This window comes from Peribacillus glennii (genome assembly GCF_003429105.1).
GTDB lineage: Bacteria > Bacillota > Bacilli > Bacillales > DSM-1321 > Peribacillus > Peribacillus glennii.
Genome location: NZ_QVTD01000006.1, coordinates 57,672 through 115,342, shown reverse-complemented (window position 1 = coordinate 115,342; position 57,671 = coordinate 57,672). Strand labels below are relative to the sequence as shown.

At 45.1% G+C, this 57,671-nt stretch carries 55 protein-coding genes and 2 pseudogenes (2 of these 57 cut by a window edge); 51 read left to right on the top strand and 6 right to left on the bottom strand.

All coding sequences use genetic code 11. The features are described from left to right. Nucleotides 1-350, top strand: partial view of a YlbF family regulator gene (locus D0466_RS11675; protein ID WP_117322760.1) — the 3' portion only. Its footprint begins 97 nt before the window's first position; the window shows 350 of its 447 coding nt (coding positions 98-447); the start codon falls outside the window, past its left edge; it ends in the stop codon at nucleotides 348-350. A 101-nt stretch (nucleotides 351-451) separates the two neighbouring features. Here the strand turns inward: D0466_RS11675 and D0466_RS11670 are convergent, their stop codons facing one another. Then, nucleotides 452-778 carry an acetate and sugar kinases/Hsc70/actin family protein gene (locus D0466_RS11670; protein ID WP_117322759.1) on the bottom strand — a complete coding sequence of 109 codons (327 nt, stop codon included), beginning with the start codon at nucleotides 776-778 and terminating at the stop codon, nucleotides 452-454. 226 nt (nucleotides 779-1,004) lie between these two features. Here D0466_RS11670 and D0466_RS11665 point away from each other — a divergent pair, with 226 nt between their 5' ends. Next, nucleotides 1,005-1,280 carry a YlbG family protein gene (locus D0466_RS11665; protein WP_117322884.1) on the top strand — a complete coding sequence of 92 codons (276 nt, stop codon included), beginning with the start codon at nucleotides 1,005-1,007 and terminating at the stop codon, nucleotides 1,278-1,280. Nucleotides 1,281-1,463: 183 nt separating this feature from the next. On the opposite strand, the gene D0466_RS11660 is transcribed toward D0466_RS11665, so the two are convergent. Together D0466_RS11660 and D0466_RS21910 are read right to left on the bottom strand one after the other, a co-directional pair. Then, nucleotides 1,464-1,853 (bottom strand): DUF7147 family protein, encoded by a 390-nt coding sequence (locus D0466_RS11660; RefSeq protein ID WP_117322758.1) that lies wholly within the window; start codon nucleotides 1,851-1,853, stop codon nucleotides 1,464-1,466. A gap of 284 nt (nucleotides 1,854-2,137) precedes the next feature. Then, on the bottom strand, nucleotides 2,138-2,344 hold the full coding sequence (locus D0466_RS21910) for a hypothetical protein (RefSeq protein WP_142919927.1): 207 nt from the start codon (nucleotides 2,342-2,344) through the stop codon (nucleotides 2,138-2,140). Between the two features lie 48 nt (nucleotides 2,345-2,392). On the opposite strand from D0466_RS21910, the pseudogene rsmD reads away from it, so the two are divergent. The 4 genes and pseudogenes from rsmD to D0466_RS11640 form a co-directional block, all read left to right on the top strand. Beyond that, nucleotides 2,393-2,965 (top strand): annotated as a pseudogene (rsmD, locus tag D0466_RS11655) (16S rRNA (guanine(966)-N(2))-methyltransferase RsmD); the annotation flags it as partial. Nucleotides 2,966-2,977: 12 nt separating this feature from the next. Then, entirely contained in the window at nucleotides 2,978-3,460 is a 483-nt protein-coding gene (gene coaD, locus D0466_RS11650; protein ID WP_117322756.1) for a pantetheine-phosphate adenylyltransferase, read from the top strand. A 342-nt stretch (nucleotides 3,461-3,802) separates the two neighbouring features. Further along, complete coding sequence (locus D0466_RS11645; protein WP_117322755.1) at nucleotides 3,803-4,585, top strand: patatin-like phospholipase family protein; 783 nt, start codon at nucleotides 3,803-3,805, stop codon at nucleotides 4,583-4,585. Nucleotides 4,586-4,589: 4 nt separating this feature from the next. After that, nucleotides 4,590-5,612: a SepM family pheromone-processing serine protease gene (locus D0466_RS11640; protein WP_117322754.1), complete on the top strand. Its 1,023-nt coding sequence runs from the start codon at nucleotides 4,590-4,592 to the stop codon at nucleotides 5,610-5,612. A 213-nt stretch (nucleotides 5,613-5,825) separates the two neighbouring features. Here the strand turns inward: D0466_RS11640 and D0466_RS11635 are convergent, their stop codons facing one another. Then, nucleotides 5,826-7,049: a nucleotidyltransferase gene (locus tag D0466_RS11635; RefSeq protein ID WP_117322753.1), complete on the bottom strand. Its 1,224-nt coding sequence runs from the start codon at nucleotides 7,047-7,049 to the stop codon at nucleotides 5,826-5,828. A 448-nt stretch (nucleotides 7,050-7,497) separates the two neighbouring features. On the opposite strand from D0466_RS11635, the gene D0466_RS11630 reads away from it, so the two are divergent. The 5 genes and pseudogenes from D0466_RS11630 to D0466_RS23625 all read left to right on the top strand — a co-directional run. Beyond that, nucleotides 7,498-8,013 carry a YceD family protein gene (locus D0466_RS11630; RefSeq protein ID WP_117322752.1) on the top strand — a complete coding sequence of 172 codons (516 nt, stop codon included), beginning with the start codon at nucleotides 7,498-7,500 and terminating at the stop codon, nucleotides 8,011-8,013. A gap of 72 nt (nucleotides 8,014-8,085) precedes the next feature. Beyond that, nucleotides 8,086-8,259, top strand: coding sequence for a 50S ribosomal protein L32 (rpmF, locus tag D0466_RS11625; RefSeq protein WP_101633179.1), 174 nt, complete (start codon nucleotides 8,086-8,088; stop codon nucleotides 8,257-8,259). Between the two features lie 195 nt (nucleotides 8,260-8,454). Further along, a complete protein-coding gene (locus tag D0466_RS11620) occupies nucleotides 8,455-8,868 on the top strand; it encodes an enoyl-CoA hydratase/isomerase family protein (RefSeq protein ID WP_117322751.1) in 414 nt (137 codons plus the stop codon). A 131-nt stretch (nucleotides 8,869-8,999) separates the two neighbouring features. Further along, nucleotides 9,000-9,230 (top strand): hypothetical protein, encoded by a 231-nt coding sequence (locus D0466_RS11615; RefSeq protein ID WP_117322750.1) that lies wholly within the window; start codon nucleotides 9,000-9,002, stop codon nucleotides 9,228-9,230. Nucleotides 9,231-9,307: 77 nt separating this feature from the next. After that, nucleotides 9,308-9,539: pseudogene (locus D0466_RS23625) on the top strand (RsfA family transcriptional regulator); the annotation flags it as partial. Nucleotides 9,540-10,068: 529 nt separating this feature from the next. On the opposite strand, the gene D0466_RS11605 reads toward D0466_RS23625, so the two are convergent. Further along, nucleotides 10,069-10,527 (bottom strand): N-acetyltransferase, encoded by a 459-nt coding sequence (locus tag D0466_RS11605; protein WP_117322748.1) that lies wholly within the window; start codon nucleotides 10,525-10,527, stop codon nucleotides 10,069-10,071. 342 nt (nucleotides 10,528-10,869) lie between these two features. On the opposite strand from D0466_RS11605, the gene D0466_RS11600 reads away from it, so the two are divergent. From D0466_RS11600 to pyrE, 40 genes are all read left to right on the top strand, one after another. Further along, on the top strand, nucleotides 10,870-11,757 hold the full coding sequence (locus D0466_RS11600) for a 2-dehydropantoate 2-reductase (protein WP_117322747.1): 888 nt from the start codon (nucleotides 10,870-10,872) through the stop codon (nucleotides 11,755-11,757). Then, on the top strand, nucleotides 11,754-12,146 hold the full coding sequence (locus D0466_RS11595) for a DUF3397 domain-containing protein (protein ID WP_117322746.1): 393 nt from the start codon (nucleotides 11,754-11,756) through the stop codon (nucleotides 12,144-12,146). Before D0466_RS11600 ends, D0466_RS11595 begins: the two co-directional genes overlap by 4 nt. Before the next feature lie 127 nt (nucleotides 12,147-12,273). Next, nucleotides 12,274-13,905, top strand: a complete 1,632-nt coding sequence (gene bshC, locus D0466_RS11590; protein WP_117322745.1) for a bacillithiol biosynthesis cysteine-adding enzyme BshC — start codon at nucleotides 12,274-12,276, stop codon at nucleotides 13,903-13,905. 442 nt (nucleotides 13,906-14,347) lie between these two features. Next, on the top strand, nucleotides 14,348-14,779 hold the full coding sequence (gene mraZ / locus D0466_RS11585) for a division/cell wall cluster transcriptional repressor MraZ (protein ID WP_117322744.1): 432 nt from the start codon (nucleotides 14,348-14,350) through the stop codon (nucleotides 14,777-14,779). A gap of 60 nt (nucleotides 14,780-14,839) precedes the next feature. Then, nucleotides 14,840-15,784 carry a 16S rRNA (cytosine(1402)-N(4))-methyltransferase RsmH gene (gene rsmH / locus D0466_RS11580; RefSeq protein ID WP_117322743.1) on the top strand — a complete coding sequence of 315 codons (945 nt, stop codon included), beginning with the start codon at nucleotides 14,840-14,842 and terminating at the stop codon, nucleotides 15,782-15,784. A 13-nt stretch (nucleotides 15,785-15,797) separates the two neighbouring features. Then, complete coding sequence (gene ftsL, locus D0466_RS11575) at nucleotides 15,798-16,151, top strand: cell division protein FtsL (protein ID WP_117322742.1); 354 nt, start codon at nucleotides 15,798-15,800, stop codon at nucleotides 16,149-16,151. Next, on the top strand, nucleotides 16,151-18,337 hold the full coding sequence (locus D0466_RS11570; RefSeq protein ID WP_117322741.1) for a penicillin-binding protein: 2,187 nt from the start codon (nucleotides 16,151-16,153) through the stop codon (nucleotides 18,335-18,337). Before ftsL ends, D0466_RS11570 begins: the two co-directional genes overlap by 1 nt. 147 nt (nucleotides 18,338-18,484) lie before the next feature. Further along, the gene (locus tag D0466_RS11565; RefSeq protein WP_117322740.1) at nucleotides 18,485-20,407 is read left to right on the top strand and encodes a stage V sporulation protein D; all 1,923 of its coding nucleotides are present in this window, start codon (nucleotides 18,485-18,487) and stop codon (nucleotides 20,405-20,407) included. Between the two features lie 207 nt (nucleotides 20,408-20,614). Beyond that, a complete protein-coding gene (locus D0466_RS11560) occupies nucleotides 20,615-22,081 on the top strand; it encodes a UDP-N-acetylmuramoyl-L-alanyl-D-glutamate--2,6-diaminopimelate ligase (protein ID WP_142919928.1) in 1,467 nt (488 codons plus the stop codon). Between the two features lie 156 nt (nucleotides 22,082-22,237). Next, on the top strand, nucleotides 22,238-23,215 hold the full coding sequence (gene mraY / locus D0466_RS11555; RefSeq protein WP_117322739.1) for a phospho-N-acetylmuramoyl-pentapeptide-transferase: 978 nt from the start codon (nucleotides 22,238-22,240) through the stop codon (nucleotides 23,213-23,215). Further along, nucleotides 23,216-24,568, top strand: coding sequence for a UDP-N-acetylmuramoyl-L-alanine--D-glutamate ligase (gene murD, locus D0466_RS11550; protein ID WP_117322738.1), 1,353 nt, complete (start codon nucleotides 23,216-23,218; stop codon nucleotides 24,566-24,568). It abuts the gene before it with no gap. A gap of 192 nt (nucleotides 24,569-24,760) precedes the next feature. Next, a complete protein-coding gene (spoVE, locus tag D0466_RS11545) occupies nucleotides 24,761-25,867 on the top strand; it encodes a stage V sporulation protein E (RefSeq protein WP_407675631.1) in 1,107 nt (368 codons plus the stop codon). A 454-nt stretch (nucleotides 25,868-26,321) separates the two neighbouring features. Then, entirely contained in the window at nucleotides 26,322-27,419 is a 1,098-nt protein-coding gene (murG, locus tag D0466_RS11540) for an undecaprenyldiphospho-muramoylpentapeptide beta-N-acetylglucosaminyltransferase (RefSeq protein WP_117322736.1), read from the top strand. Nucleotides 27,420-27,475: 56 nt separating this feature from the next. Beyond that, entirely contained in the window at nucleotides 27,476-28,384 is a 909-nt protein-coding gene (gene murB / locus D0466_RS11535) for a UDP-N-acetylmuramate dehydrogenase (protein ID WP_117322735.1), read from the top strand. A 168-nt stretch (nucleotides 28,385-28,552) separates the two neighbouring features. Next, complete coding sequence (locus D0466_RS11530) at nucleotides 28,553-29,350, top strand: cell division protein FtsQ/DivIB (protein ID WP_117322734.1); 798 nt, start codon at nucleotides 28,553-28,555, stop codon at nucleotides 29,348-29,350. A gap of 699 nt (nucleotides 29,351-30,049) precedes the next feature. After that, the gene (gene ftsA, locus D0466_RS11525; protein WP_117322733.1) at nucleotides 30,050-31,342 is read left to right on the top strand and encodes a cell division protein FtsA; all 1,293 of its coding nucleotides are present in this window, start codon (nucleotides 30,050-30,052) and stop codon (nucleotides 31,340-31,342) included. Nucleotides 31,343-31,381: 39 nt separating this feature from the next. Beyond that, on the top strand, nucleotides 31,382-32,524 hold the full coding sequence (gene ftsZ / locus D0466_RS11520; RefSeq protein WP_117322732.1) for a cell division protein FtsZ: 1,143 nt from the start codon (nucleotides 31,382-31,384) through the stop codon (nucleotides 32,522-32,524). A 485-nt stretch (nucleotides 32,525-33,009) separates the two neighbouring features. Beyond that, a complete protein-coding gene (gene spoIIGA / locus D0466_RS11510) occupies nucleotides 33,010-33,936 on the top strand; it encodes a sigma-E processing peptidase SpoIIGA (protein ID WP_158555892.1) in 927 nt (308 codons plus the stop codon). 55 nt (nucleotides 33,937-33,991) lie between these two features. Beyond that, a complete protein-coding gene (gene sigE, locus D0466_RS11505; RefSeq protein WP_117322729.1) occupies nucleotides 33,992-34,711 on the top strand; it encodes an RNA polymerase sporulation sigma factor SigE in 720 nt (239 codons plus the stop codon). 154 nt (nucleotides 34,712-34,865) lie between these two features. Continuing rightward, a complete protein-coding gene (gene sigG / locus D0466_RS11500) occupies nucleotides 34,866-35,645 on the top strand; it encodes an RNA polymerase sporulation sigma factor SigG (RefSeq protein ID WP_117322728.1) in 780 nt (259 codons plus the stop codon). A gap of 187 nt (nucleotides 35,646-35,832) precedes the next feature. Then, nucleotides 35,833-36,069 (top strand): YlmC/YmxH family sporulation protein, encoded by a 237-nt coding sequence (locus D0466_RS11495; RefSeq protein ID WP_117322727.1) that lies wholly within the window; start codon nucleotides 35,833-35,835, stop codon nucleotides 36,067-36,069. 96 nt (nucleotides 36,070-36,165) lie between these two features. Further along, on the top strand, nucleotides 36,166-36,987 hold the full coding sequence (gene pgeF, locus D0466_RS11490; RefSeq protein ID WP_117322726.1) for a peptidoglycan editing factor PgeF: 822 nt from the start codon (nucleotides 36,166-36,168) through the stop codon (nucleotides 36,985-36,987). Nucleotides 36,988-36,992: 5 nt separating this feature from the next. Further along, a complete protein-coding gene (locus D0466_RS11485; RefSeq protein WP_117322725.1) occupies nucleotides 36,993-37,670 on the top strand; it encodes a YggS family pyridoxal phosphate-dependent enzyme in 678 nt (225 codons plus the stop codon). A gap of 13 nt (nucleotides 37,671-37,683) precedes the next feature. Continuing rightward, a complete protein-coding gene (locus D0466_RS11480; RefSeq protein ID WP_117322724.1) occupies nucleotides 37,684-38,139 on the top strand; it encodes a cell division protein SepF in 456 nt (151 codons plus the stop codon). Between the two features lie 6 nt (nucleotides 38,140-38,145). Further along, nucleotides 38,146-38,409 carry a YggT family protein gene (locus D0466_RS11475; RefSeq protein WP_117322723.1) on the top strand — a complete coding sequence of 88 codons (264 nt, stop codon included), beginning with the start codon at nucleotides 38,146-38,148 and terminating at the stop codon, nucleotides 38,407-38,409. A 134-nt stretch (nucleotides 38,410-38,543) separates the two neighbouring features. Further along, complete coding sequence (locus D0466_RS11470) at nucleotides 38,544-39,317, top strand: YlmH family RNA-binding protein (protein WP_117322722.1); 774 nt, start codon at nucleotides 38,544-38,546, stop codon at nucleotides 39,315-39,317. Nucleotides 39,318-39,455: 138 nt separating this feature from the next. After that, nucleotides 39,456-39,959: a DivIVA domain-containing protein gene (locus D0466_RS11465; RefSeq protein WP_117322721.1), complete on the top strand. Its 504-nt coding sequence runs from the start codon at nucleotides 39,456-39,458 to the stop codon at nucleotides 39,957-39,959. Nucleotides 39,960-40,376: 417 nt separating this feature from the next. Next, the gene (gene ileS, locus D0466_RS11460) at nucleotides 40,377-43,148 is read left to right on the top strand and encodes an isoleucine--tRNA ligase (RefSeq protein WP_117322720.1); all 2,772 of its coding nucleotides are present in this window, start codon (nucleotides 40,377-40,379) and stop codon (nucleotides 43,146-43,148) included. A 229-nt stretch (nucleotides 43,149-43,377) separates the two neighbouring features. Next, the gene (gene lspA, locus D0466_RS11455) at nucleotides 43,378-43,848 is read left to right on the top strand and encodes a signal peptidase II (protein ID WP_117322719.1); all 471 of its coding nucleotides are present in this window, start codon (nucleotides 43,378-43,380) and stop codon (nucleotides 43,846-43,848) included. After that, complete coding sequence (locus D0466_RS11450) at nucleotides 43,841-44,758, top strand: RluA family pseudouridine synthase (protein WP_117322718.1); 918 nt, start codon at nucleotides 43,841-43,843, stop codon at nucleotides 44,756-44,758. Before lspA ends, D0466_RS11450 begins: the two co-directional genes overlap by 8 nt. Nucleotides 44,759-44,945: 187 nt before the next feature. Then, on the top strand, nucleotides 44,946-45,488 hold the full coding sequence (gene pyrR / locus D0466_RS11445; protein ID WP_117322717.1) for a bifunctional pyr operon transcriptional regulator/uracil phosphoribosyltransferase PyrR: 543 nt from the start codon (nucleotides 44,946-44,948) through the stop codon (nucleotides 45,486-45,488). Between the two features lie 169 nt (nucleotides 45,489-45,657). Continuing rightward, a complete protein-coding gene (locus D0466_RS11440) occupies nucleotides 45,658-46,968 on the top strand; it encodes a solute carrier family 23 protein (protein WP_117322716.1) in 1,311 nt (436 codons plus the stop codon). 206 nt (nucleotides 46,969-47,174) lie between these two features. After that, nucleotides 47,175-48,110, top strand: a complete 936-nt coding sequence (locus tag D0466_RS11435) for an aspartate carbamoyltransferase catalytic subunit (protein ID WP_117322715.1) — start codon at nucleotides 47,175-47,177, stop codon at nucleotides 48,108-48,110. Then, a complete protein-coding gene (locus tag D0466_RS11430; RefSeq protein ID WP_117322714.1) occupies nucleotides 48,073-49,359 on the top strand; it encodes a dihydroorotase in 1,287 nt (428 codons plus the stop codon). Before D0466_RS11435 ends, D0466_RS11430 begins: the two co-directional genes overlap by 38 nt. After that, nucleotides 49,356-50,462, top strand: coding sequence for a carbamoyl phosphate synthase small subunit (locus D0466_RS11425; protein WP_117322713.1), 1,107 nt, complete (start codon nucleotides 49,356-49,358; stop codon nucleotides 50,460-50,462). Before D0466_RS11430 ends, D0466_RS11425 begins: the two co-directional genes overlap by 4 nt. Next, the gene (carB, locus tag D0466_RS11420) at nucleotides 50,441-53,647 is read left to right on the top strand and encodes a carbamoyl-phosphate synthase large subunit (RefSeq protein ID WP_117322712.1); all 3,207 of its coding nucleotides are present in this window, start codon (nucleotides 50,441-50,443) and stop codon (nucleotides 53,645-53,647) included. The genes D0466_RS11425 and carB overlap by 22 nt, the downstream gene beginning before the upstream one ends. Then, nucleotides 53,644-54,426, top strand: a complete 783-nt coding sequence (locus D0466_RS11415) for a dihydroorotate dehydrogenase electron transfer subunit (protein WP_117322711.1) — start codon at nucleotides 53,644-53,646, stop codon at nucleotides 54,424-54,426. The genes carB and D0466_RS11415 overlap by 4 nt, the downstream gene beginning before the upstream one ends. Further along, nucleotides 54,423-55,364 carry a dihydroorotate dehydrogenase gene (locus tag D0466_RS11410; RefSeq protein WP_117322710.1) on the top strand — a complete coding sequence of 314 codons (942 nt, stop codon included), beginning with the start codon at nucleotides 54,423-54,425 and terminating at the stop codon, nucleotides 55,362-55,364. The genes D0466_RS11415 and D0466_RS11410 overlap by 4 nt, the downstream gene beginning before the upstream one ends. Beyond that, nucleotides 55,336-56,052, top strand: a complete 717-nt coding sequence (pyrF, locus tag D0466_RS11405) for an orotidine-5'-phosphate decarboxylase (protein WP_117322709.1) — start codon at nucleotides 55,336-55,338, stop codon at nucleotides 56,050-56,052. The genes D0466_RS11410 and pyrF overlap by 29 nt, the downstream gene beginning before the upstream one ends. After that, a complete protein-coding gene (gene pyrE / locus D0466_RS11400; RefSeq protein ID WP_117322708.1) occupies nucleotides 56,049-56,678 on the top strand; it encodes an orotate phosphoribosyltransferase in 630 nt (209 codons plus the stop codon). The genes pyrF and pyrE overlap by 4 nt, the downstream gene beginning before the upstream one ends. A 53-nt stretch (nucleotides 56,679-56,731) precedes the next feature. On the opposite strand, the gene D0466_RS11395 is transcribed toward pyrE, so the two are convergent. Beyond that, on the bottom strand, nucleotides 56,732-57,671 hold the 3' portion of the coding sequence (locus D0466_RS11395) for an Rqc2 family fibronectin-binding protein (RefSeq protein ID WP_117322707.1). Its footprint extends 773 nt past the window's final position; the window shows 940 of its 1,713 coding nt (coding positions 774-1,713); the start codon falls outside the window, past its right edge; the stop codon is at nucleotides 56,732-56,734.

The following is a 57,671-nucleotide window of genomic DNA, read 5'->3' as shown; positions in this document are numbered from 1 at the left end:
CTTTATATAAAATGAAGAATGACCGGGAAGCACAGCAAAAAATACGCAAATTTGCTTCTCTTAAGGAGCTGTATGAAGAGGCCCAGCGTTTTGGGAAGTATCATCCGGATTATAAGAGAGTGAATCTTGAAATTCGGGAGGTAAAGCGTGAAATGGATCTTCATCCCTCTATCGCGGAATTTAAAAGGGCGGAAACAGAAATACAAGGCATCCTCGATGAAATCAGCATGAAAGTCGGACATGCCGTTTCCCAGCATATTAAAGTTCCCGCTGGGAATCCCTTCTTTGAGTCGCTCTCGAGCTGTGGCGGAGGATGCGGTTCCGGAGGCAGCTGTGGATGTTCCGCATAAGCTTTTTTGAATGCTTCAGCGGAAATTGACAGATTCGTTCATTTGTCCGAATAGAAATGGGGCCGGCTCTATGAAATGCAGCCGGCTCCATTGCCTTTCTCCTATGATTCATTCTCAAACCGAATGCAATCTGGGCATAAATTCCCGCAACAGAACATTTTCTTTTGCGGCACGAAAAAACGATGGCGAAAAACCAATGAATTTTTCTCGCTTCTTACGAAAACAGTCACGCTATGCAGCTTGTGGCCGCGCATCGATTTTGCCGATGCCTTTTTTATTGCCTTTATTACCTTATCGATATCGTTCTGTTCCGAATGCTTGACATAAAGAAAGGGTATTCCGGCCACTTTTTTATGTGCAGCATGTACGATTTCCTCCTCAGCGGCCAATGTGTTTATGAACGAAGCCCAAATCGTATCCAAATCCATGGCTTATCCCCCTGTTGTTTCACTTTTGAATACCCTTTGATTGATCAGCCTTAAACCGATTGTGATTTCTTAGGAACCACGGTGGTTTTTTAGGTTGATAGCAAAGTTTATGCATGCTACACTTAATGAAAACCTTTACCCTTTCCCGGTCAGGATCAATTGTTTGATAAGATTCCTTACAGGTGGGGATGAGCTGGAGTTTCATTGTAAAAGGGGAGTACTTGCTATGTTTGGAGAAAGACAGGGAATAATTGTATATTTACATACATTGAAGCAGGCAAAAATGCTAAGGAAATTTGGCAATATCCATTATGTGTCAAAAAAGCTGAAGTACGCTGTCCTTTATACAAATATGGAGGATGTTGAGGCACTTTCCGAAAAGTTAAGAAGCTATTCGTTTGTAAAGCGGGTTGAGCTCTCCTATAAACCGTTCTTAAAAATGGAATATGAGAATTCCAAACCGGATAAAGCGAAGGAATATGATTATAAAATGGGAATTTGATTTTCACAGGACAAGGAACGCTTCGAAAGCATCCCATCGCACGAAGAAAGCGTAGCTTTTCGAGGATGTGGTGACGTCGACATTTACCACAGGACGTGGCAGATGTTAGTCGAGGTTCCTTACAAAAAGGCGCAGGCTTTCTTAAAATAAAAGTCTGCGCCTTTTTATAGCATTGCAGTGTATTTAGCTTAATGGGGGAAGATATCGGTTCATTCGCAGGATCCCGGTAAGATATTGGAAATAAAGTTCTTTTTCCGAAAAGGCCGTGGAGGGCTTGACATTTAGTTCGATGATATCTTTTCCGAGCTGCAATGCGAGCTCTCTGAAGAGTTCGAATCGTTTGTTCGGCGTGAAGTTTGGATTGGGGATGCCTTCCCTGCACATGTATAAAGGTTGAAAATTGCCCGGATCGGTTGGATGCAGGACCACCAACAGGGAAGTAAGCTTTTTTTCATACATTGTTGTATGGAGCGCAAGAAGGCGGGCTACACGGCCACCGTTTGCCTTGCCAATTTCAATCAGTTCATATATATCAGAATAACCTTCCCCTAATTCGATAAATCGCTGAATCAAATAAATCTCTCCTTAAATAAGTCTATTCTTAATTTATCACTACTTTGCTCCATTACCAATAAGGTAATTTTAAAGCTGGCCGCTTTTTAGAAAATTTGCCTGTTGGACATCAAGTAACGTCGAAGACAAAGGCATAGCCCTAGTCCGCAAGATGTGGATCACACATGTGAAAAGATAAGCATGTAGCGCACAAAGACTGCATTCTCCTTTGTTGACAAAAAACTTAATCGTTTCTTGCAAAAAAAAAGCCCTGCAGGTCATCTTCTGCAGGGTCCTTCTATTTCCTAAAAAGGGTAGAAGGCAAAGGGAGAGGAGAAACCGGAGGAAGAACTTATGGGGAAACGTAAGTCTTCTCCGCGGTTGGCAACAACACCTACGATAGTGATGTTGTTACTATCAGTATGGCCAAATTTATCCTTATTATTCAAACCAGGCCCACTTTTTTCTGAAATAACAGGCGCGAAAAAAATTTTTTGAAGTTGGCTGCGCATTTCTAATATGATAGGATTATTGGGTAACAGAAATTTGTCAAAAAATGTGGTGAAAACATGCGTGTCGTTTCTGGAACTTGCAAAGGGAGGCCTTTAAAATCAGTGCCGGGCACAGGAACCAGGCCTACGACTGATAAAGTGAAGGAAGCTTTGTTCAATATAATCGGGCCTTATTTTGAAGGCGGGGATGTCCTCGATCTGTTCGCAGGCAGCGGGGGCCTTGGGATTGAGGCGTTAAGCCGTGGCATGGATCGCGCTATTTTTGTAGACAGGGAGTACCAGGCTGTCCAAACAGTTAAAGATAACCTTAAGGCATGCGGTTTTTCAGAGCAGGCTGAAGTCTACAGAAATGACTCGGAAAGAGCTTTGAAAGCAATCATTAAAAGGGGACTGAACTTCAGTCTGATCATGCTCGATCCACCATATAAAAAACAAAAGCTCGTCACAATGCTTGAGCAAATACATAATGCAGCTCTTCTTGACCATGAGGGGTTTATCGTATGTGAACACGGCCATGATGTTGTCCTTCCGGATCGTGTCTGCAGTTTCACGAAAACTCGGCAAGAAGTATATGGAATCATCGCTATTACAATTTATCGGTGGGATAGGGATGAAAATTAGAGGGGGATTTCTATGGCCAGGATAGCCGTTTGTCCAGGGAGCTTTGACCCGATCACCTTTGGCCATTTGGATATTATCCAAAGAGGGGCAAAGGTTTTTGATCAAGTTTATGTAACCGTTTTAAACAATACTTCGAAAAATTCGCTGTTTACCGTTGATGAACGCTTAGAATTGATTAGGGAAACTACTGCGCATATTCCTAATGTGAAAGTGGACTCTTTTCAAGGTTTGCTTGCCGATTATGCGACCAAGGTTAATGCTGATGCCATCATCCGCGGACTCCGTGCCGTGTCCGATTTCGAGTATGAAATGCAGATTACTTCCATGAATAGGCTGCTGAATGAAAGGGTTGAAACCTTTTTCATCATGACCAGAAACCAATATTCTTTCTTAAGCTCCAGCATTGTTAAAGAAGTTGCAAAATATGGCGGCGATATCTCTGAACTTGTTCCGGAGAGGGTAAGGGCGGCACTGCTCACAAAATACGGTCAATGAACCAAAAGGTAGGACCCATCCATGTGGTGGGTTTCTTTTTGCATTTTAAGAGTATAACTTGAGACCACTGTAGCAGGATGAGTGGCCAAATTCAGGAATAAAGTAGAACATAGACCAAGTACGCCAACATCCCTGTGTGTTGTGGTTCAGATCCTGTTCATCTCAACTACCCTTGTAATGTTTCCTCTGTAAATGAATCCGCTGGGCATCCAACTTTTCAAGTGATAAAATAGAACTGCACTACCGGTGCGTTTTTTTAACAAATCGTCAAACGGCTTCATACAAAATCTTTAATGGCCATAAGGTTGTAAGAGAGTTCAAGCTATTTGGGGAGGGATTCTTTTGCGGGAGCCTAAGATAGGCCTTGCACTCGGTTCGGGCGGAGCGAGGGGCTTTGCCCATGTTGGTGTGATAAAGGTGATGAAGGAAGAAGGAATCCCTATAGATATGATTGCCGGAAGCAGCATGGGCGCCCTCATTGGGACATTTTATGCAGCAGGCTTAGATATCGAACGGCTTTATAAGCTGGCACGGGTTTTTAAAAGAAAGTATTATTTGGATTTTACCGTTCCTAAAATGGGGTTTATTTCCGGAAAAAGGGTAAAAGAGCTTATTCGGGTTTTTACATATGGAAGGAGGCTGGAGGAGCTAGACATTCCCGTTGCTGTTGTCGCAACCGATATTAAACGCGGCGATAAAGTCTTATTCCGTGAAGGCCCAATCGCTGAAGCCGTGAGGGCAAGCATTTCCATACCGGGTATTTTTGTCCCCGAAAGGATTGGTGGCCGCTTGTTGGTTGACGGAGGTGTAATAGACCGGGTTCCCGTTTCGGTGGCAAGGGAAATGGGGGCAGATATTGTGGTTGCGGTTGATGTAGCCAAAGTGAAACAAGATCAGGAAATCACCTCCATTTATGATGTGATAATCCAAAGCCTTGATATTTTACAGATGGAACTGGTGAAGAGCAGGGAATTTGCTGCAGATATCATGATCCGGCCGCCGGTTGAGAAATATAATTCAAAGGCGTTCACTGACATTTCCGAAATTATCAGTATTGGGGAAGAAGAGGCAAGGAAAAATATTAGCAGGATTAAAGAATCTATTGAAAACTGGAAGGAGACTTGAACAGGTGAGTCGTAAGTACTATATGCGCTCTTTCCTGATTGCAGCTGTTCTAATCATAGCTTCATCGTTTTATTATTTGCCATATTACGTAGCAAAACCAGGCATGGCACAAGAATTGGAGCCAATTATAAACGTTGAAGGAGGGGACGATGCCTCCGGAAGCTTTATGCTGACAACCGTAAGGATGGGAAGGGCCAATATCTATTCATATATGGCGGCAAAAATGAGCAAATACCAGGAGTTGTATCCAGAGAACGCGATCAAGAGTGAAAATGAAAGTGATGAAGAATACAATGTGAGACAACTCCATATGATGGATGATTCAAAAAATAATGCAATTAAAGTGGCCTATGAAAAAGCAGGCAAGCCGATTTCTTTTCAATATCTGGGCGTTTATGTCCTTAATACGCTCAAAGGGATGCCGGCATACGGAGAATTAAAGCCTGGGGACCAAATTACCAGGGTTGATGAGCTCAAAATAGAATCTGCGAAGCAATTTATGGATTATGTCGGTAGTAAAAATCCGGGTGACAAAATCACGCTTAAATTTAAAAGGGATTCAAAGACCAAACAGACCACACTGCCTTTAAAGAATTTCGATAGGGATAAAAAGCGGGCCGGCATCGGCATTTCGCTTGATGACCATGAAAAGCCGATAACCGAACCGGCTGTTAAGGTAAACACCGAGCAGATCGGAGGTCCTTCCGCCGGATTAATGTTTACTTTGGAAATTTTCAATCAGCTGACCGATGGGGATACTACAAAAGGGTATCAAATTGCAGGAACGGGAACGATGTCAGAGTCAGGCGAGGTCGGCCCGATCGGAGGCATAAAGCAAAAAATCGTCGCTGCCGACAATTCAGGTGCACAAATCTTTTTTGCACCTAATGAAAAAGGGAATAAGCAATCTAACTACCGCCAGGCGCTGGCAACCGCCGAAGATATTGAAACGGATATGAAGATTGTCCCGGTGGATACTGTCGACGATGCCCTCAACTACCTTGAAACATTAAAAGAGATTAGATAAGAAAGCCGCTTATCTCGTGATGAACACGGTTGAACGGCTTTCTGGCGGCATAAAGTAACGATTGATTGAATCTTTTCTTCATGTATGAAGTGGAGCACTGCTTAAGTGCAGTACGTCCTTATGGCTTCGATTGTGTGGTCCAGCACCTCAGGTCCCAGGCTTAAACTAATCTAGAACTTACAAGAGCTCCTAATCCGCGAGTTTGATATGCGATTAACTCGGGGATTTTTCAATAATGACCGGGGCCTCGAATTCCCGTTTCATTAACATGCTTTGATATGGTTCCATAAGTCCGAGGGCATAAATGCGGGCAGCCCGTATATCAGGACGGATTTCCGGGGAGCCGAAGGAAGAAAGTCTGGACACCAATGGAATGGGCATATGTTTTTTCTTGCTCCGCAAATATTCCCTCCCCGCACTTGACATCCCTAATAGCCGAAGATAAGTGGGGTTTCCCTGCAATGGAATCATTTCTTCTTTCGTTGTGTTTGTCAGGATATGGACGCACATCCGTTGCAGCCTTGTCCATGTATAGCGTTTCGTTTTTAATGCTGCCATAAAGCCGGCAAAGTTAAGAGCGTGTGCGGCGGCCTGCTGGATACGGTATTCGATGCCTTCTTCTATTTCATAAATTTTCCTTAATTCAGCTGCCGAAGCCGACATTACCCTGTATTTTAGCAAAGGCCAATACATTTCCCAGTTGTGAAACTGTCCATATTCCCTAATGTAATCCCTTAAAACGGATGATGTTGAATCAGTGACATATCCACTGATGTTTGAGATATTCGATTTGCTATCAAAAATCGATTTGCGGATGGCCGTTGCGCTGGCGATCGAATTTTCCGGCAGCGCGGCATCATGATATCCGGCCTGTACACGCTTGATGGTCAGGGGCTTGATTTTAAAACCATTGGATAAAGCGGCCTTGACATATTCCATGCCGAGAATATTGTTTGGTTTTGACAAATCCAGGGCATAAAGGTTTTTTTCAAGTTCACTGAATGCAAGAGATGCAGCGCGCGGATAACTGTTTCCTTCCTTCATATGCTTTTTGACCAAAGCCTGATAGTTGTCCTGCTTCTCCTGAAGCAAATGATAAGTCTCTAGAAAGGGTTGAATCCTTCCGTTCTCACTGCCGAAGCAGAATGAATCGCACTGCAATGCTTCAAGTGCGAATATGGCGCCGCGTGCAAATATCTCCGCCTTTTGCGGCGCGAACGCATAGGGCAGTTCAAAGACAAGATCGACTCCTGCTGCGAGAGCCATTTTCGCCCTGGCCCATTTGCTCAAAAGAGCAGGTTCACCCCGCTGGAGGAACGGCCCGCTCATAATGGCGATGACTATGTCAGCATTTATGACTTCTTTGCTTTTCTGCAAGTGATAAGAATGTCCGTTATGAAAAGGATTGTATTCAACGACTAATCCCAAAGCTTTCATCGCTTCACCTCGTAAAAATGGGGTATTGTTATGAATTTACAATATTTGTGGCCAAAAGTCGACTTTAAGGAAGTATTTTCCCTTGGCGGTTATTGAATAATAAAGAAGATAGTCTGAAACCGCAAGGAGGCGATTTGCATTTTCATATGTACAAATTGCAATAAAGAATTAAGCCCCCCATATACGATGTTGCTATGTGAAGAGTGCATGGCGCTCCCAATCGAACAACTATGGGTGCCTTTGAAAGAAAACCCCGGCAATGAATAAATTACAGCGTAATGATTGCAAAGAATACAGAAACGGTTATTATTATAATAGCTTCCATTCGCACTTTCGAAGAAACGCATGAAATAAGCATTTTGGCAGGGTATAGACTGTAAAGAAAAAATATTGACAAACAGTATAATGACAGCTATAATTACTTTTGTTGCGCTTAGAGGTGATTCATTTGCAATGGACAATTAGCCAACTTCAAAAATTACGGGAAAAAGACCTGCAAATCGAAGAAACGGTGGATGTTGCGGATATAAAGGAACGGGATAAACAAATTCGTGAAGTCTCGCCCATTAAAGTGACCGGCAGGGCTGATATCAGTTCCGCAAAGGTTACTTTCCATCTGCATTTATCCGGCCATTTGATTTTGCCTTGTTCCCGGACACTGGTAGATGTTAAATATCCAATTGATATTGACACAACGGAAACCTTTCTACTAAAAGCAGAGAATTATGATCTTGAAGATGATGATGTAACTGTCGTTAAAGGCGATGTTGTAGACCTTATACCGGTAATCAAAGAAAATTTATTGCTTGAAATCCCAATGCAGGTATTCTGCGAGGATAGCGAAGATGGTGCACCTATGTCGGGGACGGACTGGGCGGTTGTGACGGAAGAAGAAAGCAAACAACGGGTCGATCCCAGATTAGCAGGCCTTTCGAAATTTTTTGACAACAATAAGGAATCTTGATTGGAAACTTGGAGAGCCGGGAAATTCAGGCTTTCACAGCTTCTTTATCTATTTTTTAAGGAGGTGGGAATAATGGCTGTACCTTTTAGAAGAACGTCCAAAACTGTAAAAAGAAAGCGTCGTACGCACTTCAAGCTTCAAGTGCCAGGTATGGTGGCATGCCCAAACTGCGGTGAAATGAAACTTGCGCACCGTGTATGCAAAGAATGTGGGACTTATAAAGGTAAAGAAGTTGTTAACAAATAATAATTTCTTCTTTCGAAAAAAGCACAGGGGATTACCCCCTGTGCTTTTTTTCGTTGGAGGCCTCCCAAATGCAGCCTTCCTTTCCCTCTCAAAGTTCATTGCCACTCTGTCCTTGCTTTAATAGGCTCGCCAGCCTGGATGTTTTCTAATATAATTTGAGTATTCTTAGATAAAAATGGAAGCCGTGGCGTTGGAATGAGCAATGTGGTATTGGGTGAAAAACAGGGTGATGGCAGTTTATTGATCACGATAAATCGTCCGGAAAAAAGGAATGCCATAAATTATGAAGTAATGGAAAGGCTCGGTGATGTATTGTCCGATGCGGAAAGTGATGAAACCGTAAAAATGCTTATGTTAACTGGGCGGGTGGACGCCGCATTTTGCTCTGGTGGGGATCTAAGCGAATTCCACACCCTGCCTACTGAAAAAGAGGCATATAAAATGCTTTCCAAAATGGGCATGGTCGTTAATAAACTAGCAACATTCCCAAAACCGACAGCAGCTTTCCTAAATGGAACCGCCGTTGGGGAAGGGGCTGAATTCGCGGCAGCTTGTGATTACAGGATTGCGAGGGAAAACTCACGGTTTGGCTTTATCCAGGGGAAATAGGCCGCTACGACAGGATGGGGAGGCGGGACGCTTTTATTCGAAAAGCTTCCACATCAAACAGCTTTAAAACTACTTTTAACACTCCTTAGTCTCTGCATCCGCAGGAAAAGATCTGGGGTTCATCGATTCGGTTGTTTCGGATTCGAGCGGCTCCATTGGATAGCGAGATAACTGGACTCACTCTTCTTGAAGCCGTTGTCATCAGTACATACAAAAAAATGCTCATCAGGAAATGGGAACTGGGTGGGCTGCAAGGAATAATAAAACAAGAAATTGCACAATGTGCAACGCTTTGGGAAACCGCAGCCTATCGCCTTGCTGTACAAAGCTTCCTGAACAAGAAAAAATACGGGAATTTTTAATAGGACATCTATTTTCCCTTCTATCTATTCTAGCAAGTGCATATGTATGAAGTAAATACTTGCTTGGGGGTATCACGATGTCAATAGCAAGGCAGGATGCATGGACCGAAAATGAAGATCTATTACTGGCAGAAGTAGTATTAAGGCATATTAGGGAAGGCAGCACACAGTTAAAAGCATTCGAAGAAGTGGGCAGGGAATTGTCACGGACATCAGCTGCCTGCGGCTTCAGATGGAATTCCTATGTGAGGAAACAATATCAATCAGGAATAGAGCTTGCTAAAAAACAACGCAAAGAATACAATAAGTCAAAGGCTAGACAATCGGAAGGAACAGATGTTGCCCCTGCTTCCACACAGGATGCATTACAAGTTGAAAACCAGGCTCATGAAGAATCTTCATCCTTTTCTATCGAAGAAGTCATTCAGTATTTGAAAAAGCTTGATGAACTTTCAAAGCTGTTCAGCAAGGAAAGGGACCAGCTAACAAATCGGTTCAATGAGATAAAAGAAGATTATGAGGCTCTGAAGGAAGAAAACAGAACGTTAAAGGGGCAGCTAAAAACTATTGAGGATGATTACAATTCCCTCTTGCAGATTATGGATCGGGCCAGGAAGCTGATTATCCTCGAGGAAGACAAAAAAAGCCAGTCAGTAAAATTCCAAATGGATAAAAACGGTAACCTGGAAAGAGTGAATAAATGATAGAGGCTGGCCTATAAGGGGATTGCCATTAGAAACTCTATATTAGATAAATGTTCAAATATAGATATAGAGTTGCGGTCCAGTCCCCTTTCCTGCATGAGCCAGCCCCATTTCTTTTGATTGCGGTGACGATCTTAAAGGCCTGCCGGATGCCAGAGCAGCGGATTTTCGCCGAAATCCCTTTCCATATCATATTCAGCCGGTTTAAATCCCATGTTCTTCCAAAACTCATGGGATTGTACACGCGGATTCGTTTTGATTGGCAGACCAAAAGCTTTGGCAAATGCAACAAGTGATGTCCCCAGTCCCTTTTTTTGAAAATCAGGAAGCACTTCGAGTTTCCATAGAACCAGGAAATCCTGCTTTGGTTCAAAGTACTTGTCAAACCTGGCGTTCCTTTTATATAAACTCATCCGTGCTACCAGTTTGTCTGCAAAGTAAATACCATAAAAAGGAGACTCGCTATCATTTTCAATAATGTTTGCTTCTAAATCATCGAGCATGGACAACTCCTGAAGCCCGTATTCTTTGAACTTCTTGAATTCTTCCAGCGTTTTGTAGTTCACAAGCAATCGTTCCACCTTGTGCTCCATAAATATCCCCCTCACTCGGGCAGTTTCATTGTGTTGTAAAAAAATTTCAGGCGAAAGCAAAACACCCCACAGCCTGATGTCTTCTCCTGTGTGACCCTGATCCTGAGCGCCTCATTTTCGCCTCTGTCTTCGCCCTTTAAAAAGCCTGCAAACGGTAAGTTTTCTAATGTTAGAAACCGCTTAAAATTTATTATATAATAAATCATCAAATAATTCTGTAAAAGTGAACCGAAACGATAGCTGTTTACTGGGACTCCTTACTGAAATTCCCGGATTCATTATTTATGAATAGAATTATTTTGCTAATATATAAAACAAAATACATAACGGAGCGGTGGTTTCATGAAGATAGGAATTATAGGTGGAGGGGCGCTGGGCCTGCTCTTTTCCGCATACTTAAGTGATTTCCATGACGTCACACTTTATGTCCGAACAAGAGAACAGGAAGAGCTAATCACCGAGGAGGGCATTTTACTTATTAAAGGCGGCAAGACGTTTAAGAAAAGGGTAAGGGTACGGATTTCAGAAAATGTAAGTCGCGAAGAGGAGCTTTTGATCGTCGCAGTAAAGCAGTACAGCCTAAAGACTCTGTTTGAAAAAATCCACTTGCCCGAAACGCCCTTATTATTTATCCAAAATGGATATTCCCATGTCCCTATGTTGGAAAAGCTTCAAACGAAAAATATTTTTCTTGGTGTTGTAGAACATGGCGCCCTTAAGCATAAGGGAAACATTGTGGAACATACAGGGGAGGGGAAGACCAAGGTAGCTGCATACAAAGGTGAGTGCGGCGGAATGCCCCTTTTGGGCTTCAAAATAGAAAATTTCCCGTTTATTTGGTCCGAAGATTACCGGCAGATGCTGCTCGAAAAGCTTGTGGTCAACGCCGTCATCAATCCGTTGACAGGTATTCTCGGCATAAGGAATGGCGTTTTATTGGAAAATCCACATTATTTCACTCTTTTTACTAATTATTGCAAAGAGATTTCAAGCATTTTGGATTTGGAAAGAGAAACCACCCAGAAGCATGTGGAACAGGTGTGCCGGAAAACCTCGTCAAATCGATCCTCTCTATTAAAAGATCTTGAAAGCGGAAAAAAGACGGAGATTGAAGCGATCTTAGGCTATGTGATCCAAGTTGCCAAGGAAAAAGGCAAGAATCATGAGCTTGCACAAGCGGTTTATTGGATGGTTAAAGGAAAGGAATGTCAGGGGGAGGATCATTCTTGATCAGCATATTTTCTTCATTGGCGGCTACATTTATTACAATACCGGTCTTCGCCTATATCATTCTCTTTATTCTGATTAAGCAATTGACGAAAAACCACCGCCGGGCAGTGCATCTGGCAATGGATATCTCCGCCGTTCTCTTTATTTTTTCCGTACATTATCTGATTCTGGCAATCTGGGGGCGGTCGGTGTTTTGGCTGCTATTGATCATTATGATCGCCTTGGCCTTTTTAGTAGTGATTGTCCACTATAAAGTAAAGGAAGAAATCGATATTCGTAAAGTATTCAGGGGGTTCTGGAGAATAAATTTTGCCGTTTTCTTCTGTGCCTATTTCATCCTTGTCATCTTTGGCGTTGTATACCGGATAAGCGCTGTTTTGGTTTCCTGACCAGGCGGCCTATCCGCCCTAATCTTCGGAAAAAAAGGCTGCGAAAGCCCGGGCAAGATTTTTTGTTTTATAAAGGCATAATGATATACTACATTAGAATTGATTTGCGTAGAAAGGAAGTACCTTAATGGAGATTAAAAATCTCGAATTGCCATCTTTAAACAAGTTCGCTTCTGATTATCTTCAGGGAAATCTGCAAGCGGAGGAATATTTTCATTATGACTTGTCAAAACCCGGCCTTTTCCAAGAAAGATACAAGGAGCTTATGACTCGTTCTTTTTTACGTGATGAATTGGCGGATTACATACAGCAGTATATGTCGAGGTTCAGCATGGCTGCGCCGATCGTGCAAAAGAATATAAAAGCTTTAAGAAAAGCGGATTCGGTGGTCGTCATCGGCGGGCAGCAAGCAGGACTATTGTCCGGCCCTTTATATACCATACATAAAGTGATATCGATCATAAAGTTAGCCGAAGAACAGGAAAAGTCCCTCGGCAAGAGAGTGATCCCGGTATTTTGGATTGCCGGCGAAGACCATGATTTAGCAGAGGTAAATCATGTGTATGTGATGAAAGACGGGCATCCCGAAAAAAAATCCTATCCGTTATACCACCCTTTTAAGACGATGATCACCGACATGGAATTAGATGCCGGTACGGCGATGTCATGGATTGAGGAGATCTTGGAATCATATGGGGAAAGCGCCTTTACTAATGATATATTGAAAAATGTCCGGGCCATTCTTGAAAAAGGTGAAACATTTGCCGGCTTTTTTGCAGCCCTGATGAATGAATGGTTCCATAAGTACGGGCTGCTGCTCATGGATGCAGGGGATCCCGCTCTCCGGAAAATCGAGTCCGGTTACTTTAAGGAACTCATCGAAAAGAGCGGGAAAATAACGGATTCCGTTCTGACACAACAAACATTAATACAGGAAAATGGATACAAGCGTACAATAGAAATGGAGCAAAACGCTGCAAACCTGTTCTATTATGACCGCAAAAAGAAGGAACGGACGCTGCTTGAACGGTCGGACTCCTCATTTGTGGCGAAAAATGGGGAACTGTCATTTACGGAGGAAGACCTGATAGATGTGGCGGAAAAACGGCCAGAGAACTTAAGCAATAATGTTGTGACAAGGCCAATCATGCAAGAAATGCTCTTTCCGGTGCTCGCGTTCATTTCGGGTCCCGGGGAAATCGCTTATTGGGCAGAATTAAAGCAAGCCTTTGAACAATTTGGCATGAAGATGCCCCCGATCATTCCCAGGTTAAACATCACCATTTTGGAGCGCGGCATTGCAACCGATCTGGCTGAAACCGGCCTTGAACTTGGGAACGTACTGGCAGCGGGTACAAGAGAAGAACAAAAATTGTTTCTCGAATCTGTAAAGGATGACCATGTTGAAAATCTGTTCAATGAAACGAAGCTTTTGTTAACAGAAAAGCATCGGCTTATTTCGGAAAAGGCGATGGAGCTTGACAGGGGACTAGGGCCGATGCTGGCAAAGAACCGTGATTTGCTGATAGGGCAGCTTGATTTTATCCACGGCAAAATCGTCAAAAGCACAATGGATAAGCATTCCGTAATACTGAGAAAGTTTAATAGGGTAGAAACCTCTCTATTTCCGATTGGTTCCCCGCAGGAACGGATCTGGAACATCTTTTACTATCTTAATAAATATGGACCGGAATTCATTGATGATTTCATGGAGCTTGATTATGAATTTGATAATACCCACAAAGTAATATGCCTTTGATAGAAAACCCGCCAATCGGCGGGTTTTTTTGGCCAAAAGGCAAGTATCACTCTTTGCTATCTGCATAAAGCAGAAACAGATTAAGCGCGCCGCGGCCTTATGGCTTTCTGTATGACCTCATCGTGCGTGCACTGGTTCCGCCGAGTATCCCCCAAGAAGATGGCTCGCCAATCGGACTTCCACAGTATGTGGCAGTGGGTAGTCGACGTTGCTATAATACAAAGCAATTGCGCTTTTTAAATCGATGGCTTTTGCCATAATAACTGGAAAACGTATGTAATTCTTATTTCCACGTGTTATATTTGTCTTTTTTTGGATAACGAATTTCCCTTTTAAAAAACATGTAAAGGCAGGAAAACCTTTCTAGGCAGAGAATGTAAAAATTAGTGGAGGAAAGTGGGGGATTGTGGTACATTTGAAATAGAATGTGGGGGTAGCGGGTATGTTCATGGGTGAGTACCATCATAACATTGATAATAAGGGCCGCTTGATTGTACCGGCAAAGTTCCGGGACAATCTTGGTGAAGAATTTGTTCTTACCAGGGGACTTGATCAATGTTTATTTGGCTACCCGATGGACGAATGGAGACAGCTTGAAGAAAAACTGAAGGCCCTCCCTTTGACTAAGAAGGATGCCCGCGCTTTTACACGCTTCTTCTTTTCAGGAGCGACCGAATGCGAATTGGACAAGCAAGGAAGAATCAATATCCCCACTCCGCTCACTTCCTATGCAAAGCTCGAAAAAGAATGCGTCGTGCTCGGGGTTTCCAATCGAATTGAGATTTGGAGCAAGTCCCTTTGGGAAGACTATTTTTCAACCTCAGAAGATTCTTTCGCCGAGATTGCCGAAAATATGATTGGCTTTGACATATAGGCATGGCGTATACAACGGAGGGAGAATCCAATTCAGACTATCGATTGGAAGGATGTTCACATGTTTTTGCACACAACTGTATTGCTGAAGGAAACGGTTGACGGGTTAAACGTCAAGCCAGATGGAGTTTATGTTGATTGTACGCTTGGAGGGGCTGGCCATAGCGAATATTTGTTATCGCAGCTTTCAGGCGAGGGTAAGCTTTATGCCTTTGACCAGGATATTGCGGCAATAAAAAATGCTGAAGAAAAATTAAGCCGCTTCGGCGGGCGTTTCACCCTCATACAGAACAATTTCAAACATATTAAAGAAGAATTAGCCACCAGGGGAGTACATAAAATCGACGGGGTTTTATATGATTTAGGGGTTTCTTCCCCGCAATTGGATACGCCGGAACGGGGATTCAGCTATCATCATGATGCGCCGTTAGACATGAGGATGGATCAAAGTGCACGAATTTCCGCATACGACGTAGTGAATGAGTGGCCTTTTGAAGACTTGACCAGAATTTTCTTTCGATATGGAGAAGAAAAATTTTCAAAGCAAATCGCCAGGAAAATTGAGGCCGCGCGGGAAAAGAATCCGATCGAAACCACTGCTGAATTGGTGGAATTGATTAAGGAGGGCATCCCTGCCCCCGCAAGAAGAAAAGGGGGCCATCCGGCCAAAAGGGTTTTTCAAGCGATCCGCATTGCCGTTAATGACGAGCTAGGAGTTTTTGAAGATTCATTGGAACAGGCCATTTCACTTTTGAAGCCAGGCGGAAGGATTTCTGTCATTACCTTCCATTCACTTGAAGACCGGATTTGTAAATCAGTTTTTAAAAAATACAGCGATTTGCCGCAGTTGCCCCCGGGGCTTCCTGTTATCCCTGAGGAATTTCAGCCTGCTTTGAAATTGATAACAAGAAAGCCGATATTGCCGAGTGAAGAAGAGCTGGAAGGGAACAACCGCTCCAGGTCAGCGAAGCTAAGGATAGCCGAAAAGACAGATAAAAATGTATAAGGGGGAAACCAGTTTGAGCTCCATAGCAAAAAAAATCCAGGAACAGCAGCAAGCAGAACAGCAAAGGACGGTCCAAACGGTCATTGTCCATAAAGCAAAAATTTCTTTTGGGGAAGTCGTGCTGCTTTGTGCGCTCGCCATCGCTATCGCACTGGCCGGCGTCAAGATCGTGTCAAACCAGACTGCCATTTATGAAACGAATAAAAGCATCCAGCAGGTAGAAGCAAAGATTGATGAGCAGGTAAAGGTGAACAACGACTTAAAGGTCGAAGTAAGCGAACTGAGCACATATGAACGGATATGGAAAAAGGCTGCAGAAAACGGCCTGATGTTAAATGAAAATAACGTGAAGGTTGTCGAGGAATAATGAAGAAAAAACAAAAAAATATGAAGGCGGGAGCAGCGGGATTATTTCTAATTTTCGGCCTGCTCTTTTTTGTATTGATTGGTCGTTTTCTTTATATACAGATTAGCGGAACGGCAGGAGGGGAAGTGCTGGCTGCCAATCTTGAGAAAAAATACAAAAAACAGCATACGATAGAAGCGGAGCGAGGCACGATTTATGATGCCAAAGGGGAAAAAATAGCGGAGGATACTTCTTCCTATTCTATTATCGCGATTTTGGATGCATCCGTGACGACAGATCCGAAAAACCCCAAGCATGTTGTGAATCCTGAAAAAACAGCAAAACAGCTGGCACAATACCTGAAAATGGACGAACAGGAAATCTATGCCCGGCTCTCGAAAAAGGGGGCATTCCAGGTTGAGTTCGGGACAGCTGGAAGAGATCTGTCCCATGAAGTGAAAAAAAAGATTGAGAAGCTGAATATTCCAGGAATTACTTTTCTGCGAGATACGAAGCGCTTTTATCCAAACGGCGTATTTGCCTCCCATTTAATTGGCTATGTAGAAAGAGACAGCAAGAATGAGGAACAAGTAATCGGCAAGCTGGGTATTGAACGCTATTTGAACAGTTACTTAAAAGAAAAGGACGGCAAGGTGACTTACGACAGCGATTCATGGGGGATACTGCTTCCTGGTAAAGAAGAATCTGTTACGCCTCCAAAAAACGGGAAGGATGTTACATTAACAATCGATAAGAAAATCCAGACCTTTCTGGAGGATTCAGTCACTAAAGTGCAGAAAAAGTACGAACCAAAAGAAATCATCGCGATTGTATCCAACCCGAAAACCGGAGAGATCGCTGCAATGGCACAAAGGCCGACCTTCCATCCCCAAACGAAGGAAGGATTGACGGAAACGTGGCGCAATCTGGCAATCGAAGAAACGTTTGAACCGGGTTCGACGATGAAATCATTTACGCTTGCAGCGGCGGTGGAAGAGGGGAAATTCAATCCGGACGCGACCTTTGTTACCGGTTCATATAATGTGCCGGGCACAAGGGGAATCAATGACCATAGCGGAATCCCTCGCGGAAAACGAATAACTTTCCTTGAAGGGGTTCAACGCTCATCAAATGTTGGCTTTGCCACTCTCGCTATGGATCATCTTGGTCCTGATAATTTCAGGGAATACCTGACGAAGTTTGGTTTTGAAAAGCCAACCGGCATCGATCTGCCCAATGAAATTACCGGAAAAATCAAATATAAATACAAAATTGAAAAAGTAACTGCTTCTTTCGGCCAGGGAATGACCGTCACCCCGATCCAGCAAATTCAGGCAGCATCTGCCATTGCAGGAGACGGGAAGATGATGAAGCCGTATGTCATAAAGGAAATCAGGGAACCAAATCATAAGAAAATCATCAAAAAAACCAAACCTGTCGCTGCGGGGCAACCAATTTCAGCTGAGACAGCCAAAAAAGTCAGGAACTATTTAGGCACGGTAATCACAGCTAAAAAAGGTACAGGGAAAAAGTATAAAATAGATGGGTATGAAGTTGCGGGAAAAACCGGTACGGCCCAGCTCGCCGGCCCGGGAGGCCAGTACTTGACAGGATTTAACAACTATGTTTTTTCCTTTTTGGGCATGGCTCCAAAGGATGACCCGCAATTAGTCATGTATGTGGCGGTGAAACAGCCGAAGCTCGAAGGGGCAGAGGTTGGGGCTGATCCGTTATCGGAAATCTTTAACCCTGTCATGAAAAGCAGTCTGCAGTACTTGAACATAAAGCCATCAAATCTCAAAAAGCCTGATATTGACCAAATAAGCGACTTTACGGGGCGGTCGGCAGCAGAGGCAGTTGCCCAATTAAGAAAAGCCGGATACGAAGCAATTACGATCGGCAAAGGCGGCACAGTTGCTGACCAGGCTCCTAAAGCTGGCAGCATCCTTCTTGAAGGTGAAAAGGTCATCATTAAAACTGATGGCGAAATGACCGCCCCAAATATGCTGGGCTGGTCTCTAAGGGATGTCATGAAGGCTGCCAGTGTTGCAAGGCTGGACTTGAATACCGCTGGCAGCGGTTATGTCGCTAAGCAAAACTTGAAACCGGGGAGCGTTATCAAACAGGGCGAGTACTGTATCGTCGAACTGAAAAAACCGGAAGATTTATCGAAGAAAACGGAGAAAAAAGAAGAGGTCTATGATTAGATAACGGAATTTGAAAGAGGCTGACTGGTAAAGTCAGCCTCTTTATTTATAAAAAGGCTAGTAGAGTGCGTTTAGATATCTTGTCCGTTCTAGTCTTGTTTGTACAAGCATATAGTTGAACAAGCCTAAAATGGAGGTGCACTTTTTTTGCGTGTTTCTAATGTTACGGTCCGCAAAAGACTGTCGATCGCTTTATTGGTGGGATTGATCATCTTTCTTGTTATTGATATCCGGTTGGGGATTGTCCAATTTTACCTGGGCAATTGGCTTACCGGTCAGGCAAAGGATTCATGGAGCCGGAATATTCCATTTGAGCCGAAGCGCGGAGAGATACTTGACCGGAATAATGTACCTCTTGCCACAAATATATCCGCGCCGACTGTGTACGTGATTCCCCGCCAGGTAGAAAACCCGGCCAAAACGGCGGAAAAACTGGCAGATATACTGGACATGCCAAAAGAGACAGCATATAAAGAGATAACTGTTCAAGCGATGAGCTCGCGGCTTTCCAAAGGAAGGAAGATTTCCCACGAAAAGGCCAAGGAAATTAAAGCACTGGGGTTAAAAGGCGTATACATTGCCGAGGATTCAAAAAGGCATTATCCATACGGTTCTTATTTATCCCATGTGCTTGGCTTCGCAGGAATCGACAACCAGGGCCTTATGGGGATTGAATTGTCCTATGATAAAGAGCTTAAGGGAGAAAGGGGCTACGTAAAGTTCTATTCAGATGCCAAGGGAAAGCGGATGAAGAACATGGCGGATGATTACAAGCCCCCTAAAAATGGATTGAATCTCAACCTTACGATTGACAGTAAAATACAAACGATCATTGAACGGGAATTGGATATTGCCGAGGCCACTTACAATCCGGATGGCATCGTCGCAATCGCCATGGATCCAAATAACGGGGAAGTGCTGGCAATGTCAAGCAGGCCCTCCTTCGATCCTGCGAATTTCCGGAATGTGCCCCAGGAAATCTATAACCGGAACCTGCCGGTATGGAGTACGTATGAGCCTGGATCGACTTTCAAAATTATTACTTTAGCCGCGGCCCTCGAAGAAAAGAAGGTAGATTTGCTGAATGACCATTTTTTTGATGGCGGCCATGTGAAGGTAGGTGGGGCTACCCTGCATTGCTGGAAAAGGGGCGGACATGGGTCACAGACTTTTTTGGAGGTCGTCGAAAACTCTTGTAACCCTGGTTTTGTGGAGCTGGGAAACAGGTTAGGAAAAGATACCCTTTTTAAATACATCAATAATTTTGGCTTCGGCCAGAAAACAGGAATTGACCTGCAAGGAGAAAGCAAAGGGATTATGTTTAAAATGGACAGGGTAGGACCTGTAGAACATGCAACAACGGCATTTGGGCAGGGTGTATCCGTTACGCCGATCCAGCAGGTTGCCGCAGTTTCGGCAGCGGTGAACGGGGGAACACTTTATACGCCTTATATCGCCAAAGAGCTGGTGGACCCAGAGACGGGTGAAGTGGTCATGAGAAAAAGTCCTCAGGCGAAGAGAAAAGTGATCTCAGAGGAAACGTCCAGGCAGATTCGCGGGGCTTTGGAGTCGGTAGTGGCAAAAGGGAGCGGCAGGGGCGCTTATGTTGAATCATACCGTGTAGGCGGAAAGACAGGTACTGCCCAGAAAGCCCAGGGAGGCAGATATCTGGAAAATAATCATATTGTCTCATTCATAGGCTTTGCACCGGCTGATAAACCGGAAATCGTAGTTTATATTGCCGTCGACAATCCAAAAGGGACTGTCCAATTTGGAGGTGTCGTTGCTGCGCCAATCGTCGGCAAAATCATGGAGGATTCATTGCGGGCGATGAAAGTGAAGCCGCGTAAGGACCAAATTGAAAAAGAAATAAGGTATGGCGAACCTATTATGGTAGAAGTGCCTGACCTTGTGGGCATGACCAGAAAAGATCTGCAAACCCAGCAATTAAGGCTGAAGGCCGATATAGCCGGCTACGGTGATAAAGTTTTAAAACAGGCTCCTGAACCGGGAGTAAAGGTGAAAGAAGGATCAACCATCAGATTATATCTTGGCGAAAATCCAGATTAAGTATAAAATAGTAGATGGAACAAAGCGGCTGGGGAAATTCCAGCCGCTTTGTTTTCTGAAATCAGACGCCTAAAAAGGGATAAATCTCTTATTCACAACCATCATGCTTTGCGAATATAATACAATTTGTGTTTGTTCACTTAACGACTTTCCTGCTGCTTGGTCATATGGAGGCCGGGGGGTGAGGGTTTGAGAGGAATGGAAAATTTGAAACTGCATACTTTATTGTCCAATTTGCACTCATTGACAAAATTTGAAGGAGAAAATCCAGACATTGCAAGCATTGAACATGATACCCGGAAAGTGGTCCCGGGGAGTTTGTTTATATGCATAAAAGGATATACGGTGGATGGCCATGATTTTGCGGATCAAGCAGTCAAGGCCGGTGCCGTCGCCGTTTTGGCAGAGAAGCCGTTGCCTCTTACGGTGCCGGTCGTAGTGGTGAAAGACACCCAGCGGGCAATGGCTGTGCTGGCAGATGCTTTTTATGGCCATCCCACACAAGCCCTGCGTTTGATCGGCATCACCGGAACCAACGGCAAGACAACAACCAGCCATTTAATTGAAAGAATCTTCCGGGATGCAGGCGAAAAAACAGGACTTATTGGCACGATGTTTACCAAAATCGGGGACAAAACGTATAATACGAAGAATACCACTCCCGATAGCATAACTTTGCAAAAGGCATTTCATGAAATGTGTGAAAATGATGTCGATACGGCTGTGATGGAAGTGTCTTCCCATGCGCTGGAGCTGGGCAGGGTGCATGGCTGTGATTTTGATATCGCCGTATTTACGAACCTGACCCAGGACCATCTGGATTTTCATGGAACAATGGAAAGGTATAAGCATGCCAAATCCTTGTTTTTTTCACAGCTTGGCAATGCCTTTTTACAAAACCGGCCGAAATTTGCCATTTTAAATGCGGATGATGAAGCTTCCGAGGATTTCATCAAGTGGACGGCTGCCCACATACTGACATATGGAATTGACAGGCCGGCGGATTTACGTGCCAGGGATATTTCCATTACTGCAAAAGGTACAGAATTCACCCTTGAGACACCACAAGGGCTAAGAAGAGTGACCCTGAAGCTGGCAGGTAAATTCAGCGTTTATAATGTCCTGGCAGCCATCGCCGCTTCCCTGTGCGCAGGTATAGCGCTCGATGAAATCATTGCTTCGATCGAAGATGTTGAAGGCGTATCTGGACGTTTCGAGCTGGTCAATGCCGGGCAGGATTTCTCTGTGATCGTTGACTATGCCCATACACCGGACAGCCTGGAAAATGTATTGCGGACGGTTAGTGAATTCGCCAGAAAGAAGATTTTCGTGGTTATTGGGTGCGGAGGGGACAGGGACAAAAGCAAAAGGCCGATCATGGCCCGAATCGCGTGTGATCTGGCAACTGATCCCATATTCACTTCTGATAATCCGAGAAGCGAGGACCCTGCAGCAATTCTGAAGGATATGGAAGCGGGTGCCGCAGGCAAAACATACCAGGTGATCCCTGACCGTAAAGATGCGATTGGTTACGCCGTTTCAAAAGCCACCGCAGGCGATGTGATCCTGATTGCGGGTAAAGGCCATGAAACCTATCAAATTATCGGCGATAAGATTCTTGATTTTGATGACCGGGTTGCCGCAAAAGAAGCGATCGCATTAAGGTTTGGATAAAAGCTTTCATTTTTCTTTTAATTTCGCGGCAATGTTTTTCAGGTCAAATATAACAATTGCATTCTTAAAAAAACATCTGTAACATATCATGAAAGTGATAAAATGAGCACCGAACGTATCAATATTTTAATTGTGCTAGGAATGAGGAATTAGGGCATGCTGGAACAAGTGATTTTTTATACAATATTGATGGGGTTTTTAATAACGGTTCTTCTCTCTCCTTTGTTTATACCATTCCTGAGAAGACTGAAATTTGGACAAAGCATCCGTGAGGAAGGCCCCCAGTCGCACCAGAAGAAAACTGGCACGCCAACTATGGGCGGGATCGTCATTCTGCTTTCACTAACGGCGGCTACGCTTGTGATGACATTCAAGTTTTCCGAACCGTCCGTAAAAACCTGGCTGCTGCTTTTTGTGACACTGGGCTTTGGGCTGTTGGGATTCCTTGATGACTTTATTAAAGTAGTGATGAAACGAAACCTGGGATTGACCTCACGCCAGAAATTGATGGGGCAAGTCATTATAGCGGTCGTTTTCTATTTCGTATACAGGCAGACGGATAATTTCGTGCCGGATATTTCGATACCGGGTACCGATTTGTCATTCAATTTAGGCTGGTTTTATGTTTTCATCATTATTTTCTGGCTGGTCGGCTTTTCGAATGCCGTAAATCTGACGGATGGATTGGACGGGCTTGTGTCGGGAACGTCCGCCATCGCTTTTGGTGCCTATGCCGTTCTTGCGTGGAACCAGTCACATTATGACATCGCGATTTTTTCTGTAGCCGTGGTAGGCGCGGTACTAGGCTTTTTGGTTTTTAATGCACACCCAGCCAAGGTTTTTATGGGAGATACAGGCTCCCTTGCACTGGGAGGGGCGATCGCAACGGTGGCGCTTCTTACGAAGCTTGAATTGCTGCTGGTCATTATCGGGCTTGTATTTGTTATTGAAACCCTTTCTGTCATCCTTCAGGTCGCATCCTTTAAAATGACCGGAAAGCGGATCTTCAAGATGAGCCCATTGCATCACCATTATGAGCTTGTCGGCTGGTCCGAATGGAGAGTCGTCGTGACTTTCTGGTCGGTCGGCCTGCTTTGTGCAATTCTCGGAATCTATTTAGAGGTGTGGTTATAAGTGAAACAGACAAATAAGTACCTACGAAAAAAAATATTGGTGCTGGGGCTCGCCAAAAGCGGCGTCAGTGCCGCAACCCTTTTACATAAGCTCGGTGCGTTCGTAACGGTTAACGACATGAAGCCCTTATCGGAAAACCCGGAAGCACAAGGGCTGCTTCAACAAGGCATAAAGGTAATTTGCGGAAGCCATCCCATTGAACTGCTGGATGAAGGCTTTGAATTGATTGTAAAGAATCCTGGCATCCCTTATAGAAATCCGCTCATCCAGGGCGCAATCGCAAAAGGCATTAACGTCATTACCGAAGTGGAGCTCGCCTATCAGGTCAGTGAGGCATCGTTTGTGGGGATCACTGGAACAAACGGAAAAACGACAACCACTACGCTGATTTTTGAAATGCTGAAAGAGGGCGGGAAACTTCCGTTGATAGCAGGAAATATCGGCACGGTTGCATCCGGAGTAGCTGAACAGGCGCGACCTGAAAATACGATAGTCATCGAGCTTTCCTCTTTCCAGCTTATGGGAGTGGAGGAGTTTCAGCCGGAAATTGCCGTGATGACCAACTTGTTTGACGCCCATCTTGATTATCACGGCTCCAAGCAGGAATATGCTTCGGCGAAAGCAAATATCACAAGGAACCAGAGCGGGGAAGATTTTTTTGTCTATAATGGCGACCAGGCAGAAGTTGCAGAAATCGCTAAAGGTTCAAAAGCGGAGCCTGTTCCTTTTTCCGCTGTAAAAAAATTCCCGGAAGGGGCATACATAGAAGACGGATATGTTTTCTTCCGGGGTGAGAAAATTATATCCACGTCTGAAATTGTGCTTCCCGGAAAGCACAACCTGGAAAATATCCTGGCTGCCGTGGCCGTCAGTAAGCTAAAGGGTGTATCCAATGAAGCAATCAGGAAGGTGTTAAACACATTCCAAGGCGTTGAGCACCGGACGCAATATGTAGCGACGGTCGGGAATCGGAAATTCTACAATGATTCAAAGGCTACCAATATTTTGGCGGCATCCATGGCGCTTTCCTCCTTTACGGAGCCGGTTATCCTGCTCGCCGGCGGCCTTGACAGGGGTAATGAATTTGATGAGTTGAAGCCGTATTTCACAAATGTCAAGGCGCTCATAACGTTTGGACAAACGGCCGAAAAACTGGAACGTGTTGCACGGGAGTCAGGAATAACAAATATAAAACGTGTCGATAATGTGGAGAGTGCCGTGCCGGCCGCCTTCGAATTGTCGGATGAGGGCGATGTCATCCTCCTTTCCCCAGCTTGTGCTAGCTGGGACCAATACAAAAGTTTTGAGATAAGGGGAGACATGTTTATGGCTGCGGTGCATAAACTGAAATAAGAGCTTGTTCATCCAACATTCCAGGGCTTTGCATAAAGGAAGAACACTACTTTCTTCCTCCTTCGACACCAAAGAAAAAGCGATAAGGCATTTTATCGCTTTTTTTTTCGCAGATTTGGATTGGCAGATGTCTTTATCTGTCCTTTGCCAATACAGGCATGAGGAACGGCTCTAATATCTTCCTAGAGGTGTATGACTGTGCCATTAAAAAAATCGAACCCCGATCTGATTCTGATCATTGCGACATTGAGCTTGCTTTCCATTGGTCTCATTATGGTATACAGCGCAAGCGCTATTTGGGCAGATTACAAATTTGATGATTCCTTTTTCTTTGCAAAAAGGCAAATGCTTTTCGCCAGTGTCGGTGTGGCGGCGATGTTTTTCATTATGAATATTGATTACTGGACATGGAGGACATGGGCAAAGGCGCTTATTATTGTCTGTTTTGTCCTGTTGGTTGCAGTATTGATACCAGGGATTGGGATGGAGAGGAACGGCTCGCGCAGCTGGATTGGGGTAGGCGCCTTTTCAATACAGCCCTCCGAGTTCATGAAAATCGCGATGATTATGTTCCTTGCAAAATACCTGTCCGAACGGCAAAAGCTGATCACCTCATTCAGGAAAGGATTGGCGCCTTCGCTTTCCCTCGTTTTCCTGGCGTTCGGCATCATTATGCTGCAGCCTGATTTAGGGACGGGCACTGTTATGGTCGGGACTTGTATCGTCATGATTTTTATTTCAGGAGCAAGGATCAGCCACTTTGCAGGCTTGGGACTTTTGGGTGTAGCCGGTTTTGCAGCGTTGGTTCTGTCGGCTCCTTATCGGATCAAGAGGATCACCTCTTTCCTGGACCCATGGCAGGATCCCCAGAACAGCGGGTTCCAGATCATTCAGTCCTTATTTGCGATTGGACCCGGCGGGCTGTTTGGCTTGGGGCTTGGGCAAAGCAGGCAGAAATTCTTCTACCTTCCGGAGCCGCAGACGGATTTCATTTTCGCGATTTTATCGGAGGAGCTGGGATTTATCGGGGGATCGCTTGTCATTCTCTTATTTGCCCTTCTGTTATGGAGGGGGATAAGGATCGCATTAGGGGCACCTGATTTATATGGCAGCTTTCTTGCGGTCGGGATCATTGCCATGGTGGCGATACAGGTGATGATCAATATAGGGGTTGTAACCGGCCTTATGCCTGTTACTGGAATTACCCTCCCCTTCTTGAGTTACGGCGGTTCTTCGTTGACTCTCATGCTCATGGCAATAGGCATTTTATTGAATATAAGCAGATATTCCAGGTATTAATGAAAAGTTAGAGAGGCTGACTCATAAGGGGTCTGAACCGAAGGAGCATTCTATATTAGATCTTAAATGAGTGTTTAGATCTAATTTTGGAGTTGCGGGGTCTGACACCTTTGTTCCTGAGTCAGCCTCTTTTTGGAAAATGGCAGGAATTTTTCCTTAGGATCAAACAGGGAATATGTAACCGGATTGTATTCAATTGAGAATAACGAGCACGGCTACATGGCTTCTTTCCCGTTATTGGTTTTGCTGGTAAAGGTAAGTAATACTTGGCATCAAACCGCTGTTTAGACTATAGTATAAGAGGGTAAAGCGCCACAGGGCTTTACTTTTCTCTTTTTATACTTTAAGAAAGTTCAATTTCTTTAAAGGATTAAAGTATAAGAAAAGACATCGGCTTTCGTCATTGCGTTAAGTCGTGTTTTTCTAATACAGATCAATGTTGGGGTGACAAAAGATGAAGATTGTTGTCAGTGGTGGCGGCACAGGAGGCCATATTTATCCGGCCCTTGCTCTTGTCCGTGAAATTAAAAGCAAAGATAAAGACAGCTCTTTTTTATATATCGGCACTGAAAAAGGCCTTGAAAAGGAAATTGTCACAAGAGAAAAAATCCCGTTTAAATCCATACATATTACCGGCTTCAAGCGGAAGCTGTCTTTTGATAACGTGAGGACAGTCGCGAGATTCCTAAAAGGAGTCCGTGAAAGCAAGAAAATGCTAAAAGAGTTTCAGGCTGACGCCGTCATAGGCACCGGCGGATATGTATGCGGGCCCGTAGTCTACGCTGCAGCAAAACTCGGCATACCCTGCATTGTCCATGAACAAAACAGCGTACCGGGGTTGACCAACAAATTCCTGAGCAGGTATGTGGATAAGGTTGCCATTTGTTTTGAAGAAGCGAAGCAATTCTTTCCGGAAAATAAAACGGTACTGACCGGAAATCCGCGTGCCTCCGAGGTCCTGAACTATAAGGGAAAGGAAGGCTTAAGAAAGCTTGGGTTGAAGCAGGGTGTGGCCACTGTCCTGGTTTTTGGGGGAAGCAGGGGAGCCAGGCCGATTAATGAAGCCGTCCTTAAGGTAATGTCAGAGCTTCGCGAAAAGCCTTACCAGGTCTTGTATGTTACTGGCGAGGTCCATTTTGAACAGGTAGCCAGGGAGATCGAAATGATCGGCAACCCCGAAAATGTCGTAATTAAGCCGTATGTGAATAATATGCCTGAAATTCTATCCGGAGTAGATCTAGCGGTCACGCGTGCAGGGGCTACAACTCTTGCGGAATTGACTGTACTGGGGATACCGAGTATTTTAATACCGAGTCCATACGTGACGAATAATCATCAGGAAAAAAATGCCCGTTCCCTAAGCGACCATGGTGCAGCTGAACTTGTCCTTGAAAAAGAGCTTACCGGCAGTAAACTCATAGCGACCATAGACTCTGTCATTACCGACGGAAAAAAACTCGATGCCATGAAAACCGCGGCAAGGGCCATCGGCATGCCGGATGCTGCCGACAGGGTTTATCAGGTGATAAAGGACCTGTCAAAAAAGAACTGATTTACAAGTTCGGCATACACATAACATTAATAGGCAACTATCTTGGGAGGATAATGATGAAAGAAGCAGTTGAAAAACTGAAAACATTACAGGTAGGAAAGGTTATCGAAAATGAACCTTTGGCTAGCCATACTACAATGAAAATCGGGGGTCCTGCAGATCTCTTCATTGAGCCGTCATCAATCGGAAATCTAGGGAAAACGATGGAGGTCATTAAAGAGTTCGGCTTGAAATGGACTGTCATCGGAAGAGGCTCCAATCTCCTTGTATCGGATATGGGCATCGAAGGCGCCGTGATCAAGCTCGGAAAAGGGCTTGACAGCCTTGACATAAACGGAGCGGAACTTACTGTAGGCGCTGGCTTTTCCTTGGTAAGCCTTGCTGTCCAAATCAGCAAAAAAGGGCTTTCCGGCCTGGAGTTTGCAAGCGGAATACCCGGTTCGGTAGGCGGAGCCGTCTATATGAATGCGGGTGCCCACGGTTCAGACATTTCAAAAATACTAAAAAAGGCATATGTGTTATTTGAAGACGGAAGCCTTGAATGGTTAACGAATGAGGAAATGGAGTTTTCCTACCGGACATCCGTGCTGCAGACAAAGAGGCCGGGGATCGTGGTAGAGGCCGTATTTACCCTCGAACCTGGCAACCGCGAAGAAATTGTGGAAAGAATGCAAAGCAACAAGAATTACCGTAAAGACACGCAGCCATACAATCTGCCGTGCGCAGGCAGCATTTTCAGAAATCCGCTTCCGGACCATGCCGGAAAGCTGGTGGAAGAAGCCGGTTTAAAAGGGCATAAAATAGGCGGAGCGATGATATCCGAAATGCATGGGAATTTTATTGTCAACGTAGGAGGCGGAACTGCCGAGGATGTGTTGGCGCTCATACAGCATGTTAAGGATACCGTTTATGATAAATTCCGCATAAAGATGGAAACGGAAGTTGAAATAATTGGACGGAAATAACGAATAACCGCACTTTCACATCCAAATATTGTGGTATAATGATATCCTGATAAAGCTTGGCCACAAGTCTGCACCACTGCTTCATTTGGCCTTATCTGCGGCTTGGCCAAGCATTGGGTATTTAGATATATCCACTTTTTTTCGCGGGGAAAGAGGTGAACTCCGAGGATGGAGAAAGGGAAAGTGGTTTCCATTGAAGATCGCATCCCCAAGCTTAAACAAATAAGAAAAAGGAAGGCAAACAGGCGGTTGATTGCCTTGCTTTCGATATTCTTCGTGCTTATTGCTTCCGTTATGTATTTTCTCTCTCCACTTAGCCATATCCGTTCGATCACGGTAGTGGGCAACCGGTATATTTCGCAAGAGGAGGTTGTCCGGCTCAGCAGATTGACAAATGATACGAGTATCTGGAAAATCAATAAAAAGCAAAGCATAGAAAACATTAAATCAAATCCGGAAATCAAAACAGCGGAAATCAGAGCCAAAATCCCGAATTCCGTGGTCATAAAGATCAACGAAAGAAACCGCATCGCATACATGGCCAAGGAGGGAAGATTCCTGCCCATTCTTGAGAATGGCGAAATTTTAGGGCCCATAAAAAAAGGGGATATTCCGGTTTATGCACCGGTGCTTGTCGGTTTTGGGGAAGGCAACAAGCTAAATCAGCTTCTTGGTGAGCTTGAACAGCTTCCCCAGGAGATATTGAATTCGATATCCGAGATTCATGAAGCTTCTACAAAAACGGACATCTATCATATTACGATGTACATGAACGACGGCTTTGAAGTCAGTGCAACCAGCCGTACACTATCCGAAAAACTGGTGCATTACCCATCAATCATCAGCCAATTGGATCCAGACATAAAAGGAGTCATCGACCTTGAAGTAGGTTCTTATTTCAAGGCGTTTGACAAGCCGGCCCCAAACAATCAAAAGGAAGGCCAAACAAGAGCCGGGGACAGTTAAAGCAATACGGCTGGCCTCACAAGGAAAGCTTTGGCTTCCACAGCAAGTGGTGACGTCAGCGTTCGTCACAGGACGTGACGGCTTCTAGCTGAATTTCCTTACTTGGTTGGCCCTCCTGCCAGGTGCGCCTTATTTCTGGTCGGACTTCCAAAGATGTGCTGACGTCGACGTTTACCACAGGATAAGGAACACTGCTGCAGCGATACATCGCACGAAGGAAAGCGGTAGCTTTTAAAGGATGTTGAAGTGGTTAGTCGACTTTCCTTGCAAAAGGAGCTTCCGCTATTCTTTATAATATGCTTTACTGCAAGTTTAGCTTTTCTTAGGCGTGCATCTTGGTGTAGACTTGTACTTAGACGTAAGTTTGCCTTTCCTGGCAGGGTTTGATGAACTGCTGGCAACAACAAGGCAGATATTGTTATTCAAGGGCTAAACAGGTAAAAAGCCGGAAAAAAATAAAGGTTTTTAAAGGGAAACAGCAGAACGTGAACGAATAAAAAAAGGATAAAAAGCTGAAATTTTACCGTTATCCATAAAACTTTTAATTTTTCCATCAATCATTATGTATCGCACGATCATATGGTATTTCCAGTAGTAATTTGTATACGGGTATACTATTCTATATACTATAGGTTCATTCACACATACATTTGTTTTTCGAAATTGATAGGTTTCTATTCTAAAAGGAGGTGCCATGGAATGAGCAGCAATGAAATATACGTAAGTCTTGACATCGGTACATCCAGTGTAAAAGTTATCATTGGGGAAATGGTCAATGACACACTTAACATCATTGGCGTGGGAAATGTAAAATCCGAAGGCTTAAAAAAGGGTTCGATCGTCGGAATAGATGAAACGGTCCATTCCATCCAGCGGGCAGTGGAACAGGCTGAAAGAATGGTCGGGATGGATATCAAAAAAGTAGTTGTCGGCATAAGCGGCAACCACGTGACGTTACAGCCATGCCATGGTGTCGTTGCCGTGTCAAGCGAGAACAAGGAGATTACAGAACACGATGTCCAACGGGTAAGGGAAGCGGCGGAATTAATTACGATTCCTTCAGACAGGGAAATCATAGATATCTTGCCGATATATTATAAAGTGGACGAATTGGACGAAATCAGCGACCCACGGGGAATGATTGGCGTCCGTCTCGAAATGAGGGGGATCCTTGTTACCGGGCTTCGGACATTATTACATAATACCCTGCGCTGCGTAGAGAGGGCAGGGCTGGAAATTACCGACATAGCATTGCAGCCTTTGGCAGCGGGATCCCTTGTCCTTTCAAAAGATGAGAAAGAACTGGGTGTGGCGCTCGTTGACATCGGAGGCGGCTCTACCACTCTGGCGATCTTCGAGGAAGGGCATCTGAAATACACGACAGTCATCCCAATCGGCGGCGATACGATTACGAAGGATTTATCAATCGTTCTGCGGACTACGATGGAAGATGCCGAAAAAATCAAACTCAAACATGGACATGCTTTCTATGACGATGCCCGGGAGGATGATGTGTTCAATATCCCGATCATCGGCAGCGACCAGCAGCAGCCCTGCAATCAGCTTATGATTTCGGAAATCATAGAGGCCCGCATGACGGAAATCTTTGAAATTATCCAGGAAGAGCTGGGAAGATTAGGATACCAGGATGTACCAAGCGGCTTTGTGCTTACCGGTGGAGTCGTGAAGATGCCTGGCGTGCTTGAACTTGCACAATATGTATTCCAGAATCGGGTGAGGACTGCCGAGCCGAATTATATCGGTGTACGTGAACCGCAATTTACAACTGCCGTAGGACTGATTAAGCATGCCTGTAAAAAGGGCAGAATGAATAAAAACAGTATGGAGCCTGCTGAACAAAGTGCTTCGTATGACAAAAGTGAACCGAGAAATCCGAAGCCTGCCTCTCAGCCGAAGGAACGGCCTGAAAAGAAACAGACCGAAAAAGGCGAGTCTAAATTCAAGAAGATCATAGGCTACTTTTTTGAGTGAGCGCAAGTGACAGGAATTCGTTAATTTAGGAGGATTGCAATGTTAGAGTTTGATTCTAATTTAGATCAATTAGCTACAATAAAAGTCATTGGCGTCGGCGGCGGCGGAAACAATGCCGTGAACCGTATGATCGAGCATGGCGTCCAGGGTGTTGAATTCATTTCGGTCAATACAGATGCCCAGGCTCTTAATCTATCAAAAGCTGAAATAAAAATGCAGATTGGCGGCAAGCTGACTCGCGGACTTGGTGCGGGTGCCAATCCGGAAGTAGGGAAGAAGGCTGCCGAAGAAAGCAAGGAACAGATCGAGGAAGCGCTTCGCGGCGCTGATATGGTGTTCGTAACTGCCGGAATGGGCGGAGGCACAGGAACTGGAGCTGCACCGGTCATCGCACAGATTGCGAAGGATTTGGGAGCTTTGACGGTGGGGGTTGTAACCCGACCTTTCACATTTGAAGGACGCAAGCGCGCCACCCAGGCACAGGGAGGCATTTCTTCAATGAAGGAAGCCGTTGATACGTTGATCGTCATCCCAAATGACCGCCTTCTCGAAATTGTGGACAAAAGCACACCGATGCTGGAAGCATTCCGTGAAGCAGATAATGTACTCCGCCAGGGTGTACAAGGCATTTCAGATTTGATCGCTGTACCGGGATTAATCAATCTGGATTTTGCAGATGTTAAAACGATTATGTCCAACAAAGGCTCTGCATTAATGGGCATCGGCATTTCATCCGGAGAAAACCGTGCGGCAGAAGCAGCGAAAAAAGCCATTTCAAGCCCGCTGTTGGAAACCTCGATCGACGGGGCGCAAGGCGTATTGATGAATATTACAGGAGGCACAAACCTTAGCCTCTTTGAAGTCCAGGAAGCAGCTGATATTGTGGCGACTGCCTCTGACCAGGATGTGAACATGATATTCGGATCTGTCATCAATGAAAACTTGAAGGATGAAATCGTCGTGACTGTGATTGCAACAGGCTTTAATGAAGCCGAAATCCAGCCACGCCAAACGAACCGTCCGTCATTCGGCCAGTCAAGGCCGCAGGCACAGCCGGTAAAACGCGAAGTAAAGCGCGAGGAAATAAACGAGCCTGTCAGGAACAGTAGCAATGCAGGCAGCCAGGCTGAAGACGCCCTGGACATTCCAGCATTCCTGCGCAACCGGAACAGACGCCGTTAAAACTCATAATCCACTTTTATAACAAAAGCTGTCCAAACAATGGACAGCTTTTTTTTGCTCCAAGTAAAGTGTTAAATATTCTTTTCTGATGAAGCAGAACACTGACTAAGTGCGCCACATCCATTTATCTTCGCTTTAAGTAACCCACATCCTGTTAGCCGGACTTCTGATCTCCGCTTTAACACGGCTTGCCAATCGGCGGGTTTTCTATAGAAGGGGCCCTCTATAAACTGATGGACTTTAAAAATATATTTTTTTACCACTATCATTGTTTTCGTCAATCCTTGCTACCCGGAATGAATGAGGATTGATCACTAATATACTGCTTGAATGTAACTTTTCTATAAAGATATTTCTACAAAATCTGAACAATTCACTAAAAAACTCTCAGGTTTCCTATACAAAAAGTGACACACTTTCAGGAAGGATGTACGTTATACTTTTGGAAACATAGACTTATTGACGAGTCTTTGGGAGGGGAGTGCTTGACTTTATATTTAGATGTAATCTGGCTGTTAAATTGGTTATTTGACTGCCTCCTCTTATATTGGACCGCAATTTTATTAAAGAAGCGGACGAAAGCATGGCGAATTGTTCTGGCAGGGTTGGTAGGCTCATCGATTATCCTTTTTGCTTTCACGCCATACTATTTTCTTGCAGACAATGTGTTAATCAAGCTTCTTATTTCCGTTTTCATGGTAGCGGCTGCCTTCGGTTTCATCAGGCTGAAGGTGTTTTTAAAAAAACTTGCCTCTCTTTATTTGGTGACTTTTTTGTCCGGGGGAATCCTTTTGGGGCTCCATTATTTATTCGAATTCAAAATCCATTCGCTTCATCCGGGCATGGCTGCAGGCATAAACAAGTTCGGAGACCCGGTAAGCTGGACATTTGTCATAATCGGCTTTCCGCTTGCGTGGCAATTTTCCAAGCGGGCCTTCGCCGGTATTGAAATGGCAAAGCTTACCTACGAACAATTAGCAAGGGTGTTCATTAAAATTGAAGGCTTTGAATGCAGTATGGATGGCTTGGTTGACAGCGGAAACCAGCTGTATGACCCAATAAGCAGGTCACCTGTCATGATTGTGTCGATAGAAGGAATAAACAAGGGAGCGATCCCGAGTGATGTACTTGACCTGATCGGGAATCCAGATTCAATATTGCAGCAGGAGTCATTCCAATACAGCTGGTCGAATAGAATGCGGATTGTTCCGGCAAAGGTAGTCGGCAACGACCATCAACTATTGACTGCCATTAAGCCTGATTGGATAAAAATTTGCCATGACGGCAAAGAGTATGAAGTTCATAGCGGGTTGATTTCATTCACCATTCAAAAACTGTCTTCGGATCGCTCATACGATTGCATTATACATCCGAAAATGTTAACGGGAACCCACGCGGAGAGTGCATCCTGAATAAAGCATTACTAATCTATACTCCGGATTCAGAAAAATAGAAGGGAGAATACTCGTGAAAAAATTAGTCCTCCGATTCACGTATTACTGGTATAAATTGCTAATCAAGCTCGGATTGAAATCTGATGAAATTTTCTATATAGGCGGGAGTGAAGCCCTTCCGCCGCCGCTTTCCAAAGATGAAGAGGAATTGCTGATCGGGAAGCTGCCAAAGGGGGATGAAGCCGCACGATCAATCCTAATCGAACGGAACCTCCGGCTCGTCGTTTATATTGCCAGGAAATTTGAAAATACCGGCATTAATATCGAGGATTTGATCAGCATCGGTACGATAGGGTTGATAAAAGCGGTCAATACCTTTAATCCCGAAAAAAAAATCAAGCTTGCTACATATGCTTCCCGATGCATTGAAAACGAAATCCTAATGTATTTGCGCCGGAATAATAAAATCCGCTCCGAGGTTTCTTTCGATGAGCCTCTCAATATCGACTGGGATGGAAATGAGCTGCTTCTGTCCGATGTTCTCGGTACTGAAGAAGACATCATTACCAAGGATTTGGAGGCCAATGTCGACCGGAAACTCCTTTCAAAGGCGCTTACCCAGCTGACTGACCGTGAGAAGCAAATCATGGAATTAAGGTTTGGGCTTACCGGCGGGGAAGAAAAGACACAAAAAGATGTCGCGGATATGCTGGGCATTTCCCAATCCTATATTTCCCGTCTTGAAAAAAGAATTATCAAAAGACTTAGAAAAGAGTTTAACAAAATGGTTTAAATAAATTTTTTTGCCGGACGAACTAAATCATATCAATGTTTTTACCGGATTTGGCATAGAGGACAAAAATTATGCCCGCTAACGTGGTGCATATTTGTTCCCTCCCGGGGAGATACTGTTTTTTGTACAGCAGCTCCTGTGAGGAGGGAATATTTTGTCTCGAAACAAAGTTGAAATCTGCGGTGTTGATACATCAAAATTACCGGTTTTGAAAAATGACGAAATGAGAAAACTCTTTAAAGAAATGCAGGAAGGCGATATCACAGCAAGAGAAAAGCTGGTAAACGGGAATCTGAGGCTTGTATTAAGCGTGATCCAGCGCTTTAATAATCGGGGCGAATTTGTGGATGACCTGTTTCAGGTTGGCTGCATCGGCTTAATGAAATCCATCGATAATTTCGATTTAGGCCAGAATGTTAAATTTTCCACATATGCTGTACCAATGATAATTGGCGAGATAAGAAGATATTTGCGTGACAATAACCCGATAAGAGTTTCCCGGTCTTTACGGGATATAGCCTATAAGGCATTGCAAGTTAAAGAAAGGCTTATGAGTCAAACCTCAAGGGAACCGACCGCAGAAGAAATCGCTAAAGTATTGGACGTTTCGCATGAAGAAATTGTTTTTGCACTTGATGCCATCCAGGATCCTGTCTCTTTATTTGAACCGATCTATAATGATGGCGGTGACCCGATTTATGTTCTTGACCAATTGAGTGACGAGAAAAACCGCGACAGCCAATGGATTGATGAAATAGCCCTCAATGAAGGCATGAGGCGGTTGAATGAGCGGGAAAAAATGATTCTTCGGAAAAGATTTTTCCAAGGGAAGACACAGATGGAAGTGGCAGACGAAATCGGCATTTCCCAAGCTCAAGTGTCACGGCTGGAAAAAGCGGCAATCCGGCAAATGAATAAAAATATCCAACATTAAAGCTATTACCTGAAAATGAGAGCTACGGGGGCAGGGCCTGTTTGGCTTTGACTCCAGCTTCATTTTAGGGGAAGGCTTTTTTTTTTGTGGCTTGAAAAAAGCCCTCGGTTCAGTTAGTTAATATTGCAACATGCTTATTACAGTTTCATCATATACATAGGAAGAAAAAAACAGCGGGAGATGATCTTTGGTGAAAATCTCGGAATTCCAGGTGAAGGATATCGTCAATATTGCGGACGGAAAGAAACTGGGCAACTTATCGGATCTGGATATTAATATAGCGACGGGGGCAATTGAAGCAATTATCGTTTCGGGTGGCGGGAAACTGATGGGTTTCTTCGGGCGGGAGGAGGACATCATTATCCCATGGAGGAAAATCAGGAAAATAGGTGCAGATGTTATTCTGGTCGACCACAACATCTGATAAAAACCGTAATTTCTTTAAACTGACTGTGTGATTTACGTAAAAATTAACGGATGAATATGGTAAACTAAATGAAAAATGATCAGAGGTATTAGTATGAAAGAAGCATTTATTTTAAAAAAAGACCAATATTATGAAATAGAAAGCTGGCAATCGGCATGGCCCGGTCTCATTGCCGGGTTCACCACAAAAAACGGGGGCGTATCAAGCGGCGGATTTGCGGAATTAAATACCGGGTTCCACGTAGGCGACAGTATCGGGGCAGTGGTAAAAAACCGTGAAATCCTTGCCGGTAAACTCCATTTTCCATTGGACTCTTGGATTGGAGCGGAACAGACACATCAAACGAATATTATCAAAGCCGGACGGATTGAAAGGGGCAGTGGTTCACGGGATTATGCATCCGCCCTTAAGGCAACTGACGGAATCTTTACGGATGAAAAAGGCATATTGCTGACATTGTGTTTCGCTGACTGTGTTCCATTGTATTTTTTTGCCCCGAAAAAGGGATATATCGGAGCAGCCCATGCAGGCTGGAAAGGGACAGTGGGCGCAATAGCGCAAAAAATGATAAAGCTGTGGAACGCTGAAGGAATTTCGTCATCTGATATTTATGCCGCGATCGGCCCGTCGATTTGCGGTGATTGTTATATTGTGGACGACAAAGTTGTCAGTTTAGTGAAAAATATGCTGGAAGAAAATGACGAAAAGCCATATACTTTAATAAGTGAAGGCCAATATCAATTAAATTTGCAAGCCCTAAACACATTGATTTTGGAAAAAGCCGGCGTGCCAAAAAGCCGGATTGAAGTATCAGGATTATGTACAAGCTGCATGGGAAGCCAGTTCTTCTCACACCGAAGGGATAAAGGCAAGACCGGTCGCATGATGAGCTTCATCGGCTGGAAGGAGGATTAGCGTCATTGAAAGTAGCAGATAATTTAGCGAACATCGAAGAAAAAATCCGGCAAGCCTGTGAAAAAAGCGGCAGGAGCCGTGAAGAAATAACTATCATCGCCGTTACCAAGTATGTATCCACCATTCGAGCGATCGAGGCAGTGGATGCGGGTATCAAAAACCTTGGGGAAAACCGGGAAGATGGTCTATTGGAGAAATATACCGAATTGCATGGCCGTGCCGACTTTCACTTTATTGGCAGCCTGCAAACGAGAAAAGTAAAAAACATCATCGATAAAGTGGAATATATCCATTCGCTAGACCGTATTTCATTAGCTGAAGAAATTCAAAAACGGGCGAAGACACCTGTGAAATGCTTCGTCCAGGTCAATGTTTCCGGGGAAGATTCAAAACATGGCATCGACCTTTCCGAGGCAGTCGAATTCGTCAGAAGCCTGGAAAGTTTCGATAAGGTAGTTGTTGACGGTTTGATGACCATGGCGCCATTTACCCAGGATGAACGCTTATTAAGGGACTGTTTCCGAAAGCTGAAACAGCTTCAGGCCGAAGTCCAAAACCAAGCCCTTGGCAATGCCCCCTGCAAGCAATTGTCGATGGGCATGTCCAATGATTTCCCGATTGCCATCGAAGAAGGCGCAACCATGATCCGTATAGGAACTGCATTGGTCGGCGAAGATTCTTAAGGAGGTACCTTTAATGTCAATCGTATCTAAATTTAAATCATTTTTTGCACTTGACGACGAATATGAATACAGGGAAGAAGTTGTCGAACAAGAGGTACAGGAACCAAAAATGGCCAAGCCGGCTAACAAGCAGTCCGGCTCTTCCGGGTCAAACCAGAACGTTGTAAGTCTTCATAGCATACAAAAATCTTCAAAAGTGGTATTATTGGAGCCAAGAGCATACGCCGAAGCCCAGGAAGTGGCAGACCATTTGAAAAATCACCGTGCGGTTGTCGTTAACCTTCAGCGCATCCAGCACGACCAAGCCAAAAGGATTGTCGATTTCCTTAGCGGGACAGTGTATGCAATCAGCGGAGATATCCAAAAAATAGGCACGGACATTTTTCTATGCACTCCGGATAATGTGGATGTATCTGGAAACATTACCGGTTTTGCTCTTGAAGATGAGTACGACAATACGAGGTGGTAAAATTTAATGTTGTGGTTATTTGACATTCTATCGACCGCGATTAGGATATATTCATATGCCTTAATCGCGTACATATTGATGTCCTGGTTTCCGAATGCAAGGGAGACAACGATTGGACGTTTTTTAGCGAGAATATGTGAACCATATTTGGAGCCTTTCAGGCGATTTATTCCACCCATTGCCATGATCGATTTTTCGCCAATTGTGGCACTGCTCGTCCTGCAATTTGCCGGAAACGGTCTATTCCAGCTTTTTAGATGGCTTGCATAGACGGGCTTCCATGACCGACCTTAAAGACTGCGCGATAAAGGGATTGCAATAACAATTGTATGCCCTCCTCTGCCTGTCTTCCGGGGTTGGTCCTTTTTACTTCCAGGAACATACACGTAAAGGAGAAGGCGTATATGAGTATTTATCAGCACTTCAGGCCGGAAGAAAAGGAATTCATCGACCAGGCCCTGAATTGGATCGGACAAGCAAGAAACCTGTACTCTCCTAAATTGACGGATTTTCTTGATCCACGCGCCTTGCACATTTTACGAACTTTGCTGGGGAACGATCACGAGATATCCCTTTACACGTTCAGCGTCATTACGGATGCAGAAAGAAAAAGAGCGATTCTTTGCCCTGACTATTTTATTCCCGCTGACGACGACTTTCAGGTTTCATTATTTGAACTTGCCTACCCGAAGAAATTTGTCTCGATTGACCATCGGCAGGTGCTTGGCACTTTAATGTCACTCGGCCTGAAACGGGAAAAATTCGGGGATATTATCATTTCCGGTGATCACATACAATTTTTGGCGGCCGCAGAAATCGAGGACTATTTACTTGCAAATCTCGAGAAAATAGGCAAAGCCTCCGTGAGCCTGAAAAAAATCGACTTTGAAGAAATCCTGCAGCCAGATGAACAATGGGATGAACAGACCATCACGGTAAGCTCCATGAGAATGGATGCTATCATTTCTTCAGCCCTCAATCTCTCCAGGCAAAAGGCCCAGGCTTTGGTTGAATCCGGAAAAGTAAAATTGAATTTCAAGCAAACGGAAAGTTCATCCATTGAATGTCTGGAAGGAGATATTCTGTCAATCCGCGGTTTTGGCCGGTGTAGAATCCTGTCGGTAGACGGCAAAACAAAAAAAGAAAAATGGAAGGTCACGGTGGGCAGGCTTAAATGAAAAAGCTCACTCCACCCAAACTTCCCATATCCTAACCCATAAATTAAATAATTAAAAACGAAGAAGGATTTACAAATTTGTTGTCGAAACGTAGAATAGTATAATAAAAGAGCGCAAAATCGTTTTGGAGGTGCCCCTATGACCCTGACTCCGTTAGATATACATAATAAAGAATTCAGTAAGGGATTCCGTGGATATGATGAGGACGAAGTAAATGAGTTTCTTGATCAGATCATTAAAGACTATGAAATAATCCTTCGAGAAAAAAAGGAACTGGAAAATAAACTAAATGAAGTTTATGACCGCCTTGGCCATTTTAAAAGTATTGAAGAAACGTTGAACAAATCAATTATCATTGCCCAGGAAGCGGGAGAAGAAGTAAAAAGGAACGCCCAGAAGGAAGCAAAGCTGATAATAAAAGAAGCGGAGAAGAATGCCGACCGGATTGTCAACGATTCCCTTTCAAAGGCGAGGAAAATCGCCATGGATATCGAAGAACTGAAAAAACAGTCCAAGGTGTTCCGCACACGCTTCAAAATGCTTGTTGAAGCCCAGTTGGATTTGCTGGATAATGATGACTGGGATAAGCTTTTGGAATATGAAATTGATGCAACCGAATTGAAGGTAAACGAGGAAGTATAATCGTTCGCTTGACGTTTCGCACTTATTTCGCATATAATTTTAAAAAAATCATTCATATCGATATCATACGATGAGAGGGACAGTACGTTTCTTCAATTCCCTATGAAAGAAGGAAATTCCTTGCAATGAGCGAGCCGGGAAGGGTGGAAGCCCGGCATAGGCGAAGAATCCGAAGATCACCCTTGAGTTCCGAGTTGAACCCTTATGGAAGTAAACGAGGCGCATCATTCACGTTACGGATGCTTAAGAGGATATGGAGTCGGCAGTCAAAGCCTTGACCCATATCTAACCAGGGTGGTACCGCGGGAATAAGCTTTCTCGTCCCTATTGTGGGATGAGAGGGCTTTTTTTATTGTCTGTTAAATGCTGACACCGGTTTGATCGATTATGATGTTCAGGAAATATGGAGGAATGGAAATGGAATACAAAGATACGTTATTGATGCCGAAAACCGAATTTCCAATGCGGGGCAATTTGCCAAAGCGCGAGCCGGAAATTCAGGAAACTTGGAATAAGACGGATATTTATAATAAGGTGCAGGAGCACACAAAAGGCCGGCCATTATTCATTCTGCATGATGGGCCACCGTATGCAAATGGCGATATTCATATGGGCCACGCTTTAAACAAAATCTTAAAAGACTTTATCGTCCGTTATAAATCGATGAGCGGCTTTCATGCGCCATACGTGCCCGGCTGGGATACGCATGGTCTGCCAATTGAAACTGCTCTGGCAAAAAAAGGCGTAAAACGCAAGGAAATCAGTGTAGCTGAGTTCCGTAAGCTTTGTGAAGAGTATGCCTATGAACAGATCCATAACCAGCGTGAGCAGTTCAAGCGCCTTGGAGTTCGCGGTGACTGGGAAAATCCTTATATTACGTTAAAGCCTGAATATGAAGCGCAGCAAATTAAAGTTTTTGGCGATATGGCGAAGAAAGGCTATATTTACAAAGGCCTGAAGCCTGTCTACTGGTCACCGTCCAGTGAATCTGCCCTGGCGGAAGCTGAAATCGAATACCAGGATAAACGGTCAGCGTCCATTTATGTTGGATTTGAGGTTACCGATGGAAAAGGAGCTGTAGAGGAAGGCGTAAAGATCGTGATCTGGACGACTACTCCATGGACCATTCCTGCTAACCAGGGTATTGCCTTGCATCCGGACTTAACTTATGCAGTAGTGGAAGCGGATGGTGAAAAATACCTCGTAGCCGAAGCCCTGCTCGAGTCCGTCGCCAGTGAAGTAGGATGGGAAGACAAAAAAGTCGTGAAGACCGTGAAGGGTACAGAACTTGAAAAAGCAGTTGCAAAGCATCCTTTATATGACCGTGAATCGCTTGTCGTATTAGGTGAGCATGTAACAACGGACGCCGGTACAGGCTGCGTCCATACAGCGCCGGGCCACGGGGAAGACGATTTCATTGTCGGGCAGAAATACGGCCTGGAGGTCCTTTGTCCTGTTGATGAAAAAGGCTATATGACCAGTGAAGCAGGCGAGTTTGCTGGATTATTTTATGATGAAGCGAACAAGCCAATCACAGAAAAGCTCCAGGAAGCAGGGGCACTATTGAAACTTACGTTCATCACCCACTCTTATCCGCATGACTGGCGTACGAAGAAGCCTACCATCTTCCGGGCAACAGCGCAGTGGTTTGCTTCCATCAAAGATTTCCGTCAGGAGCTTTTAACAGCAGTGGAAGAGACTAAATGGGTTCCTGCATGGGGGGAAACCCGACTGCATAACATGGTCCGTGACCGCGGTGACTGGTGTATTTCCCGCCAGCGCGCATGGGGTGTCCCAATTCCTGTATTCTATGCAGAAAATGGCGACCCGATTATAACGGATGAAACCATTGAACATGTTTCGAACCTGTTCCGAGAGCACGGATCAAATATCTGGTTCGAGCGAGAAGCGAAGGATTTGCTTCCTGAAGGATTCTCGCATGAAAGCAGCCCGAACGGGAAATTTACCAAGGAAACGGATATCATGGACGTATGGTTCGATTCCGGATCATCCCATCAGGCAGTACTTGTCGAACGCGATGGCCTGGAGCGTCCGGCAGATCTGTATTTGGAAGGCTCCGACCAATATCGCGGCTGGTTCAACTCTTCCCTGTCCACCGGTGTGGCAGTCAGCGGAAAAGCGCCATATAAGGGCGTTCTAAGCCATGGTTTTGCATTGGACGGCGAAGGAAGAAAAATGAGCAAATCAATCGGGAATGTTGTTGTCCCAGCCAAAGTAATGAATCAGCTTGGCGCTGATATCCTAAGGCTGTGGGTGGCTTCTGTAGATTATCAATCAGATGTCCGTGTATCCGATCCAATCTTAAAGCAGGTAGCCGAGGTTTACCGGAAAATCAGGAATACCTTCCGTTTCCTTCTCGGAAATCTCGAAGGCTTCAATCCAGAAACCGATAAAGTTTCCTTGAACGGGCTCCGTGAAGTTGACAAGTATATGCTCATTAAATTGAACAGGCTCGTAAAAAATGCAAAGCAGGCTTATGACAACTATGAATTTGCGACGATCTATCACTTGGTCAACAATTTCTGTACGCTCGACCTTAGCGCCTTCTATCTCGATTATGCGAAGGATATCTTGTACTGTGAAGCCCCTGACAGCAAGGAAAGATGCGCGATTCAGACCGTTCTTTATGAATCCCTGCTCGTTCTTGTGAAATTGGTTTCACCAATCCTGTCACATACAGCGGATGAAGTCTGGGCATTCATACCGGGCGTAACGGAGGAAAGTGTGCAATTGACACTGATGCCGGATGGGTTCGAAGTTGAAAATGCAACGGTAATAGAAGAGAAGTGGAACACGTTCATGTCCCTTCGTGATGATGTTTTAAAAGCATTGGAAGAAGCACGGAACGAAAAGGTCATCGGTAAATCATTAAATGCAAAAGTTACGGTTTATGTAAATGACAGAGTAAAGAAATTGCTTGAAAGCATTGAAGAAAGCCTTGAGCAGTTATTTATCGTTTCGGCATTCGAGGTTGGAGGCAATCTGGAATCAGCTCCGGAACAGGCGCTTGAGCTAGAAAAAGCGGCCATCGTTGTTACGAAAGCTGAAGGCGAAACATGCGAACGCTGCTGGAATGTTTCTGAAGACGTGGGCAAGGTGGAGGAGCATCCAACCCTTTGCCCGCGTTGTGCCGCAGTTGTTGAAGAACATTATTCACAAAACGCATAATAATATGCTGATAAAGAGTGGGAGCGTAATAAGCTCCTGCTCTGTTTTTTTAGGGGCATTTCTTTTTTGTAATTCACTTCAAAGTACTGAAGTTTTTTAAGGGGATTTTCACTTTTATCGTAATTATCGTTAAATTATACGTTTTAACGCTTGAATACTTAATTAGGCAATTTTTTCAGATTATGCTACAATTCAGTAGGAAACTTTTAGACAGTTTGGGGGATAAAAGGTGTTATATTATTTCATTGCCCTGTTTGTGATAATGCTTGATCAATTGACAAAATGGCTTGTCGCCAAAAACATGGAGCTTGGGGAGAGTATTGTAATCATTCAGGATTTCTTATACATAACATCCCACCGGAACCGTGGGGCGGCCTGGGGCATTTTACAGGGTCAGATGTGGTTTTTTTATATCATTACGATCGTCGTCGTAATTGGCCTTGTCTATTACCTTCAGAAAATGGGCAGGGAAAGCGTGCTCTTGGGAGTATCGCTCGGTTTGATGCTTGGGGGAGCGGTTGGAAATTTTATTGACCGTATAGTGAGAAAAGAAGTGGTCGATTTTATTAATACCTATATTTTCAGTTATAATTTCCCGATCTTCAATATTGCGGATTCGGCCCTGACCATCGGAGTGGGGTTGATGATCATCTACATGCTGCTGGAAGAAAAGCGTTCGAAGGAGAAGAAGAATGGATAACATAAGATACACCTTGGATGAAACAAATGGCAGGGAGCGGATCGACAAGGTACTGGCCGGATTGAACGAGGAATGGTCAAGATCATTTGTTCAGCAGTTAATCAGGGACGGCCGCGTACTTGTGAATGGAGCAGCCATCAAAACGAACTATAAATGCAACGAGGGGGACCAAATCGAAGTCGAGCTTCCTGAACTTGAAGAACTGGATATAATGCCTGAGGAAATGGACCTTCAAATTTATTATGAAGATGGGGATGTCCTGGTTGTGAACAAACCGCGGGGCATGGTGGTCCATCCGGCTCCGGGGCATACAACAGGTACTCTTGTCAACGGCCTGATGGCACATTGCAAGGACCTGTCCGGAATCAATGGCGTGATGCGTCCGGGGATTGTGCATCGGATCGATAAGGATACATCAGGCCTGTTGATGGTAGCGAAAAATGACATGGCCCACGAAAGCCTAGTCCAACAGCTTGTCGATAAAACGGTCACCCGAAAGTACAAGGCAATTGTTCATGGCGTAATCCCGCATGATCACGGAACGATTGACGCACCGATAGGACGGGACAAGAAAGACCGGCAGAGCATGACCGTCACCGACGAGAATTCCAGGCATGCTGTAACACACTTCAGGGTGCTTGAAAAATTCAAATCCTTTACATTCGTGGAATGCCAGCTTGAAACCGGACGTACACATCAAATACGGGTACATATGAAGTATATAGGCTACCCTCTTGCGGGAGACCCAAAGTATGGGCCGCGAAAAACCTTGACAACTATAGAGGGCCAGGCCCTTCATGCAGGCATCCTAGGGTTTGTCCATCCAAGGACTGGTGAGTATCTGGAGTTCGAGGCACCCCTTCCGGAGGATTTCGAACGGGTGTTGGATTCTTTGAGAAATAGTGATTGACAAGGCAGCTAATAACTTTTAAGATAGACTTAATGAAATAAGGACCTTTAACACAGTCCAGAGAGGCTGGGAAGGAAGCGGATTTTCAAAGGGGACTAAAAAGCAAGCAGATTCCCTGGATTACAACGCAATCCCCATGCCCTCTGGCATGGGGATTTTTTAATTAACTGATAAGGGTGAATACAAAATGGGTGAAAAAGCGATTGTTTTGGATGAACAGGCAATCCGAAGGGCATTGACACGAATAGCCCATGAAATTATTGAAAAAAATAAGGGCATTGAGAATTGCATCTTGATAGGCATCCGGACGCGGGGCATTTTTTTGGCCAACCGCCTGGCGGAAAGAATTAGCCAAATCGAGGGCAAAGACATTCGGGTAGGCGAATTGGATATCACTTTATACCGTGATGATCTAACGAAAAAGACCACGGACGGCGAGCCGGTGGTAAAGGGATCGGAAATACCGGTGGATATTACGGGCAAAAAGGTGATAGTGATCGATGATGTACTCTATACAGGGAGGACAATCAGGGCTGCAATGGATGCTTTGATGGATATAGGCAGGCCAAATCAAATACAATTGGCCGTCCTAGTTGACAGGGGACATCGTGAACTGCCAATCCGAGCTGATTATGTCGGCAAGAATATCCCGACATCTCTCACGGAAAAAATCGCCGTGAAATTGACGGAAGTCGATGGAATTGATCAAGTTAGCATATTAGAAAACTAAAAGAGAAGGGTCGTTAGCTAAAAATCGTCACATCCGTGACGAATGCTGGCGTCACCACATCCTGTGGAAGTCCGGAGAGGCCGATAAGAGGAATATAAATGTATTTATTTCATTTTCTCTTTACCTCTCCGCGAAAGGACTCTTATCAGGTGTTTTAGGGGGATTTATCGTGGAAGAAACTAGAAAAAATGTTGTCCTTGATGTGAGGGATGTACCCTCACCGGCCCAATGGATAACTTTAAGTATGCAGCATTTATTCGCTATGTTTGGTGCGACGGTTTTAGTGCCCTTCCTGGTTGGATTAAGCCCGGGCATAGCGTTAATTTCCAGCGGCGTTGGAACACTATCCTATCTGCTGATCACAAAAGGCCAGATTCCTGCCTATCTCGGGTCTTCCTTCGCTTTCATAGCGCCGATCATAGCTGCAAAAGCGCTGGGCGGACCGGAATCAGCCATGATCGGCTGCTTCTTCGCAGGCCTTGTTTATGGGATCATTGCCTTGATCATCAAAAGGGTTGGCCTGAATTGGCTGATGAATCTGCTGCCGCCGGTTGTCGTGGGCCCCGTCATCATCGTAATTGGATTGGGGCTTGCAGGTACGGCAGTCAATATGGCAATGTACGAAAACCCGGGTGCGCCGGCCGGTAAGCTTGTCTACAGCACAACGCATATTACTGTGGCGCTTATCACGCTTGCTGTAACCATTATCTCCTCCATCTTTTTAAGAGGTTTTCTTAAACTGATACCAATCCTGATCGGCATTATAGCAGGCTATATCTCAGCTTATGTTGCAGGAATAATCGACTTCAGCGGGATTGCGAAAGCCAAATGGTTCGAAATGCCTGAATTCATGATTCCGTTTGTGTCATATACACCAAATGTATCCTGGGAAGTCATCATCATCATGGTGCCGGTCGCAATCGTCACGCTGGCTGAACACATCGGCCACCAAATGGTCCTTAGTAAAGTAGTCGGAAAGAATTTCATCGAAAAGCCGGGCCTCCACCGTTCCATTGCAGGTGACGGTGTCGGGATCATGATCGGCTCGCTCATCGGCGGACCTCCTCTCACCTCTTACGGGGAAAATATCGGGGTCTTGGCGATCACCCGCGCCTTTAGTGTTTACATCATCGGCGGGGCAGGAGTCATTGCGATCCTGTTCGGTTTCATCGGGAAAATTTCAGCAGTAATCAGTTCCATACCTCAGGCTGTCATGGGGGGCATCTCCATTCTGCTTTTCGGGATTATCGCATCCAGCGGCCTGCGTATGCTGATTGATAATAAAGTTGATTTTGGAAACAACAGAAATCTCATCATTGCGTCCGTAATCCTGGTCATTGGGGTAGGCGGTGCATATGTAAAGCTGTCGGATGCAGTTTCGCTTTCAGGAATGGCGCTTGCAGCAATCATCGGTGTTCTTTTGAACCTGATCCTTCCAGGCAGGTCCAATGCCGGCCAGATGTTTGTAGAAGAGAAGTAAACCTTTAATAGAATATTCACCTTTTAAAAGAAGTCCAGAGAGGCTTAAAAGGGTGGGTGCGAAAAAGAAGTTTGGACGGACTGCAGAACGGGTTTCTGCATCCTTCCAATCCTTTTCCCGCACTTTTTCACCCTGGACCCAATCTTTGGCCCAGGGTATTTTTTTGCCCTGGAATTGGGATGAAAGTAATCAAAGGGGGCAGATTCATGAGGAATTTACTGACTATGAATGCACTATCCGTACTTGAGATCGAGGAAATCATCGGGCAGGCCCAGGATTTCGCTGCCGGGGAAGGCTGGTTCCCCGATCGACCAACTTATGTGGCCAATCTCTTTTTTGAGCCAAGCACCCGCACAAAAAGCAGCTTTGAAATGGCGGAAAGGAAATTGGGACTGCAGGTGATCCCTTTTGACGCCGGAACTTCAAGTGTCCTAAAGGGTGAAACTCTGTACGATACTGCCAGGACGCTCGAAGCCATTGGGGTAAATGCACTGGTGATCAGGCATGAACAGGATGCTTATTTTGCAGAACTGGCTGGCAGGCTGAACATCGCTGTCATCAATGCAGGAGATGGCTGCGGACATCACCCCACACAATCGCTGCTTGATTTAATGACAATCAAACAAGAGTTTGGCGGCTTTAATGGCATCAAGGTTGCCATCATCGGGGATATCCGCCATAGCCGCGTAGCCAGGTCAAATGCCGATGCGTTAAAGCGGCTCGGGGCCAATGTAGTCTTTTCAGGCCCGCCTGAATGGTTTGATGAGAGGATTGGCAATGGTGCTTACGAAGATATGGATACTGCCGTTAAAACTGCTGATGTCGTCATGCTGCTTAGGATACAGCATGAACGGCACGCTCAAAACCATCATCGAACAAATGCGGATTATTTGGAAAGATTCGGTTTAACAAAGGCACGCGAAAAAAGCATGAAGCCAAGGGCGATTATCATGCATCCGGCCCCGATTAACAGGGGTGTGGAAATCGATAGTGACCTGGTGGAATGCAGACGCGCAAGGATTTTTAAACAAATGGAAAACGGCGTTTATATCAGGATGGCTGTTTTGAAAAGATCGTTAGAACAGGCAAAGGGAGGAACCGTTTATGAGAACAATCATCAAAAATGGAGTATTGCTCGATAACGAAGGAAACCTTGTCAAGGCAGAAGTGGCCTTTGATAGCGGCGTAATTACCGAAATTGCAGAAAATATCCCTGCCGCGGAAAATGATGTAATTGATGCAGGGAGGAATTTCATCGCCCCCGGCTTTATAGATCTCCATGTACACTTGCGCGAGCCTGGCGGAGAGAAGAAAGAGACGATCGAGACTGGAACAATGGCAGCTGCAAGGGGTGGATTTACTACAGTCGCCGCGATGCCGAATACGCGTCCGGTGCCTGATAGTAAAGAGCAAATGAACTGGCTGATGAACAGAATTGAAGAAACGGCACATGTAAGGGTCCTCCCTTACGCTTCCATTACGATCCGTGAGCTTGGCAAACAAATGACGGATTTCGAAGGTCTGAAGGAAGCGGGTGCATTCGCTTTCACAGATGATGGAGTAGGCGTCCAGGAGGCAGGAATGATGCTTTCTGCCATGAAAAAAGCAGCTGCATTGAATATGCCGATCGTGGCCCATTGTGAAGATAATACGTTAATTAATAAAGGCTCTGTCCATGAAGGCACATTTTCCGAGGCTGCGGGCTTGAACGGGATCCCATCTGTATGTGAATCCGTGCAAATTGCCAGGGATGTACTTTTGGCCGAGGCGGCGGATTGCCATTACCATGTTTGCCATATCAGTACTAAGGAATCTGTAAGAGTTGTAAGAGATGCAAAACGGGCCGGCATCAAAGTTACCGCGGAAGTAACCCCTCACCACCTGCTCCTTTGTGATGAAGATATTCCGGGGCTTGACCCCAATTATAAAATGAATCCCCCCTTAAGAGGAAGGGACGACAGGCAGGCTCTCATAGAAGGCCTGCTCGACGGAACGATCGATTTTATCGCGACGGACCATGCTCCCCACACAGAGGAAGAAAAAGCTGAAGGAATGATCCTCGCGCCCTTTGGAATTGTCGGGTTGGAAACGGCATTCCCACTCTTGTATACCGAGTTTGTAGAGAATGGAATTTTCACCCTGAAACAATTGGTCGACTTCTTGACTGTAAAGCCTGCAGAAAGCTTTTCTCTGCCTTTTGGGCAGCTTCGTGTGGGAGAAAAGGCAGATATTGTCCTGCTGGACCTTGAAACAGAAAAACGGATCGACAGCACCGAGTTTGCATCAAAAGGCAAAAACACTCCTTTCAACGGGAAGGTTTGCGCTGGATGGCCGGTGATGACAATTGCGGAAGGCAAAATAGCTTGGGAAAAAGGACGTGTAAACCAATGAAAAGGCAGCTCATTTTGGAGGACGGCACAGTATTTAAAGGCGAAGCTTTTGGGAGTGATACGGACAAAATCGGGGAGGTTGTCTTCAATACCGGGATGACAGGGTACCAGGAAATTTTATCTGACCCTTCCTATTGCGGACAGATTGTCACACTTACCTATCCCCTCATCGGCAATTATGGGATAAACCGGGATGACTTTGAGTCAATCAATCCTGCCATTTCAGGGTTTATCGTCAAGGAAGCAGCAGACTGCCCTTCCAATTGGAGGAACGAGATTTCGTTGGATGAAATGTTAAAATCGAAAGGCATACCCGGAATCAGCGGAATTGATACAAGAAAATTAACAAGAATCATTCGACGGCACGGAACGCTCAAAGGCGCGATATGCAGAATTGAAAAAAAACCGGAGGAAATTATTGAGCAACTGAAAGCCACGGTTGCGCCTACCGACCAAGTCAAACGCGTTTCTACGAAAACAGCCTACCCAAGCCCGGGAAGAGGCAAAAGGATTGCCCTGGTAGATTTCGGAATGAAACATGGTATCCTGCGGGAATTGAATGACAGGGATTGTGATGTCGTTGTGTTGCCATACAATGTCACCGCCAGCGAAATCTTGCTCTTGAACCCGGACGGCGTGATGCTATCAAATGGGCCAGGCAATCCGAAAGATGTGCCGGAAGCGATAGAAATGATACAGGGCATCCAGGGTAAGGTGCCATTATTCGGGATTTGCCTCGGACACCAGCTGTTTGCCCTTGCGAACCGGGCCGACACAGAAAAAATGAAATTTGGACACCGCGGCTCCAATCATCCGGTCCAAGATCTTAGAACCGGAAAAGTGGCGTTAACCTCCCAAAACCATGGGTATACGGTCCAGCGTGAGTCTATTGAACGTACAAATCTCGAAGTCACACATATTGCTTTAAATGACAAAACAATCGAAGGGTTAAAACATAAAGAATATCCGGCCTTTACAGTCCAATACCATCCTGAAGCGTCACCGGGCCCTGTTGATGCCAATTACTTATTTGATGAATTTTTGAGCATGATTGAATCTGAAAAAGAGGAAGGGGAAGCAAAATGCCAAAACGTACAGATATAAAAACCATCCTGGTCATTGGTTCCGGCCCTATCGTCATCGGACAGGCAGCTGAATTCGATTATGCCGGCACACAAGCATGCATCGCCTTAAAAGAGGAAGGTTACAAAGTAATCCTTATCAACTCAAATCCTGCAACAATCATGACCGATACGGAAATAGCGGATAAAGTGTATATTGAACCGATTACGCTGGAATTCGTCAGCAAAATCATCCGCAAAGAGCGGCCGGATGCCTTGCTGCCGACATTGGGCGGGCAGACAGGCCTTAATATGGCAGTGGAACTGGCAAACGCGGGAGTGCTGGAGGAATGCGGAGTCAAAATTCTTGGAACAGAGCTTTCAGCAATTGAAAGGGCTGAGGACAGAGATTTATTCCGGACGCTCATGAATGAATTGGGGGAACCGGTTCCTGACAGTGATATCGTCCATTCTGTAGCAGAAGCCCTCCAATTTGTCGAACGGGTAGATTATCCGGTCATCGTTCGTCCTGCTTTTACGCTTGGGGGGACAGGCGGGGGCATCTGCGCGAACGAAGAAGAGCTGGTGGAAATCGTAACGGGCGGATTAAAAAGCAGTCCGGTGCATCAATGCCTGCTTGAAAAAAGCATCGCCGGCTTCAAGGAAATAGAATACGAGGTTATGAGAGACAGAAATGATAACGCGATTGTTGTCTGTAATATGGAAAACTTCGATCCTGTAGGAATCCATACAGGGGATTCCATTGTGGTGGCACCGAGCCAAACGCTTAGCGACCGGGAATATCAGATGCTGCGCAATGCCTCTTTGAAAATTATCCGGGCACTTAAAATAGAGGGAGGTTGTAACGTACAGCTCGCTTTGGATCCATACAGCTTTCAGTATTATGTTATTGAAGTCAACCCGCGTGTCAGCCGGTCATCAGCGCTCGCCTCAAAAGCGACAGGATATCCTATCGCAAAGCTTGCCGCCAAGATTGCAGTCGGCCTGACGCTTGACGAGATGATGAATCCGGTAACAGGAAAGACGTATGCCAGCTTTGAGCCTGCCCTAGATTATGTGGTGACGAAAATTCCGCGCTGGCCATTTGATAAATTCGAGTCGGCCAATCGCAAACTCGGGACGCAAATGAAAGCGACCGGGGAAGTCATGGCTATCGGCAGGACGTTTGAAGAGTCCATCTTAAAGGCAGTCCGCTCGCTTGAGGGGGGATTGTTCCATATAGAACTGGGCGAACCAGCCAGCGACCGCCTTATCGAAAAACGAATCCGGACAGCAGGGGATGAACGGTTATTTTATATCGGGGAAGCGTTAAGAAGAGGGACCAGTATTGACGCCATTCATGAATGGAGCAGGATTGACCTGTTTTTCCTTCATAAGCTCCATAAAATTGTCGCGTTTGAAGAAACATTGCGGGAAAACCCTTTTGACCATGAAATTGCCATTAAAGCGAAAGGGATGGGCTTCTCGGATGCGACACTTGCCGGGCTATGGAAAACTGATGAACGCTCCGTCTACGAATGGCGTAAAGGCAAAGGGATTGTTCCGGTTTATAAAATGGTAGATACATGTGCTGCCGAATTTGAATCCGAAACTCCTTATTTTTACGGGACATATGAGGAAGAAAACGAGTCTGTTGTGACAAACCGTGAAAGTGTGGTCGTTTTAGGATCAGGTCCTATCAGGATTGGGCAGGGGGTCGAATTTGACTATGCGACCGTACATTCCGTCTGGGCGATAAAAGAAGCGGGGTATGAGGCCATTATCATCAACAATAATCCGGAAACAGTCTCAACCGATTTCAGCATCTCCGATAAGCTTTATTTCGAGCCATTGGCAATTGAGGATGTCATGCATATCATTGATCTGGAAAAACCAATGGGTGTCGTCGTCCAATTCGGAGGCCAGACAGCAATCAATCTAGCTGCAAAGCTTGTAGAACGAGGAGTGAATATTCTGGGAACATCCCTTGAGGACCTGGACCGGGCAGAAAATCGGGATAAATTTGAACAGGCACTCCGGGCACTGGGCATTCCGCAGCCAAAAGGAAAAACGGCCACTTCGGTTAATCAGGCTGTCCAGATAGCTGAGGGCATTGGATATCCAGTATTGGTAAGGCCTTCTTATGTCCTTGGCGGCAGGGCAATGGAAATCGTTTATAAACAAAATGAACTGCTTTACTATATGGAAAATGCAGTGAAAATCAATCCGGACCATCCGGTATTGATCGATCGTTACTTGACCGGAAAGGAGATTGAAGTGGATGCTATTTCAGACGGAACAGATGTGGTTATCCCAGGGATTATGGAGCATATCGAACGCGCAGGAGTCCATTCAGGCGACTCCATTGCGGTTTACCCTCCTCAGAGTCTGTCAAACGAAATCAAAGATAAAATTGTGGATTATACATCAAAGCTGGCAAAGGGCTTAAACATTATCGGACTATTAAATATCCAATATGTTGTGAGCGGCGATGAAGTTTTTGTCATTGAGGTCAATCCGCGCTCAAGCCGTACGGTGCCTTTTTTAAGCAAGATTACAAACGTCCCGATGGCTAACCTGGCCACAAAGGCCATCCTTGGAAACTCCTTGCAATCATTGGGCTACACAAGCGGGCTGGTCCCTGAAAAGCCGGGGGTATTCGTAAAAGTGCCTGTATTCTCCTTTGCAAAGCTGCGGAGGGTGGATATCACCTTAGGGCCGGAAATGAAATCTACAGGAGAGGTAATGGGCAAGGATTATACCCTGGAAAAAGCCTTATATAAAGGCCTTGTCGCATCAGGCATCCAAATAAAAGACCATGGATCTGTCCTATTGACTGTAGCGGACAAGGATAAGCAGGAAGCCCTTCAAATCGCACACCGTTTCAGCAATTGTGGATACCGGCTCATCGCAACATCCGGAACGGCGTCTATTTTGACAAAAGCCGGCATCCCGGTACAGGTTGTGGAGAAGATCGGTGTATCAGATAATAACCTTCTTGATGTAATCCGTAACGGCGAAGCTCAATTGGTAATCAATACATTAACCAAAGGAAAGCAGCCGGAACGGGATGGCTTCCGCATCAGGAGGGAGTCTGTGGAAAACGGGATACCATGTTTAACTTCGCTGGACACGGCAGAAGCAATTTTACGGGTCATCGAATCGATGACGTTCTCAGCTGAAGCGATGGGCAAAGCCGACCAAAGCCAAGAGGTGGCCTATACATGATTAAAAACGAAAATATGAGGGTCATCAGCCAAAGAAAAATTGCCAAAACCATATATGAGCTCACCTTGGAGGGTGAGCTTGTTTCTGAAATGCACCAGCCCGGACAATTTGTCCATGTGAAAGCAGGCAGCGGATTCGATCCGTTGCTAAGGCGGCCGATAAGCATTTCCTCCATAATGGCAGAAGAAAAACAATTCAAGATGATTTACCGTGCCGAAGGAAGGGGAACACAGCTCCTTTCGCAAAAAAATAACGGTGAAAGTGTGGATGTACTTGGCCCTTTAGGCAATGGGTTTCCTGTTGAGGCGGCATACGGAAATGGAGGCAGGGTCCTTTTGGTCGGGGGCGGCATTGGGGTCCCTCCTTTATTTGAACTTTCAAAGAGATTGTCAGCAAAAGGCTGCTCTGTCATTCACGTATTGGGGTTCCAATCGAAAGACAACGTTTTTTATGAAGAAGAATTTTCCCGTTTGGGAGAAACATATGTTGTCACGGCTGACGGCTCATACGGCGGTGCAGGGTTTGTCACTGATATGATAAAGCGGCTTGAAGAGGATTTTCCAGTCATTTATGCATGCGGGCCAACCCTAATGTTACGGGCATTGGAAGCTGAATACGGCCATAAAAAACTGTATTTGTCATTGGAGGAACGGATGGGCTGCGGGATTGGCGCCTGCTTTGCCTGTGTTTGCCATAGTGCAGCCGACCCGGATGGCCATTCTTATAAGAAAGTGTGCAGCGACGGCCCGGTTTTCCGGGCAGGGGAGGTAATTTTATGAATCGGCTTGCTACTAATCTGCCAGGACTCCAATTGAAAAATCCTGTTATGCCGGCTTCAGGCTGCTTTGGTTTTGGGCGAGAATTCAGCGGCATGTATGATTTAAACAAGCTCGGGGCCATCATGATTAAAGCGACAACCCCCAAACCGCGCTTTGGAAACCCGACTCCAAGGGTTGCGGAAACTTCCGCAGGTATGTTGAATGCAATCGGATTGCAGAATCCGGGCCTTTCAAAGGTAATGGAGGATGAACTGGGCTTTCTTGATAAGTACGACGTACCTATTATTGCAAATATTGCCGGGTCGCTAGTCGAAGATTATAAAGAGGTAGCCAGGGAGATCAGCAAGGCTCGCAATGTGAAGGCGCTGGAATTAAATATCTCTTGTCCAAATGTGAAAGAAGGCGGCATCGCTTTCGGGACGGATCCCCAAACGGCAAAAAGCGTTACAAGAGCCGTGAAGGAAGTTTCCCAGGTACCTGTATACGTTAAACTTTCCCCTAATGTTACCAATATAACCGAAATTGCAAAAGCGGTAGAAGACGGCGGGGCAGACGGGCTGACGATGATCAATACATTGCTTGGAATGAGGCTGGATATTAAAACAGGAAAGCCGGTGATTGCAAATGGAACAGGCGGCCTATCGGGCCCTGCGATTAAACCTGTTGCGATCAGAATGATTCATGAAGTAAGCCAGAGGGTGTCCATTCCGATTATCGGGATGGGAGGCATTGCAAGTGCGGAAGATGTGATTGAATTTTTTTATGCGGGGGCAAGCGCTGTGGCGGTCGGGACAGCAAATTTTGTCGACCCTTTTGTATGCCCGAAAATCATCGAAGAACTTCCTCTTTTGCTAGAAAAGCTGGGATATGGCCATATCGCCGAATGTACCGGAAGGAGCTGGAAAAAGAATGCGCAAACCGCTTATCATCGCGCTTGACTTCCCGAATATGGAAAAAACGAAACATTTTCTGGACTTGTTTGGCGGAGAGCAATTAGTTGTGAAAGTGGGCATGGAACTATACTATCAATACGGTCCAGGAATCATCGATTACATAAAAGAGCAGGGGCATGGCGTTTTCCTTGATTTAAAGCTTCATGATATCCCTAATACAGTGAAACAGGCGATGCGGGGCCTCGCAGGCTTGAATGTCGATTTAGTGAATGTTCATGCAGCAGGCGGCGCGAATATGATGGAAGCAGCACTGGAAGGCTTGGTTGCAGGTACTCCGGCCGGACAGGAAAGGCCGAGATGCATTGCTGTCACACAGCTGACCAGTACCACAAAAGAACAAATGAATGAAGAACAACGGATCATTGGAAGTATTGAAGAATCAGTTCTGCATTATGCCAGGTTGACGGAATGTGCCGGTCTGGATGGAGTGGTTTGTTCAACACATGAAGTAAGCAGGATTCATGAGAGAATCGGGAAAGGCTTTTTAACGGTAACACCAGGCATAAGGATGGCAGAGGGAGAAACACATGACCAGAAGAGAGTGGCAACGCCTGAACAGGCCAGGAGGCTCGGGACAGACGCAATTGTTGTTGGCAGGTCAATCACAGCGGCGGAAAATCCGTATCAATCTTATAAAAAAGTTCTGGAAGCTTGGGAGGGTGTAAAAATATGAAAGAAACTCTGGCGGGGCATCTATTAGAAATCAAGGCTGTTTCCCTACAGCCTGACAATCCCTTTACGTGGGCGTCGGGCATTAAGTCGCCCATTTATTGCGATAACAGATTGACCCTCTCATTTCCGAAGATCCGAAAAGAAATAGCAAAGGGCTTGGCATCATTGATTGAACAGCACTTTCCGGAAACAGAAATGATTGCAGGAACAGCAACGGCCGGAATCCCCCACGCTGCGTGGGTGAGCGATGTTTTAAACCTTCCCATGTGCTATGTCCGTTCCAAGCCAAAGGGACATGGAAAGGGAAACCAAATAGAAGGAAAAGTTGAACCTGGCCAAAAGGTTGTCGTCGTCGAAGACCTGATTTCTACAGGTGGAAGTGTGATCGAGGCGGTAAATGCATTACGGGAAAATGGCTGCATTGTTTTGGGAGTCGTGTCCATCTTCACCTATGAATTGCAAAAAGGAAAGGACCAGATGGCTGCGGAAGGCATCCAATCCTTTTCCCTTTCTGATTACACCACCCTCATCAGAGTGGCAAAAAACCTCGGGCTCATTAAGGAAAGCGACATTGAAAAACTAAGCAGGTGGAGACAGAACCCTGCAGATACCGCATGGATCAATTAAAGAAGGGGTCAGTCCCCCACTGTATTAACGCAGTGGGGGACTGACCCCATAATTTACGCTTGCTTCATTCTGATGACCTGGTCGGCATCAGGGGTTACATAAATCGTTTGCTGATTCTCATAGATGACGAATCCCGGTTTGGCACCGCTTGGTTTTTTCACATGCCTGGCCTTGGTGAAATCCACCGGCACGGAGCTTGAGCTTTTTGCTTTGCTGAAGTAGGCTGCAAGTACGGCCGCTTCATGAATGGTTTGTTCTGTTGGGCTTTCATTGCGGATGACGACATGGGAGCCCGGAATATCTTTTGTATGAAGCCAAATTTCATCTCTTCTCGCAAGTTTATTGGTTAAATAATCATTCTGTTTGTTGTTTTTGCCGACGAGTATTTCGTCTCCATCTGCAGAAAAATATCTTTCCAGCTGAGGCTTTACATGTGCTGGTTTTTTCATGCCTTTTTTCTGTTTTTGTTTTAGATAGCCTTCTTCCTGCAGTTCTTCGCGGATTTCTTCAATATCCCTTGGAGATGCGGAATGAAGCTGCTGAAGGAGGGTGTCGAAATAGGCGGACTCCCCTTTTGCCAGATCAATCTGTTGCTGGACGATACCGATCGCATTCTTTGCTTTTTGATACCGGGAAAAGTACTTCTGTGCATTCTCCGACGGCGTTTTTTGCGGGTCAAGAGGGATTGTGACCATCCGCCCGTCTTCTTCATAATAATTGCTCACGCTGATTTCCTTCATCCCTTTTTCCATCTGATAAAGGTTGGCCGTCAAAAGCTCACCGAATAACTGGTATGCTTGCGCCTTTTCACTTTCCAAAAGCGTTCTCCCAAGCTTTTGAATTTTCTTTTCATTTTTATCGATTTCATTTGCAATAAAGCGTTCAAGGTCGTTTCCTTGCTGCTTCACCCTGTCCCGCTCTGCTTTCCCGAAGTAGAAACGGTCGAGCAATTCGCTTAAAGAAGCAAATGTACGGCTCTCTCCTTTCAGAGAC

What these genes read in the sequence shown, in the direction of transcription:
- coaD (WP_117322756.1), top strand. Translation starts at nt 2,978, where the DNA reads ATGGCCAGGATAGCCGTTTGTCCAGGGAGCTTTGACCCGATCACCTTT.
- D0466_RS11530 (WP_117322734.1), top strand. Translation starts at nt 28,553, where the DNA reads ATGGAGAAAGGGAAAGTGGTTTCCATTGAAGATCGCATCCCCAAGCTT.
- D0466_RS11410 (WP_117322710.1), top strand. Translation starts at nt 54,423, where the DNA reads ATGAATCGGCTTGCTACTAATCTGCCAGGACTCCAATTGAAAAATCCT.
- D0466_RS11450 (WP_117322718.1), top strand. Translation starts at nt 43,841, where the DNA reads ATGGATAACATAAGATACACCTTGGATGAAACAAATGGCAGGGAGCGG.
- pyrR (WP_117322717.1), top strand. Translation starts at nt 44,946, where the DNA reads ATGGGTGAAAAAGCGATTGTTTTGGATGAACAGGCAATCCGAAGGGCA.
- murG (WP_117322736.1), top strand. Translation starts at nt 26,322, where the DNA reads ATGAAGATTGTTGTCAGTGGTGGCGGCACAGGAGGCCATATTTATCCG.
- spoVE (WP_407675631.1), top strand. Translation starts at nt 24,761, where the DNA reads ATGACTGTGCCATTAAAAAAATCGAACCCCGATCTGATTCTGATCATT.
- D0466_RS11620 (WP_117322751.1), top strand. Translation starts at nt 8,455, where the DNA reads ATGAGCAATGTGGTATTGGGTGAAAAACAGGGTGATGGCAGTTTATTG.
- murB (WP_117322735.1), top strand. Translation starts at nt 27,476, where the DNA reads ATGAAAGAAGCAGTTGAAAAACTGAAAACATTACAGGTAGGAAAGGTT.
- ftsZ (WP_117322732.1), top strand. Translation starts at nt 31,382, where the DNA reads ATGTTAGAGTTTGATTCTAATTTAGATCAATTAGCTACAATAAAAGTC.
- D0466_RS11665 (WP_117322884.1), top strand. Translation starts at nt 1,005, where the DNA reads ATGTTTGGAGAAAGACAGGGAATAATTGTATATTTACATACATTGAAG.
- pyrE (WP_117322708.1), top strand. Translation starts at nt 56,049, where the DNA reads ATGAAAGAAACTCTGGCGGGGCATCTATTAGAAATCAAGGCTGTTTCC.
- D0466_RS11415 (WP_117322711.1), top strand. Translation starts at nt 53,644, where the DNA reads ATGATTAAAAACGAAAATATGAGGGTCATCAGCCAAAGAAAAATTGCC.
- D0466_RS11470 (WP_117322722.1), top strand. Translation starts at nt 38,544, where the DNA reads ATGAGTATTTATCAGCACTTCAGGCCGGAAGAAAAGGAATTCATCGAC.
- rsmH (WP_117322743.1), top strand. Translation starts at nt 14,840, where the DNA reads ATGTTTTTGCACACAACTGTATTGCTGAAGGAAACGGTTGACGGGTTA.
- mraZ (WP_117322744.1), top strand. Translation starts at nt 14,348, where the DNA reads ATGTTCATGGGTGAGTACCATCATAACATTGATAATAAGGGCCGCTTG.
- D0466_RS11425 (WP_117322713.1), top strand. Translation starts at nt 49,356, where the DNA reads ATGAAAAGGCAGCTCATTTTGGAGGACGGCACAGTATTTAAAGGCGAA.
- mraY (WP_117322739.1), top strand. Translation starts at nt 22,238, where the DNA reads ATGCTGGAACAAGTGATTTTTTATACAATATTGATGGGGTTTTTAATA.
- pyrF (WP_117322709.1), top strand. Translation starts at nt 55,336, where the DNA reads ATGCGCAAACCGCTTATCATCGCGCTTGACTTCCCGAATATGGAAAAA.
- bshC (WP_117322745.1), top strand. Translation starts at nt 12,274, where the DNA reads ATGGAGATTAAAAATCTCGAATTGCCATCTTTAAACAAGTTCGCTTCT.
- D0466_RS11600 (WP_117322747.1), top strand. Translation starts at nt 10,870, where the DNA reads ATGAAGATAGGAATTATAGGTGGAGGGGCGCTGGGCCTGCTCTTTTCC.
- D0466_RS11670 (WP_117322759.1), bottom strand. Translation starts at nt 778, where the DNA reads ATGGATTTGGATACGATTTGGGCTTCGTTCATAAACACATTGGCCGCT.
- D0466_RS21910 (WP_142919927.1), bottom strand. Translation starts at nt 2,344, where the DNA reads ATGCGCAGCCAACTTCAAAAAATTTTTTTCGCGCCTGTTATTTCAGAA.
- ftsA (WP_117322733.1), top strand. Translation starts at nt 30,050, where the DNA reads ATGAGCAGCAATGAAATATACGTAAGTCTTGACATCGGTACATCCAGT.
- D0466_RS11635 (WP_117322753.1), bottom strand. Translation starts at nt 7,049, where the DNA reads ATGAAAGCTTTGGGATTAGTCGTTGAATACAATCCTTTTCATAACGGA.
- rpmF (WP_101633179.1), top strand. Translation starts at nt 8,086, where the DNA reads ATGGCTGTACCTTTTAGAAGAACGTCCAAAACTGTAAAAAGAAAGCGT.
- D0466_RS11480 (WP_117322724.1), top strand. Translation starts at nt 37,684, where the DNA reads ATGTCAATCGTATCTAAATTTAAATCATTTTTTGCACTTGACGACGAA.
- carB (WP_117322712.1), top strand. Translation starts at nt 50,441, where the DNA reads ATGCCAAAACGTACAGATATAAAAACCATCCTGGTCATTGGTTCCGGC.
- D0466_RS11570 (WP_117322741.1), top strand. Translation starts at nt 16,151, where the DNA reads ATGAAGAAAAAACAAAAAAATATGAAGGCGGGAGCAGCGGGATTATTT.
- D0466_RS11475 (WP_117322723.1), top strand. Translation starts at nt 38,146, where the DNA reads ATGTTGTGGTTATTTGACATTCTATCGACCGCGATTAGGATATATTCA.
- D0466_RS11430 (WP_117322714.1), top strand. Translation starts at nt 48,073, where the DNA reads ATGAGAACAATCATCAAAAATGGAGTATTGCTCGATAACGAAGGAAAC.
- D0466_RS11465 (WP_117322721.1), top strand. Translation starts at nt 39,456, where the DNA reads ATGACCCTGACTCCGTTAGATATACATAATAAAGAATTCAGTAAGGGA.
- D0466_RS11605 (WP_117322748.1), bottom strand. Translation starts at nt 10,527, where the DNA reads ATGGAGCACAAGGTGGAACGATTGCTTGTGAACTACAAAACGCTGGAA.
- ileS (WP_117322720.1), top strand. Translation starts at nt 40,377, where the DNA reads ATGGAATACAAAGATACGTTATTGATGCCGAAAACCGAATTTCCAATG.
- D0466_RS11435 (WP_117322715.1), top strand. Translation starts at nt 47,175, where the DNA reads ATGAGGAATTTACTGACTATGAATGCACTATCCGTACTTGAGATCGAG.
- pgeF (WP_117322726.1), top strand. Translation starts at nt 36,166, where the DNA reads ATGAAAGAAGCATTTATTTTAAAAAAAGACCAATATTATGAAATAGAA.